Origin of the sequence: Rhizobium tibeticum (genome assembly GCF_900110205.1) — a bacterium.
GTDB lineage: Bacteria > Pseudomonadota > Alphaproteobacteria > Rhizobiales > Rhizobiaceae > Rhizobium > Rhizobium tibeticum.
Genome location: NZ_FOCV01000030.1, coordinates 1 through 56,335, shown reverse-complemented (window position 1 = coordinate 56,335; position 56,335 = coordinate 1). Strand labels below are relative to the sequence as shown.

Genomic DNA, 56,335 nt, shown 5'->3' with positions numbered 1-56,335 from the left:
GTCACCGGCGCGCACGCCGCTGAGCAGCAAGACGGACTTGGCCGCGTCGTCGATGCCGTGGCAGGCCCCTTGATGGCGAAGAACGACATATCAGGCATGGCGATTGCCGTCACTGCAAAGGGAAAGCGATATGTCTTCAATTACGGCGTCGCCTCCAAGGCGAGCGGGCAGAAAGTCACCGACGCGACGCTGTTTGAGATCGGCTCGGTCAGCAAGACCTTTACTGCGACGCTCGCGGCCTACGCTGAAGCCAGTGGCGACCTGTCCTTCGCCGACAGCCCGAGCAAGTTTCTGCCCGAGCTCGCAGGCAGCCGCCTCGCCGAGGCGAGCATGCTCGACCTCGGGACCTATATGGCGGGCGGTTTGCCTTTGCAGTTTCCGGACGAGGTGACCGATCACAAGAAGATGGTTGGCTATTACAAGAACTGGAAGCCGAGTTATGCGCCGGGCACGCATCGCCTCTATTCCAATCCGAGCATCGGCCTGTTCGGCTATGCCGCAGCGAAGGCCATGGGCTGGCCGTTCGATGATCTGATGCAGCAGAAGCTGTTTCCGGCGCTCGGCCTCAGCCATAGCTTCATCACCGTTCCGAAGAACGAGGCGGACAACTACGCTTACGGCTATTCACAGAGCGGCAAGGCCATTCGTGTCTCGCCCGGCGTCCTCGATTCCGAGGCCTATGGTGTGAAGATGTCGGCGTCCGACATGCTTGGCTTCATCGAAGCCAACATGAACGCTTCCGGCCTCGACGACCCGCTGCAGGCGGCGATCGCCGCAACGCATGTCGGCTACTACAAGGTCGCAGGCATGACGCAGGGACTTGGATGGGAAATCTACGCCTACCCCACGGACCTCGACCAGCTCCTGGCGGGCAACGCGACTGAAATGACCCTCCAAGCCCACGAGATCGAGAAACTGTCGCCGCCGCGCCCGCCGGTAAACGACGCTCTATTCAACAAGACCGGATCCACCAACGGCTTCGGCGCCTATGTCGCCTTCGTGCCGTCACAGGGCATCGGCGTGGCACTCTTCGCGAACAAGAACTATCCCAACAGCGAGCGTGTGAAGGCAGCCTATAGAATATTGGCGGCACTCGACGACCAACTCCCGGCCGCAAGCGCGGACTAGGCAACCTCAGCAAACGAGACCACGAGGCGTCGCGGCGGGACCGTCGCTGGGGTGATGAACAAGGACGACGGCTCCTTCGTCCGGTGTTTCGCAGAAAAAGGTCTCCTCCCGAGATGGCCGCGGCAACGCCAAGTTTGGCTCCGCACGTACCCACGGCGCACGTAAGTTCCCAGACGAACCTCCTTTTGCGAAAGGATGGAGAGGTTTTCTGCGCAAGGAAATAGCCCAGCTACCGGTGGCTGCAGAGGCACGTAAGTTGCAAAGCCAAAACCGCCGAATGAAGTGCGGCCAAGCGCCATATCTCTGGCGCGGCAATGCCCAGCACCCGTCCGAGTGAGATGCAGGGTCAAAACCACGGGCCGGGAAGACCGCTTCCGCAGCTAAACCGCTTTCAAATCCGCAAGCAGCGTCGGGATCAGCTCGGACACGGTCGGATGGATCGGCACGGCCCATTTCAACACCGGGTAGGGGGCCTTGGCGTTCATCGCGTCGATGAAGCCATGGATCACCTCGTCGCCCTCGATTCCGAGGATGGCCGCGCCAAGGATCTGCTGCGTTTCGGCATCGGCGATCACCTTCATGAAACCTTTGGTCTCGGCGCGCTCGTTGGCGCGTCCGACCCGGTTCATCGGCCGGGTTGAAATCATGATCTTGCGACCAGAGGCGCGTGCCTCCTTCTCGGTCATGCCGACACGGCCAAGTGGCGGATCGATATAAAGCGCATAGGCGAGAATGCGATCGCTGAGCTTGCGGTCCTCGCCGTCGAGCAGGTTGGCGGCGGCGATCTCGAAGTCGTTGTAGGAGGTATGGGTAAAGGCACCGTGGCCATTGCAATCGCCGAGCGCCCAGATGCCTTCGACATTGGTCGCAAGCTTGTCGTCGACGGTGATGTAGCCGCGCTGGTCGGTGACGACGCCGGCCTTGTCGAGGCCGAGATCGTCGGTATTCGGCGTGCGGCCGGTGGCGATCAGCACGTGGCTTGCCTCGATTGCCGGCTGACCATTGCCGATGCTCACATTGATGCCGTTGGCCGTCTTGGAAAAGCCGATCCCGTCGGCATCGGTGTGCACGCCAATGCCTTCCGAACGCAGGATATCGGCGATCGCGTCCGAAATGTCGGCATCCTCGCGCGAGGCAAGCTTCGGGCCGCGCTCGATCACCGTCACGTCGGCCCCGAAGCGGCGATACATCTGCGCGAATTCGAGGCTGATGTAGCTGCCGCCGATGACTGCCAAGTGCCTCGGAAGCGTGTCGAGATGAATAATCGAGGTGCTGGTGAGGTAATCGATCTCATCAATACCCGGCATATCGGGAATGATCGGCCGCGCTCCGACATTCAGGAAGATCTGCGGGGCCGTCAGCGTTTGCCCGTTCACGGTGACGGTATGAGCGTCTTCGAAACGAGCATGGCCATAGATGACGGTGATTCCGTCCATGCCGGCAAACCAGTTGATCAGGCCGTTGCGGGCATTCATCGTCACGGTTTCGGCGCGCTTGCGCACCACCGTCATGTCGATGCCCACGGGGCCCGGGATCGTCACGCCATAGTCGGCCCCGCGCCGTGCCATATGGGCAGCGCGTGCGCTTGCCACCAGCGTCTTGGTGGGCATGCAGCCGGCATTGACGCAGGTGCCGCCGAGGAACTTGCGCTCGATCAACGCCACGTTCATGCCCTTCTCGACCATGCGGGCGGCGAGGAAGGGACCGGATTGACCGGCCCCGATGACGATGGCGTCGAAACTAGGCATCAGACTGCTCCCACGATGACGAGCGCGCCGATGATCGCAACCGCGTCCTCGATCAGCGCTGCAGGTGTATCCTTGCCGAAGGCGGCGGCAAGCTTGCCGCGGGCGGTCGCACCGCCAAGCGTGCCAACCACGGCGCCGACAATGCCCGCAATCAATCCACCGACGAGCGATCCGCCGGACGCGCCGATCGTGGCGCCCGTCAGCGCACCCATGATGAGGCGGGCGGCAAACTGCATGGGAACTTTGCGGGACGGGGTTGAGGGCAGCTGGTCGGTAATCAACTCGACGACAGCAAGCAGCGTGAACACCCATGGCGTCCAGCGATATCCCATGAAGGCAAGCGGTGTCTGTGAAACGTCAAAACCGCCCAGTGCGGCACCCCAGGCAACGATGGCCGGCGCCATCATGGCCCTGAGGCCTGCGATAATTCCGATCAGAAATGCAAGAAACAAAAGCATGTGCAATCCCCCATGCCGCGCGCAATATCCTCGCGGTCATGGGAAGCTGGCACATTGTCGCGCGGGTTTCAATTTGCGCGATGCCCAATATGGCTCAATTCGCGAATGCGGCGATGCCGGTGATGGCGCGGCCGAGGATCAGGGCGTGGACATCGTGGGTTCCCTCGTAGGTGTTGACGACCTCGAGGTTGACGAGATGGCGGGCAACGCCGAATTCGTCGGAGATGCCGTTGCCGCCCAGCATGTCGCGGGCAAGCCTGGCGATGTCGAGCGCCTTGCCGCAGGAGTTGCGCTTGACGATCGAGGTCAGCTCCACCGGCGGATGCCCGTCTTCCTTCATGCGGCCGAGCCTCAGGCAGCCCTGCAGGCCAAGCGAAATCTCCGTAACCATGTCGGCGAGCTTCTTCTGGATAAGCTGGTTTGCGGCAAGAGGCCGGCCGAACTGCTTGCGGTCGAGCACATATTGGCGTGCCTTGGCGTAGCAATCCTCGGCAGCTCCGAGCGCGCCCCAGGCGATGCCGAAGCGGGCAGAATTCAGGCAGGTAAACGGGCCTTTGAGACCCGACACGTTGGGCAGCAGGTTTTCCTCCGGCACGAAGACATTGTCCATCACCACCTCTCCGGTGATCGAGGCTCGCAGGCCGATCTTGCCGTGGATGGCCGGCGCCGACAGGCCCTTCCATCCCTTTTCCAGGACGAAGCCGCGGATGACACCGTCGTCGGTCTTGGCCCAGACGACGAAGACGTCGGCGATCGGGGCATTGGAGATCCAGGTCTTGGCGCCCGACAGGCTATAGCCGCCATCGACCTTCCTTGCCCGCGTCACCATCGAGCCCGGATCCGAGCCGTGGTTGGGTTCGGTCAAGCCAAAGCAGCCGATCCATTCGCCGGTCGCAAGCTTTGGCAGATATTTCTGTTTCTGCGCCTCCGAACCGAAGGCATCGATCGGCACCATGACCAGGGAGGACTGCACGCTCATCATCGAGCGGTAGCCGCTGTCGACGCGCTCGACCTCGCGGGCGATCAGGCCATAGGCAACGTAGCCGAGGCCCGCCCCGCCATATTCCGGCGCAATCGTCGGCCCAAGCAGGCCGAGCTCGCCCATTTCGCGGAAGATCCCAGGATCGGTCTTCTCGTTGCGGAAGGCCTCGAGCACGCGCGGCGCCAGCTTTTCCTGCGCGTAGGATTTTGCCGTCTCCTGCACCATGCGTTCCTCGTCCGACAACTGCTCCACAAGCCGGAAAGGATCGGCCCAGTCGAAGATCTCGCGGGTATGCTGCATGCTCACTCCTCCTCATTCACCTGCCGGCGCGAACCTTCTTCGGGCATAGACCCGCCGGACGGACGGGTCAACTCGCCAGGAACCGACCTCGGGCCAACCTATCGCTTCACCCAGGGAGGGATGAACCTGACATCCTTGCCGGTCACAGCCTCGCGCAGGAAATCGATGACGGCGCGCACCCGCGGCGACTGGCGAAGGTCGCGATGGCAAGTGATCCAGTAATGCCGCCTGAGATCGACCTCATCAGGAAGGACCCGTTCCAGCTCCGGGTAACGGCTGGCGAAAAAATAGGGAAGCACACACAGCCCCAGGCCGTTTCGTGTTGCTGTCAGCTGCGCGAAGATGCTGGAGCTCTGGAACTGCGGCTTGATGCGCGGATGCACGTCGCCGAGATAGTCGAGGCCGGGGGCAAAGATCATCTCCTCGATATAGCTGATGAAGGGATGCTCCAACAGGTCGTCTCGGCAGGTGATCGGCGCGCTTCGTTGCAGGTACTCCCGCGAACCATAGACCTGGAGATGGTAGTCGGTGAGCTTGTGGGAGAAATACGGTCCGCCCTTCGGTTCATCGAGAACGACGGTGATATCGGCTTCCTTGCGCGACAGCGACATGATCTGCTGGATCGTCACCAGCTCAAGCGACAAATTCGGGTGGCGGGCGACGAACTGCGGCAGCACGCGCGCAAAGAAGAAGTTGGAGAAGCCTTCCGGTGCGCTGAGCCGCACCACGCCGCGCTGCGTTGTGGCGCCGTCGGTCAGGTCAGCGCGCAGCCGCTCGGTTTCCTGCTCCATCTTTTCGGCAGTTTCGACGAAACGCGCGCCCATGGCCGTCATCACATAGCCGCGCGGATTACGCTCGAAGAGTTTGACCTTCAGGGCAAATTCCAGCCGATCTATGCGGCGCGAAACCGTCGCATGGCTGGTGCGCAATTGTCGCGCGGCAGTCGATAGCTGCCCGGTGCGGGCGACGGCCAGAAAGAACTGCAGGTCATCCCAGGTGAATTGCGCTGAATTGTTCATCAATCCCCCTGTAGGCGCTGTGATCGTCAAGTGGCCGCTATTGGTCTTTCGTCTAATGCCGGGCGACCTGCATATCGCGGCGGCCTGCCCTACGTTCCAACGAAAGCACCCTAACGATCTGCATTTATTGAGCCATGGCTGCGATACGACAGCACTTCTGTTCAAAAACGAACAGATACTGTTTGGAATTAGTTGTAAAGCGGCCTTGCTTGAAAGGGGTAATTCCGTGATCGTAAGGTATGCGCTGGCGGCTTTGAGGAGGGCGGCTGGCCAAATCTGAACAGATCCGCATTCTGGCCAATCTCTGGGAGGAGAGACATATGCGAAAGAATCTCATAGCATCGCTCGCATTCCTGCTTGCAAGCAGCACTGCCGTACTCGCCGATGGCGCATCCGACGGCAAGGTGAAGATCGGCATACTGAACGATCAGTCGGGCGTCTACGCTGATTTCGGCGGCAAGTCCTCCGTGGAGGCAGCCAAGATGGCCGTCGAGGATTTCGGCGGTAAAGTTCTGGGCGTGCCGGTGGAGATCGTCGATGCCGACCACCAGAACAAGGCCGACATCGCCTCCAACATCGCTCGTCAATGGTACGACACCGAGCAGGTCGACGCGATCATGGAACTGACCACCTCATCGGTGGCGCTCGCGGTCCAGGCTGTAGCCAAGGAAAAGAAGAAGATCGACATCGTCACCGGCGCGGCAACAACGGACCTGACCGGCAAGGCCTGCTCGCCCTACGGCTTCCACTGGGCCTATGACACACATGCGCTGGCCGTCGGCACCGGCGGCGCGCTCGTCAAGCAGGGTGGCGACAGCTGGTTCTTCCTGACGGCCGACTATGCGTTCGGTTATTCCCTGGAGCAGCAGACGAGCGATTTCGTCAAGGCCAACGGCGGCAACGTGGTCGGTTCCGTGCGCCACCCCCTCTCGACACAGGACTTCTCGTCGTTCCTGCTGCAGGCGCAATCGTCCGGCGCCAAGGTGATCGGCCTTGCCAATGCCGGCCTCGATACCTCCAACGCCATCAAGCAGGCGGCCGAGTTCGGCATCACCCAGGGAGGCCAACATCTGGCGGCACTGCTCTTCACGCTTGCGGAAGTCCATGGCCTCGGCCTCGATGCGGCACAGGGGCTGACGCTGACCGAAGGCTATTACTGGAACCTCGACGACAAGAGCCGCGAGTTCGGCAAGAAGTTCTTCGCCCGTACAGGCAGGATGCCGAACATGGTCCATACCGGCACCTACTCGGCCGTGCTTCAATATCTGAAGGCGATCCAGAAGGCCGGTACCGACGACACCGATGCCGTTGCCAAGCAGTTGCATGAAATGCCAGTCGATGACGTCTTCGGGCGCGGCGGCACGGTTGGCCCGAACGGCCGCATGATCCATGACATGTACCTGCTTCAGGTCAAGAAGCCAGCCGACAGCAAGGAACCGTGGGACTACTTCAACGTTCTGGCGACCATTCCCGGCAAGGAAGCCTATATCGATCCCGCCAAGAGCGGCTGCGCCCTGGTGAACTAAACCGATGGCGGGTTCCGCAACACAATCGAACGCGACGCCGCAGGTGGTGCTCTCCGCCCGCGGCCTGCGTCGCGACTTCGGTGGCTTCACCGCCGTCAAGAATGTCGATCTCGACGTCCACGATGCAAGTGTGCATGCCTTGATCGGCCCCAACGGTGCCGGCAAGACCACCGTCTTCAACCTGCTTACGAAGTTTTTGCAGCCCAGTGCCGGTACGATCACGCTGATGGGCACCGACATCACCAAAACGGCGCCGGACAAGGTGGCGCGGATGGGACTGGTGCGGTCGTTTCAGATCTCGGCGGTGTTTCCGCATATGAGCGTTCTCGACAATGTCCGCGTGGCACTGCAGCGGCCAAACAATCTGTCGACGCAATTCTGGCGTCCGCTTTCGGCTCTCGACGAATTGAACGATCGTGCCGAACAACTGCTTGCGAAAGTCGGCCTTTCGAAGGAACGCGATGCGATCGCCGCCGATCTTTCCTATGGCCGCAAGCGCGTGCTCGAGATCGCGACGACGCTGGCGCTTGACCCGAGAGTGCTCCTGCTCGACGAGCCAATGGCAGGCATGGGGCACGAGGATGTCGGCGTCGTCTCGGCGCTGATCCGCGAAGTGGCGCGCGACCGCGCCGTCCTGATGGTCGAACACAATCTGTCCGTGGTCGCCGACATCTGCCAGCAGGTGACAGTGCTGCAGCGTGGCGAGATTCTCGCCGAGGGCGATTATGCGACGGTCAGCGCCGATGCGCGCGTGCGCCAAGCGTACATGGGCTCGGAGGAGGGTTGATGACGACACTTCTGGAGCTCCAGGGGCTCAATGCCTGGTACGGCGAAAGCCACATCCTGCACGGTGTCGACATGCGCGTCGGCGAAGGGGAGACGATCACCATCCTCGGCCGCAACGGCGTCGGAAAGACGACGACGCTGCGCACCATAACGGGCATTGTGCGCGCCCGCAAAGGCAAGCTGATCTTTGCCGGCGAGGACATGATGCAGGTGCCGTTGCACAAGACAGCGCGCCGAGGCATCGGTTTCGTGCCGGAGGAACGGGGCATATTCTCGACACTGACGGTGTCTGAAAATCTGCTGCTGCCGCCGATCGTTGCCTCCGGCGGCCTGACCGTGGACCAGATCTACGAGCTGTTTCCAAACCTCTACGAACGCCGCAACAGTGCGGGTACGAAACTGTCGGGCGGTGAGCAGCAGATGCTGGCGATCGCCCGCATTCTGCGCACGGGCGTGCGCATGCTGTTGCTCGACGAGCCCACCGAGGGCTTGGCGCCGGTCATCGTCCAACGCATCGGCGAGGTGCTGAAACAATTGAAGGAGCGTGGCATGACGATCCTGCTCGTCGAGCAGAATTTCCGTTTCGCTAGCCGGATCGCCGATCGTTTCTATCTTATGGATCACGGGCAGATGGTTTCGGAGTTTCCCGTGGGCGAGCTGCCGCAGCGGATGGATACGCTGCACAAGGTTCTGGGAGTGTGATCTCATGACGATGATCTTCGGCATTCCCCTTCAGGCGTTTATGGGCCAGTTGCTGATCGGCCTGATTAACGGCTCTTTCTATGCCCTCTTGAGCCTCGGGCTCGCCATCATCTTCGGTCTGTTGCGGGTCATCAATTTCGCGCACGGCGCGCAATATATGCTCGGCGCCTTCGCCGCCTACCTCCTGCTTGCCTATGCCGGTATCGGCTATTGGCCGTCGCTGATCCTGGCGCCCGTCATCGTCGGCCTGGCCGGCGCGGTGATCGAGCGATTGTTCCTTCGCCGGCTCTATGACCTCGATCCGCTGTACGGACTGCTCTTCACCTTCGGGCTCGCACTCGCCGTGGAGGGCACCTTTCGCTACCTCTATGGCTCTTCCGGGCAGCCGTATGCGCAGCCCGCCGCCCTTGCAGGGGCCGTCAATCTTGGCTTCATGTTTCTGCCGATCTATCGCGGTTGGGTCGTGGCCGTATCGCTCGTGGTCTGCCTCAGCACCTGGCTCCTGATCGAGAAGACGAAACTCGGCGCATATCTGCGGGCAGCGACCGAGAATGCGACACTCGTCCAGGCATTTGGCGTCAACGTGCCCGTCCTCCTGACCATGACCTATGCGCTCGGAGCCGGTCTTGCTGCCTTCGCGGGCGTGCTTGCCGCACCGATCTATCAGGTGTCGCCGCTGATGGGCTCCAGCATGATCATCGTCGTCTTTGCGGTCGTTGTGGTCGGCGGCATGGGCTCGATCATGGGGGCGATCATCACCGGCTACGTACTCGGTATTGCCGAAGGTCTCACCAAGGTCTTCTATCCCGAAGCTTCCAACATCGTGATCTTCGTCATCATGGCAATCGTTCTCCTCATCAGGCCCGCGGGCCTCTTCGGCCGGGATGCATGACGATGACAGAGATCACCGAAACCATGAGAACGGAAAAGAACCGCACTGCCCTTTCGGTGCAGGCAGCCTTCCTCATCATCGGCCTGCTGCTCCTGCTCTTGGCGCCGTTCTTCTTCTATCCGATTTTCCTGATGAAGCTCTTGTGCTTCGCGCTGTTTGCCTGCGCCTTCAATCTTCTTCTTGGCTACACCGGTCTTCTGTCGTTCGGCCATGCGACGTTCTTCGGCGGTGCTGCTTATTTTACCGCCCATGCCGTGAAGGAATGGGGGTTTTCGCCAGAGCTTGGCATCGTCATCGGTGTGGTAGGCGCTGCCGCCCTCGGCCTCGTCATGGGATTCTTCGCGATCCGACGCCAGGGCATCTATTTTGCGATGATTACACTGGCCCTATCGCAGATGTTCTTCTTCTTCTGCCTGCAATCAGACTTCACGCATGGCGAGGACGGAATCCAATCCGTGCCGCGCGGCCATCTGTTCGGCCTCCTCGATCTCAATGACGCGACCAACATGTACTACTTCGTGCTTGCCGTCTTTGTCGTCGGTATCCTGATCATTTGGCGTTTCATCAATTCGCCCTTCGGAATGATCCTGAAATCGATCCGGGAAAACGAGCAACGGGCGATATCGCTCGGCTATTCCGTCGCCCGCTACAAGCTTGGCGCCTTCGTGATGTCGGCGGCGCTCGCGGGGCTCGCCGGGGCGGTCAAATCGCTCGTCTTCCAGTTCGCGACCCTGACCGATGTTGCCTGGCAGATGTCGGGCGAGGTGATCCTGATGACCCTGCTTGGCGGCATCGGGACGCTGATTGGTCCGCTGTTCGGCGCCGGCCTCGTCGTGACACTCGAAAACTACCTGGCGACATCAGAATTTCCGGTGACGATCATCACCGGCATCGTGTTCATGATTTGCGTGCTGATCTTCCGCCGCGGCATCATTGGCGAGTTCTACGCTTCGCGTCTTGGTCGGAAGCTCGGCTTCGTCTACCGCCGCTAAGCCGCGGGGTGACATAATCATGGATCGTTTCGACTACATCATCATTGGCGCCGGCAGTGCCGGCTGCGTGCTCGCCAATCGGCTGTCCGAGGACAGGAACACGCGCGTGCTGCTGCTGGAGGCCGGCGGCAGCGACAACTATCACTGGATCCATATCCCCGTCGGATATCTCTATTGCATCAACAATCCGCGCACCGACTGGTGCTTCACGACCGCCCCGCAACAGGGATTGAACGGGCGCGCGCTAAACTATCCGCGCGGCAAGGTGCTTGGCGGCTGCTCCTCGATCAACGGGATGATCTACATGCGCGGCCAGGCGCGCGACTATGATCTCTGGCGGCAGATGGGATGCACCGGCTGGAGCTGGGACGAGGTTCTTCCGTTCTTCCGCAAATCGGAAGATCACTATCGCGGTGAGAACGAACTGCATGGCGCCGGCGGTGAATGGCGTGTGGAAAAGGCCCGTGTGCGCTGGGCAGTGCTCGATGCATTCCAGGCGGCGGCCAGGGAGGCAGGCATTCCCGAGAGCCCCGATTTTAACACCGGCAACAATGAGGGATCCGGCTACTTCGACGTCAACCAGCGGTCGGGCATTCGCTGGAACACCGCCAAGGCCTTCCTGCGTCCGGCCATGCGGCGGAGCAATCTGACGGTCCTGACGAAGGCGCAGGTGTGTCGCTTGGTCATCGAGGAAGGCGCGGTCACAGGTGTCGATTATCAGCATCGGGGCATCACGAAACGCGCACACGCGGCAAGGGAAACGGTCCTTGCAGCGGGTGCGATCGGTTCACCGCACATTCTGGAATTGTCGGGCCTCGGCCGCGGCGATGTGCTGCGGAACGCGGGCGTGGAGGTCATCACCGAGGTGAAGGGCATAGGCGAGAACCTACAGGATCACCTGCAGCTTCGCATGGCCTACAAAGTCACCGGCGTTCCGACATTAAACGAGAAGGCAACGAGGCTCATCGGCAAGGCAGCGATTGGTCTGGAATATCTCGTCAGGCGCTCCGGCCCGATGGCGATGGCGCCAAGCCAGCTTGGCATCTTTACCCGATCCGGCCCCGACAAGGAAACGCCGGACCTTCAATATCATGTGCAGCCCGTGTCACTCGACAAGTTCGGCGACCCGGTGCACCCATTCCCAGCCATCACCGCAAGCGTTTGCAACCTCAGGCCTGAAAGCCGCGGTTCGGTGCATGTGGCAAGCCCGGATTTTGCCGCCCAGCCGACGATCAGCCCGAACTATCTCTCGACCGAACGCGATCGCGACATAGCTATTCGCTCGATACGCCTGACACGGAAAATTGTCGCAGAACCGTCATTCGCGCGGTTCCAGCCGGAAGAGTTCAAACCTGGCCCGAGCTACCGTACCGATGCGGAACTGGCCGAGGCGGCCGGCGATATCGGCACGACGATCTTCCACCCTGTCGGGACATGCCGAATGGGCGCGGATCGCGAAAGTGTCGTCGACCCGCGCCTCAGGTTCAGGGCTTTGGCGAAGCTTCGGATTGCAGACGCCTCCGTGATGCCGACCATCACATCAGGCAACACCAATTCGCCGACGATCATGATCGCCGAAATGGCAGCGGCCATGATCCTGGCGGACAACAGATAGGAGAACGGCATGGCACGAATCGCATTCATCGGGCTTGGCAACATGGGCGGGCCGATGGCCGCCAACCTCGTCAAGGCGGGTCATCAAGTCACCGGCTTCGATCTCGCAGCACCGGTGCTGCAGGCCGCGCAAGCGCAGGGCGTAACGGCGGCGAGCCATATCAGCCAGGCCGTCTTAGACGCGGAAATCGTCGTGACGATGTTGCCGCAGGGCAAGCACGTGCTCAGCGCATGGACGGACATTCTCCGTTCGATTCCCGCCGGGACGCTTGTCATCGACAGCTCCACGATCGACGTCGACAGTGCCCGCAAGGCACACGAAATGGCAAGCAATGCCGGCTGCCTTTCCCTCGATGCCCCTGTTTCGGGTGGCACCGGCGGAGCGGCGGCCGGGACTCTGACCTTCATGGCGGGTGGCTCCGACGAGGCCTTCGCAAAGGCAAAGCCCATCCTCGAAGCGATGGGCAAGAAGATCGTCCATTGCGGAGAGCCGGGCGCCGGGCAGGCAGCCAAAATCTGCAATAACATGATCCTCGGCATATCGATGATCGGTGTTTGCGAGGCGTTCGCACTTGGCGAAAAGCTCGGTCTTTCGCATCAAGCGCTGTTCGACGTCGCCTCGACCTCGTCTGGACAATGCTGGTCGATCAGCACCTATTGCCCTGTCCCGGGGCCGGTTCCGACATCGCCGGCAAACAACGGATACAAACCGGGTTTCGCGGCGGCGCTGATGTTGAAGGATCTGCGACTATCACAAGAGGCTGCACTATCCACTGGCGCGTCTACGCCGCTTGGAGCCGAAGCCTCGCAGCTTTACGCCCTTTTCGAGAAACAGGGGAATGGCGGCCGCGATTTCTCGGCAATCATCGAAATGCTGCGGGGCACGTCGCAATAGCCTCCGCGATGGCTTGACACCCTGGTCGATATGGGCGACGGCCCGCCTGCCGCAGCGAGGCGGCAACCGGCAACAGGAATCCGACATGCAACCGCAGCCTACCGCGACAGGCCTCAGGAACTTCGTATTGATGGGCGTTGTTCTGATGCTCCTCGGGGACTTTCTCTTCGCGCTCAACGATGCGATGGGTAAGTGGCTGGTAACGAGCTTCTCTGTCGGGCAGGTGCTGCTCATCCGCTCACTTGGATGCTTCATCATCCTTGGGCCGCTCATCGCCAGACAGGGTCCAGCCGAGCTTTTCAAGGTGGAGCAGAAGGGACTGCAGTTTCTGCGCGTCCTCTTGGCGACGCTCGATGTCGGCTTGTTTTACGCCGCAGTCGCCTATCTGCCGCTGGCCGACGTGATGACCTTCTACATGGCCGGGCCGATCTACGTCGCGGCCCTGTCGCACTTCTTCCTCAACGAACGCATCGGCTGGCGCCGTTGGCTCGCCGTCTTCGTCGGCTTTTGCGGCGTTGTGATTGCGCTTCGCCCGTCCTCGGCAATGCTGTCGCTGCCATCTCTCTTCGGAATTGTCGGCAGCCTCTCCTTTTCGATGGCGCTCGTCCTGAACCGATATCTCCGCAATACAAGCGATACGACCCTCGTCACCTGGCAGATGATCGCCGCCCTTGTCGTCGGGGCAGTGCTATCGATCGGCGCCTGGCAACCGACAACACCGGTCGAACTCGGCGGCATGATTGGGCTTGGCGTCGTCGCGTCCTGCGCGCACCTCTTGATCACGCGTTCGCTGAAGCTTGCACCGGCTTCACTGCTGGCACCGCTGCAGTACAGCCTGCTGATCTGGGCGATTGCACTGGGATACCTCTTCTTCGGTGACGTTCCTGATCTTTACGTGATCACAGGCGGCACGATTATCGTCGTGGCCGGCCTGTTTATTTTCCATCGCAAGAACCTGCTGGAAACAGTGCCGCCGGAGGCTGTTGCCCCCGATGGCCACTGATTGCGCTCGTCATTTCGGCCGCTAAGCGGCAGCGGGCTTGATCACGCCACGGCGTATCTGGTCGGCTTCGATGGATTCGAAAAGCGCCCTGAAGTTGCCCTCGCCGAAACCTTCGTCGCCTTTGCGTTGGATGAACTCGAAAAAGATCGGGCCGATAACGGTCTTCGAGAAGATCTGCAACAGGATCTTGGTCGTGCCGCCATCGAGTACGCCTTCGCCATCGATCAGAATGCCGTGCCGACGCATCCTGTCGATCGGTTCGGCGTGGCCGGTGACGCGCTGAACTGACATGTCGTAGTAAGTTTCGGGTGGGCCGGGCATGAAGCGAAGCCCGTTCTCGGCGAGCTTGTCGGTCGCTTCGTAGATGGCGTCGGTTCCGACAGCAATATGCTGGATGCCTTCACCCTTGTACTTCTTCAGATATTCCTCGATCTGGCTGGTATCGTCCTTCGATTCATTCAGCGGAATGCGAATCTTGCCGCACGGCGAGGTGATTGCGCGGCTCATCAGGCCGGTAATGCGGCCATCAATGTTGAAGAAGTGAATCTGCTTGAAATTGAACAGTTCGCGGTAGAAGTCCCACCACTTGTCCATGTTGCCGCGATAGACGTTATGGGTGAGATGGTCGAGATAAAAGAAACCAACGCCGTCTGGCCGCGGATTGGGTTTGCCCAACCAGTCAAACTCGAGATCGTAAGCCGATCCTTTCGCGCCGTAGCGTTCCACGAAGTAGAGAAGCGAGCCGCCAATACCGACGATCGCTGGCACATCGAGCGTCTTGTCGTCGCCCTCGTAAGGGGTCGCGCCCTTGGCGACGGCGTGGTCAAAGGCATGCTTGGCATCGACCACACGCCACGCCATGGCCGGAGCGCAGGGGCCGTGATCGCCGACAAATCGCGTCGCGTGGCTGTCCGGCTCGGCATTGACGAGATAGTTGATGTCACCCTGGCGCCAGACGGTGATGTCCTTGCTCTTGTGCTTGGCAACCGCTCGATACCCCATGCAGGTGAACAGTTCCGCGAGGTTTTCCGGCTGCGGGTGCGCGAATTCGACGAACTCGAACCCATCCGTGCCGGCCGGATTGTCCGTTGTGATTTGAGACGGCGGTGCGTCGTGCGGATAGGGGCCCATTTGCTGCTCCTGATGCTGTAGTCATCTGATGCAAATTATCGCTCCGCTTTCATGCAATGTGCTTGCATTATGGGCATGTTTGGCAAATGTTCCGCACGGAACGTGCAGATAACGGACGGATCTTACAATGTCTGAGCAACTGGATGGATTTGATCGGAAGATCCTCGCCGCGCTCCAAAGCGACGGACGACTGACCAATATCGAACTGTCCGAGCGCATTGCCCTTTCAGCGTCTCAATGTTCGCGACGGCGAACGCGACTGGAAGCCGAGGGCTTCATTCGCGGCTATCAGGCAAAGCTCGATCCGGACAGGCTGGGGCTTAACCTTTTGGTCGTCATCTCGGTGACGCTCGCAACCCACAATCGCGACAACGCTCGCCGCTTTGCGCAATTGGTCAACGGCCTTCCCGAGGTCCTTGAAGCCTATGCGCTGACCGGCGAAATGGACTATCACCTGAAAGTCGCGACCCGTGGCCTGTCCGGCCTTTCGCGCTTCGTCAACGACGTGCTGCTGCCGCACGAATCGGTTCAGCACGTGAAGACCTCGATTGTTCTCAATACGTTGAAGAACTTCGAAGGTTATCCGCTTTCCGGATCATAATTCATTTCGATTTGCGCGACAGTCCCGCAGACGCCTCGATGGCCGCGAGCGCCAGATCGAGATGCCGGATGGCCTCTTCGCCGAGTGTCATGCGCACGGTCTCCTGGTACTTGTCGGCAAGGCGGGTGATTTTTTGATAGTATTGCCGCCCAAGCGCGGTGAGTTCGATCTGCTCGAAGCGTCGGTCGGTGTCGCTTGGAACTCTCTTCAGCCAGTGCCGCTGTTCCAGTGCCTGGACTGCCCGGCTGACCTTTGTCTTGTGCATATGCGAATGCGCGCCGATGTCCTTTGCCGTCATCACCCCGACGCTGCCGAGTGCGGCCAGCGTGCGCCATTCGGGCCGGGTCAGATCAAACTCCTGCTTGTACTGCCGGGCAAATGACAGGCTGACCAGTTCCGATGCCCGGTTGAGCCGGTACGGGATGAAGCCGTCAAGTTCGAATCCATCGGCCATTCCTGCTCCTTGATAGTTACAAAATCGACGGTTACGTTTGTAACTATATAAATGGAGGAGATGCAAGCATGGACACGACCGAAGCACCACGTTCCCGTGCGCGGGCGGGAGCCGGCGAAGTTTCCTACATGCCAGGCTTTGGCAACGATTTTGAGACGGAGGCGCTTCCCGGGACACTGCCACAGGGGCAAAACAGCCCGCAAAAGTGCAACTACGGTCTCTATGCCGAGCAGCTGTCCGGCTCGCCATTCACAGCTCCCCGGGGGACGAACGAGCGCTCCTGGCTCTATCGTATCAGGCCAAGTGTTCGCCACACGCGGCGTTTTACCAATGCGAGCTATCCGTTCTGGAAATCGGCGCCGTGCCTGGACGATCACTCGCTGCCGCTTGGACAGCTGCGGTGGGACCCGATCCCGGCGCCAACGGCCGGCGCGGACTTTCTTGCCGGAATTCGAACGATGACGGCAGCCGGCGATGTGATGACCCAGGTCGGCATGGCCGCGCATGCCTACGCCTTCAACGAAGACATGGTCGACGACTATTTCTTCAATGCCGACGGCGAACTGCTGATTGTGCCTCAGCGCGGCGCCATCAGCGTGTTCACGGAGATGGGTGTCATGGAGGTCGAGCCCGCGGAGATCTGCCTCATCCCCCGTGGGATGATGTTCAAGGTCTCACGTCTCGGCGAGGGAACAGAATGGCGTGGTTACATCTGCGAGAACTACGGAGCAAAGTTCACCATGCCGGATCGCGGGCCGATCGGCGCCAACTGCCTGGCGAACGCCCGCGACTTCAAGACCCCGGTCGCCGCCTTCGAGGACAAGGAGATAGCGTGCCGGGTCCATGTGAAATGGTGCGGCAGGTTCTACATGACGCAGATCGGTCACTCGCCGCTCGACGTCGTGGCATGGCACGGAAACTACACGCCGTTCAAATACGATCTCAGAACCTTCTCCCCGGTCGGGGCGATTCTATTCGATCATCCGGATCCGTCGATTTTCACGGTGCTGACGGCGCCGAGTGGAGAACAGGGCACTGCCAATGTCGACTTCGTGATCTTTCCGCCCCGATGGCTGGTTGCCGAGCACACGTTCCGCCCCCCCTGGTATCATCGCAACATCATGAGCGAGTTCATGGGCCTGATCCTTGGACAATACGATGCCAAGGAAAAGGGCTTCGTTCCAGGCGGCATGAGCCTGCACAACATGATGCTGCCACATGGACCAGATGCGTCCGGCTTCGAAAAGGCGTCCAACTCGGAGCTGAAACCGGTCAAGCTGGATCACACGATGGCGTTCATGTTCGAGACCCGGTTCCCGCAGCAACTGACCAAATACGCGGCGGAACTGGAGACGCTGCAGGACGATTACATCGAGTGTTGGGATGGTCTGGAGCGGCGCTTCGACGGAACGCCGGGCATCAAGTGAGCCACCACAGCGAACGCGGACAGGTCCCATGAAACTTGCCACACTCAAAGACTCCACGCGGGACGGCCGGCTGATCGTCGTCTCCCGCGACCTGACGCGCTTTGCCGATGCGGGCGAGGTCCCCACCTTGCAGGCAGCGCTGGACGACTGGTCGGCCATCGCGCCCAAGCTTGCGCGCATCGCCGAACGCCTGGAAGAAGGCTCTCACCTATCCGAGCCCTTTGATCCACGGACTGTGCATTCGCCTCTGCCGCGCGCCTACCAGTGGGCCGATGGGTCGGCCTACGTCAACCACGTTGAGTTGGTGCGAAAGGCGCGAAACGCGCAGATGCCGACGACGTTCTGGACCGATCCTCTGATGTACCAGGGCGGTTCCGACACGTTCCTGGCGTCTTGTGATCCGATCCTTGCGGCCGACGAGGCCTATGGCATCGATATGGAAGGGGAAGTCGCAGTGATCGTCGACGACGTGCCCATGGGTGCACCGCCGGATCAGGCACGCGAGGCGATCCGGCTGGTGATGTTGGTGAATGACGTCTCACTGCGGGGCCTCATTCCCGATGAGCTTGCCAAGGGATTCGGCTTCTTCCAATCGAAACCCTCATCGGCCTTCTCGCCAGTGGCCGTCACGACAGACGAGCTCGGCGAGGCCTGGAAGGACGGCAAGCTACATCTTCCGCTGCTGGTCAGTCTGAACGGCTCTCCGTTTGGCCGCGCCAATGCCGGCGTCGACATGACATTCGACTTCGGGCAGCTCGTTGCACATGCGGCAAAGACGCGCTCTTTGACCGCAGGCTCTATCATCGGCTCCGGCACGGTTTCCAACAAGCGCGATGGCGGCCCCGGCAGGCCGATTGACGAGGGTGGGGATGGGTATTCCTGTATCGCCGAGATCCGAATGATCGAGACCATCGAGCACGGCGGACCAAGGACGCCGTACCTGCATTTCGGCGATGTCGTTCGCATCGAGATGAACGACAGGCATGGTGCATCGATCTTCGGTGCGATCGAGCAGACGGTGCAACGCTGCGATGGAGACCGGAGGCAATGACGGAGATCGTGCTCTACGGCTACTGGCGCTCCTCGGCGAGCTTTCGGGTCCGCATAGCGCTTCAAATGCTGGGACTTGCCTACGAGACCGTGCCGATCGACCTGCTCGCCTCGGCTCACAAGGATCCGAACTACCTGAGGATCAACCCTCAAGGCCTGGTCCCGAGCCTGCGCATCGACGGACATATCCTGACCCAATCGCTGGCCATCATTGAATACCTGGCCGAAACCCGCCCCGAAAACGGGTTCCTGCCCGATACCGCCGCCGGGCGGCAGCGGGTGAGGGCGCTGTCCTATGCCGTTGCCATGGACGTTCACCCGATCTGCAACCTCAACGTCGTCTCTCACGTCGTCCACCTTACTGGCGAGGAGGGCGCCCGAACGGAGTGGATGATCAAGTTCATCGGCAGCGGACTTCAGGCACTGGAAAAGATGCTTGATGATCCGACAAGCGGCCGCTTCTGTTTTGGCGACACGCCGACCATGGCAGATTTCTGCTTGGTGCCGCAGGTCTACAACGCCCGTCGCTGGGGTATCGAATTGTCGACTTTCCCACGGGTCGCACGCATTGCTGACGCGTGCAATGCAATGCCAGCATTCAAGGCCGCCCATCCGGACGCGGCAAAGCGCTGATAGCGATCGCGGCGCCGCCAACTGCTACGGTTCGGGCGGCTCTTCGGCGACTTGCACGCCCGATAATTTTCTTGCCTCCGATTGACGCCAGCCGACGACAGCTGATTAAATCAAATTGATTGATTAAATGAGAATGAGTCTCGGCGCTGCCGGGACAGCCCCTGTATGTTCAGCAACGTCACCAAGAGACAATCATGATAAAACAGCGCCAACCCGCCCTGCGGCTCGAAACCTCGTGGCAACCCGCATCCGAAGAACGAGGGCAGGCCTATAGCCTCACTCTCAAGAACCTTTCGTCGAACCCAATCGCCGGTTTCAGCCTCTGCATCAGTGGCCCGGGACGCGTGGATCCGGCGGTTCAAATCGAGGGCGGCACGATCGGTCGCCGGCTGTCGAATTTCACCGAATTCCTGCCGCCCGAAAAGTTCGAGCTTGAGGCAGGCAAGACCTGGACATTGACGATCTCCGCTCTCAGCTGGCCGTTCCAGCATTGGACGGATGGTGCCACCGGCGCCTATGTCGCCTTTGCCGACGGCAGCACGTTGTCGCTCTCGGTCGAACCGACCCGCTCGCTCGCCAACAATTCTCCCTTGAAGCGCGGCGCAGAAATCTATCCCGTGCCGGCCAATCCGCCGGTGCCTGTTTCGATCGTGCCGTGGCCGAACGAGGTGTCGGTATCGGGCAAGCGTTCGGTCCCCCCTGGATTTGCCCTTAACGCCAGTGATCCGCGGGCAATTGCCGCGGCGGCCACCTTTACCGGCCTCGTCGAACAGCTTTTTGCCGTCGAGGGGATCGTTCGTCCAGCCTCAGAAGGCGGAATGCCTGCCATGCTGCAGATCGTCGACGGTTTCACACCGGAGGCCTATGGTGTGTCCTTCTCGGATGATATCATTCGCATCTCCGCCAGCACGCAGACGGGCCTGCTCTATGGTCTGATCACGCTCGGCCAGATCTGGCGCGGCGCGCATCGTTATCCGCACGCATTCCGCTTCCCCGTCGAAGGCGAGATCCGCGACGAGCCGTCCATGGGATGGCGTGGCCTTCATCTTGACGTTGCCCGTCAGTTCTATGGCGTGGCTGAAATCAAGAAGTTGCTCGCCATTCTCGCCTGGAACAAGGTCAACCGCTTCCATTGGCACCTGTCGGACGACGAAGCCTGGCGCGTGGAAATCGATGCCTATCCGGCACTGACCGAAGTCGGCGCCTGGCGCGGACACGGACTTGCCATTCCGCCGCTGCTCGGCTCGGGCGCGGCACGTACCGGCGGCTATTACACCAAAGCTGCGGTTCGCGAGATTGTGGCGCACGCCAAGGAACTCGGCATCGAGGTCGTGCCGGAGATCGATGTGCCGGGACATTGCTTTGCCATGCAGCAGGCAATCCCTGAGCTTCGCGACCCGCAGGAGGTCGGAAGCTATTTTTCCGTCCAGGGCTTTCCAGACAACTGCGTGAACCCGGCGCGCGAGAAGACCTACGAGGTTTTGGAAACCATCTTCCGCGAACTGATCGAGCTCTTTCCCTTCAAGACGATCCATATCGGCGCCGACGAGGTGCCGCTCGGTGCCTGGTCGGGGTCCCCGGAAGCGCTGGCGCGGCTGCGCGAGATCGCGGGAGACGCAATGGCTGACGCACACGCCAAGCGCCTCAACGTCATCACCAATGCACACGGCGCCGATGACATCGACGGTTCTGGAGCTGCGGTTCTGCAATCCGTTTTCCTCGCAAGGATCCAGCAGTTCCTTGCCGAGCAAGGCTGCATCACGGGCGGATGGGAAGAAGCTGCGCACGGCAACGTCATCGACAAGACCAAGAGCTATCTCTGCGGCTGGCGCAGCGTCGAAGTCTCGGCCGCCCTTGCCGGTCAAGGCTACGAGATGGTGGTCTGCCCGGGGCAGGTCTACTATCTCGACATGGCAAACAGCCCCGATTGGGACGAGCCCGGCGCCAGCTGGGCAGGGTGGTCGGAGCCGGAGAAGCTCTATAATTTCGATCCTGTCGAAGGCTGGAGCGACGAGCAGAAGATGAAGCTGCGCGGTATCCAGGCCTGCATCTGGTCGGAGCCGATGACCGACCGCGCAGTCTTCGATCGCCTGGTCTTCCCCCGAATCTCGGCGCTTGCCGAGGCCGCCTGGACGAAACCAGCCGACAAATCCTGGGAGCGTTTCAAGGCGCTCGCGGGATTGATGCCGATCCTCTATGGCTATCCGTGATGCTGTCAGCCTAAAGGCTTCTGGAGCACATCGAACCGCGGGTTCGTTTCCGAAAATATCGGCAGAGCCGCGGCGCCCAAAATCGCCGTGTCTCTGCCGGTCGCTCCGATCATGATGCGGGGCAGGCTTCGCTCGGCCCCCGGATTAACCGGCGTGTGCAGTGGTTCCAACTGACGGGCAAGGCGCTGCAACAGCGAAGAAGGCATGGAACCGCCGAGAACGATCGTCTGCGGGTCGAAGGCCAGTTCGAGAAAATCGATCGTCTGGCGCATGGGTTCGGCTGCAGCCTTCGCCCAGGCGTCAATCCGACCGGTCGCTTGCTCGATCAGAGCATCCCGGGTCTCAGGAGCGTACTGCTCATGATCCTGAACGTTGAGATACTCGTAGGCCGAGCCGAGGGAAACATAGCGGTCCAGACAACCACGCTTGCCGCACACGCAGGCCTGGCCATTCGGGACCACGATCATATGGCCGATCTCGCCCGCATTGCTGCGGCTGCCCTTGTAAAGATGACCGTCAAGGAACATGCCGGCGCCGATGCCACCCCCAAGAAACAGGTAGACAAAGCTGCTTAGACCGCGCGCGACGCCATAGAGCCGCTCGCCGATTGCCGCAGCCGTCGCGTCGTTCTCGACGAGAACGGGCACGCCAACCAGACCGGCTAGCTCGCGGGCCACCGGAAAACCTTGCCAACCAGGCAGTGTCACTGGGCTGAGGGATGTCACCCCTTCGGTGGCGTAACGCCCCGGCATCGCGATTCCGACACCGAGGAGGCGGGCGCGATCGAAGCGGAAGTTTCGCTGCAACTCCTCAGCGATACCGGCCAGGATAGGCATCGCCTCGGCAGGCGTCGGCCTGTCGACGGCCCTTTCGATCCTTGCCCGGACGCGTCCCGAAAGATCTGTCAGGACCCCAACTGCATGATCCCGCTCCAGTTCCAGGCCGATGGAATAGGCGCCGTCAGGATTGATCGAATATGGCGTGATCGGCTGGCCGCGCGCGATCTTTTGAGGCGCTTCCGCCTTCAGTAGCTTTGCCCCCTCAAGCTCGTCGACGATGTTGGAGACCGTCTGAGTGCTGAGCGCCGTCAACTTGGCAAGAGCGGCACGCGACAAGGGGCCGCTCGTTCGGATCGCTTCGATCACGACGCGCCGGTTGTGCGATTTTGCCTGCTCGAGGTTGGTGCCTGAAATTGCCTTCATATGTCCGACTTGCGGGAATTCAAACCAATCACTTGTTCTACCGCATAAGAGGTTCCGTGTCGGATATCCAGAAGATTGCGCGCTCCGTCCGAGCCTGGCCCTCGGCTACCAAATTTGCTCCAGATCTCCACACGCGACGCTTGAGATTTCTTGTCGGAGACGCCCTTGGCGGCGGGCCGGGTTGACAGCGCAGAGACTGCATGTCAATTATGTAACTAAATAGTTATTTACTTGGGAGGAAGACGCAGATGGCGATGATATCGCTTGGCATGATCATGCACGGGATTACCGGCCGCATGGGCTACAATCAGCATCTGGTGCGGTCCATTCTGGCGATCCGGGAGCAGGGGGGCCTTCAGCTTGCCAATGGCGACCGCCTGATGCCCGATCCGATCCTCGTTGGACGCAGCGCCGACAAGATCGAAGCGATCGCCCGCAAGCACGGCTTGACGCGCACGACCACCGATCTCGACAGCGCCCTTGCCGATGCGAACAACAAGATTTTCTTTGACGCCGGCTCGACGCAAATGCGCGTATCACTGCTGAAGAAGGCAATCGAAGCCGGCAAGCATGTCTATTGCGAGAAACCTATCTCCGAGACACTTGATGAAGCGCTTTCCGTTGCGACGCTCGCCGAGCAGCGCGGCGTCAAGAACGGCGTCGTTCAGGACAAGCTCTATCTGCCGGGTCTACGCAAGATCGCATTGCTCAAGGACAGCGGCTTCTTCGGCAAGATACTGTCGGTTCGCGGCGAGTTTGGCTACTGGGTATTCGAAGGCGATTGGGGCGTGAAGGCGCAGCGCCCCTCCTGGAACTATCGCGCGGCCGACGGCGGCGGCATGATCCTCGATATGCTGCCGCACTGGCGCTACGTGCTGGACAACCTGTTCGGCGAGGTCAAGGCGGTCAGTTGCTATGCCTCCACCCATATCCCTAGCCGTGTCGACGAGGATGGCAAGACCTACCGGGCCGACGCCGACGATGCAGCTTATTCGACGTTCGAACTCGAGGGCGGCATCGTCGCCCACATCAACTCTTCCTGGACGGTTCGCGTGCGCCGCGACGACCTTGTGACGTTTCAGGTCGACGGCACGCATGGCTCGGCTGTTTGCGGCCTGACGAAGTGCTGGACCCAGCATCGCGTCAACACCCCGAAGCCGGTCTGGAATCCGGACCAGCCGCAGACCATCGACTTCTACAAGACCTGGGACGAGGTTCCGGAAACCCAGGTCTTTGACAACGGCTTCAAGGCCCAATGGGAAGACTACCTGCGCTACGTCGTCGAGGATGCACCGTGGAGATTCACCCTGCGCGAAGGCGCCAAGGGCGTTCAGCTCGCCGAACTGGCGCATAAGAGCTGGAAGGAACGCCGCTGGGTGGACGTTCCCTCGCTCGCCGACACGTCTGTGCGCAAGGTTGCCTGACGATCATGGCAACGACAATTCGCCTTCCCGTTTCCGGCGGCACGTTGCAGGACTACACCGTCGTCAACACACCGCTTGCCGCGCCGCAGCGCCCGGCTGGCGGGCACGCCTTCAACCGTGTTGCCTATGCGGCCGCTCATGTCGTTGTCGATCCGTTGGCCGACAACGATCCCTGGCTCGCCCGCAACATCGACTGGCAACGCACGATCGCGTTCCGCGAATATCTGTGGGATCTCGGTCTCGGCGTCGCCGAGGCGATGGACACGGCCCAGCGCGGCATGGGGCTCGACTGGACCGGTGCCAAAGAGCTCATCGCCAACGTGCAATCGGCCGCGCACCAGCGCCCCGATGCGCTGATTGCCTATGGCGCCGGCACCGACCACTTGCCGCCAGGCCCCGATATCGGCATCGATGATGTGATCCGCGCCTATGAAGAGCAGGTCGCGTATGTCGAAGGGCAGGGTGGCAGGATCATCTTGATGGCAAGCCGCGCTCTCGCCGCAGCTGCCAAGAACCCCGAGGATTACGTGCGCGTCTACGACCGTATCCTGAGGCAGGTCCGCCAGCCGGTCATCATCCACTGGCTCGGCGACATGTTCGATCCTGCGCTTTCGGGTTATTGGGGCTCGCGTGACGACATCGAAGCCATGGAAACGGCGATCGCCATCATCAATGACCACGCAAGCAAGGTGGATGGCGTGAAGATCTCTCTGCTTTCGGCTGAAAAGGAGATCATCATGCGCCGCCGCCTTGATGCGGCGGTGAAGATGTACACCGGCGACGACTTCAACTACGCAGAGCTCATTGCCGGCGATGAACAGGGATATTCGCACGCCCTGCTCGGTATTTTCGATGCCATTGCGCCTGCGGCGAGTGCTGCCCTGCACAAGCTTGCCAAGGACGATCTCGCCGGCTTCCACGATATCCTGGCTCCGACGGTCCCCCTGTCGCGGCACATCTTCAAGGCGCCGACGCGATTCTACAAGACCGGCGTTGTCTTCCTTGCCTATCTCAACGGCTTTCAGAACCACTTCCAGATGCTCGGCGGCCAGCAAAGCGCGCGCTCGATGGTGCATCTTGCCGAGCTGTTCCGGCTCGCCGACAAGGCCCGCGTCCTGCGTGATCCGGATATCGCCGCCGCTCGAATGAAAACGATCCTGGCGACAATCGGCATTTGAACGTCACGGGCATGCACCTCGCGACAGCGGGTGAGGGAGGAAGACACATGGCAGTCGACGGCCTTTCCATCAATCTCGCGACCGTCCGAGAGCAATACAATATGAGGCAGGCCATCGAAGCCTGTCTCAAGCAGGATGTCGTTGCGATCGCGCCCTGGCGCGATCAGGTGCACGCCATTGGCCTCTCGGAAGCCGCCCGGATCGTCGCCGACAACGGGCTGCAGGTAACAGGCCTTTGCCGCGGCGGCATGTTCGCCGCAGCCGACGCTGCAGGACGGGCAGCCGCAATCGACGACAACAGGAAGGCCATCGATGAGGCTGCCGCCCTCAACGCGGACTGCCTGGTCCTCGTCGTCGGCGGTCTGCCCGCCGGATCCCGAGATATCGCACATGCGCGCGAGATGGTGGCCGAAGGCATCGCAGCGATCCTGCCGCATGCGCGTGCAGCCGGCATACCGCTTGCCATCGAACCGCTGCATCCGATGTATGCCGCCGATCGTGCTTGCGTGAACACGCTCGAACAGGCGCTCGACATCTGCGACCTTCTCGGGGACGGCATCGGCGTCGCCATCGACGTCTACCACGTCTGGTGGGATCCGAAGCTTGGGGAGCAGATTTCCCGGGCAGGCGCCGGCGGCCGCATCCTTGCCCACCATATCTGCGACTGGCTGGTTCCCACCACCGACCTGTTGCTCGACCGCGGGATGATGGGAGACGGTGTCATCGACCTCAAAGGGATCCGTCGCGCCATCGAGGCGGCGGGTTACCAAGGCCCTCAGGAGGTCGAGATCTTTTCGGCGGGGAACTGGTGGAAGCGGCCCGGGGAAAAGGTGCTTGCAACCTGCATTGATCGCTTCCGTAGCGCCTGCTGAACCTGCTGAACCCAAGAGCTAAACTCTTGGTTAACCATACGTATTTGCACGGACGGTAGCTAACTCTGCGTTTCGTTCCGCTGGACGGTATGCACTTGAAGTGGAGTTCGGCCCGAAAAATCGCTTCCGAGAGGGATCCAAGCCCGCTGTTTTGCGCCAAAACGGATCTGGAGCGCCGAAGCGCAGGCAACTAGAATCTCGGATTGGGCGGTGATTTGTCAACCGCATCCGCACGGCTATCTGGGGATTAACGACTTGAGAACCAGCCTTCACGGGGAACCACGGCGAGCCGATGTTGATACGCAAAGGCGCTGACGGCTGCGACAGGAGGCGTCATTCGTTCTAATTGTTCCCCGCGGGGAACTTCGCCCGGTTGTTTGAACGGCGCTCGCTACCAGGGACCCCGCACCACCCGAACCGCGAGCAAGTGGCCCGGCCGTCATTTGAGCTCAGCCACCGTCAACGCCCACCGCGTCTTTGCCTCGTTCGCCGCGCCGCCAACACGTTTCCGCGACCCTTGCGAGCCATCGCCAGATTCAGCCCGTCGCGGCAGCAACCGTGCCGCCCCGCGCGCCCGTTGTCGCAGACGCACCTAAGCGATCTCTCTCCGCCACTGCCGATATCGCACACCGATCATTCACCGGTTGGCCGGCAATGGCGAGCGATATCGCGCCGAGAAAATCACCTCTTTCACCGCACCACCATCTGGCGCCTGCGTTCACGCTGACCACGCAGCCCTTCAAATATCGCGCATCCCTCGTCAACGTCGTCGCCCGCGAACCGGGCCAGTGTCCCGCGAAAAGGCAGGCCTCACGGCTAGCCATTCGAAAATTCATGCCCATCCAAATTCCGCGTGCAACCGCGCCTGCTCGCGAACGACCCGGTCGGAGCCCCTGCCGGCCGCATCAAACCCGGCGCCTAGCACCACCAGGACTGCTAATGTCGGAGCGATTGCGTAACGCGCAAAGCACCTCGCCGAAGCCGAACTGCACCTCTTCAACAAGGGTTCACGAGACTAGTCGCATGCCCGGCTTGCGTCTTGCTGCATCAGCCAGCCGAGCGCCTCCAACTGATCCAGAGGAGACACGCCTCACCACACCGGGTTGCATTTGATGCCCCCACCCAATCAAGACCGGCGCGACCCAAGGATCAGCGGCGACCCAGCGACTGCGACAGCAAGCGAAACATCACGCCCCTTGTGAGCACCGCCCCACCTCATCCGCGGCATGGTGAGCAAAGGTTGATAGGTGAGCGAGCATCCGATGTCGCTCAATGGGCGCCCGGGTGGTCGCGCAGTGATGTCACTCACCCCAGCGCACCGGCTCCACGAAAGTCGCAATCTTTACCCGACGAAGGCGAGCGGCAAGCCATTCTTGACACTGGCTTCAACCTCGAAAACGGCAGGATCTGTCACGCGAGAAAACCAATCCGTTCATGACACGATCTGGGCCGAAGCGGCCGACAAATCCACAGCCGCGCATGGCACGCACCTCGACAGCGTCGAGCGCAGGAACTATCTCTAAAATATGACTATTCATAACGACGACACGATAGCGGGCCGGATAAGTCGCGCGCTCGCAGAGCGCATTGTGACAGGTGCCTTGCCGCCCGGCTCGAAGCTAAAGCAGGACCACATCGCCGAGGAGTTCGGGTCCTCGCACGTACCCGTGCGCGAGGCCCTTCGTCGTCTCGAAGCGCAAGGCCTCGCCGTCAGCGAGCCGCGGCGTGGCGTTCGTGTCGCCTCGTTTGATCTCAAGGAAGTGCAGGAGGTCGCCAAGATGCGCGCAGCACTTGAAGGTCTTGCTCTTCGCCATTCGGCCGAACACCTGACGCCGTCCCGTCTCGATCAGGCCGAACAGGCGACGATCGACGGTGACAACGCGCGCGATGTCCGCACCTGGGAAGAGGCCAATCGCAGGTTTCACAAGCTCATCCTCGACCCTTGCGGCATGCCGCGGCTGCTCTCGGCCATTGACGACCTGCATGCAGCAAGCGCCCGATTTCTGTTCGCCACCTGGCTGACAGACTGGGAGCCACGCGTCGACAAGGACCATCGCGCCATTCTTGCGTTTCTCCGCGCCGGCAAGGTCGAGAATGCGGTGACCGCGCTGGAGCGGCACGTGCAATGGATCGGAGGACCGTCGCGGCGAATGCAGCACGCGTCCCGCAATCGGTTTGCAATCGTCGGCTAGAGCCAACGGCGCCTACCTAGGTTCCATGCGGTTTGCGCATCGGCGTGATAGTGACCTGCTCCCTCGTCTGCGACAGGGCAATCGCCAAGCGTGCCTCCGGCGCCATCTAACGCTCTTTGCGAGCGGAGGCACCCCAGGTCCCAGAGGTGGCCCGAGTCCCGGCTGTTGCGACAGCGATGGCAGGCCCCCGAAGATGCAGTCTTGAGCCAGAGGCGAGCCTACCTGCCCAATCCCTTCAGAAGATGACACAGAAAAACGCGCTTGCCTAAGACAGCGGCATATTATTATAGATAAAATTGATTTCTATCTACGCGTCGCCATTCCATAGTGCAAAGGTTTCGGACATATGCAACCTCATATTGACCATCCGGCCCAAGAAATCCCCTGCAACGGCAGCTCTCGTGAGCCGGTAACGCAACCGGAGGCCCGTTTTATCTATAATTTGCCATTCAACGACCTTCTGTTTCGTGCCCATAGCATCCATCGGGCCAATTTCGACCCGAACGCGGTGCAGATGAGCCGCCTCCTGTCGGTCAAGACCGGCGGATGTGCTGAAGATTGCGGCTATTGCAGCCAGTCTGCCCACTATCAGACTGGCCTCAAGGCGTCGAAACTCATGCAGGTCGAGCGCGTTCTTTCCGAAGCGCAAAGAGCCAAGGACGGGGGTGCAACGCGGTACTGCATGGGTGCTGCCTGGCGCAGCCCAAAGGATCGCGACATCGATGCAATCGTCGCGATGGTCGAGGGCGTAAGGGCGCTCGGCATGGAAACGTGCATGACGCTTGGCATGTTGACAACGCAGCAATCTGCCAGGCTCGCCGACGCCGGCCTCGACTACTACAACCACAACGTTGACACCTCGGAGCGCTTCTATAGCGAGATTATCACGACCCGCACGTTTGCCGATCGGCTGGAGACGCTGGCCAATGTCCGCAAGGCCGGCATCAAGGTCTGCGCAGGCGGTATTCTCGGCATGGGCGAGACATCGGAAGACCGCATCTCGATGCTTGTCACGCTTGCAAACCTGCCGACCCCGCCCGAAAGCGTCCCCATCAATATGCTCATCCCGATTCCCGGATCGAGACTTGCCAATGCAGAGCCGATCGACCCGATCGACTTCGTCCGCACAATCGCACTGGCGCGTATTCTGATGCCGTCGTCCCACGTGCGCCTGTCGGCGGGACGCACCGATATGTCAGACGAAACCCAGGCGCTCTGTTTCTTTGCTGGTGCCAATTCAATTTTCGTAGGCGAAACCTTGTTGACCGCCGACAACCCCGGCGAGGATCACGACGCAGCCCTCTTCCGTCGCCTCGGGCTGAAGGCGGAGCAGTTGGAGCGCGCGGAATGACCGCCGCCAGCCTTGCGATTTACGAGCGCCAGCTCGCTGGTCTTGATCGCAAAGGGAGGAGCCGGACCCTTGTCGCGCCGTCCGGCACCGATTTCACCTCGAACGACTATCTTGGCCTCGCCCATTCACAGCGGCTCAAGGATGCCCTTCGGGATGCCCTGGACCGCGGCATGCCGGTCGGGGCAGGCGGCTCCCGCCTGCTGCGTGGCAATCATCCGGAGCATGAGGCGCTGGAGCGGGATGCCGCGACATATTTCGGGGCCGAGCGAGCGCTTTATTTCGGCAGCGGCTATGCAGCCAATGTTGCGTTGTTCTCGACCTTGCCACAACGCAAGGACATCATCGTCCACGACGCCCTGATCCATGCCAGTGCCCATGAGGGGATTTCGGCGAGCCGTGCGCCATCGATCGCAACCCCGCACAACGATGTGGACGCGGTCGCCGATGCCGTTCGCACATGGCGTCGCGCTGGCGGCACCGGCCGACCGTGGATCGCCGTCGAGAGCCTCTACTCGATGGACGGAGATCAAGCGCCGCTTCGCGCGTTGGCGCAGCTTGCGACAGAGCATGACGGTTTCCTCGTCGTCGACGAGGCGCACGCGACGGGCGTCTTCGGTGAAGGCGGGCGCGGTCTGACCGAATGTCTGGGGCATCCGGAAAACTGCATCACGCTGCACACCTGCGGCAAGGCGCTCGGAGCATCGGGCGCGATCGTCGTCGGACCGGCAATCATCTGCGATTTCCTCATCAACCGCGCCCGGAACTTCATCTACTCGACGGCGCCGTCTCCGCTGATGGCGGCGACGCTGCGAGAGTCATTGCGGATCCTGGCCGATGAACCGGAGCGTCGCGATAAGCTCGCTAAACTTGTGTCCTTTGCCAGTCGCGAGATGGAAACAACGATTGGGATGCGATCCAGCAAGACGCAGATCCAGCCAGTTTTGATCGGCAATAATCGCCGCGCGGTACGGCTCGCCGAGCGCCTTCGAAGCGATGATTTCGACGTCAGGCCCATTCGTCCCCCGACCGTACCGGACGGCACGGCGCGACTGCGCATCTCCATTACCCTCAACGTTGATCAAGCGACCATTTCGCGGCTGTTCGAGTGCCTGTCCGTTGCCATGCGAAAGGAGCAGGAATGATGGCGCGCTTCGTTGTCACCGGCACCGACACCGGTATCGGCAAGACTGTCTTCGCTGCCGCTTTGACGTCCGCCCTCGGCGCTTGCTACTGGAAGCCCGTCCAATCGGGGCTGGAAGAAGAAACGGACGCTGAAACGGTCGCACGATTGGGCAATGTTCCGGCCGAACGGATCGTTCGGGAGGCCTACCGGCTAAAGACCCCCGCTTCTCCGCACCATGCGGCGATGCTCGACGACGTGGAGATAGATCCAGGCGCACTCTCGCCGCAGGCGATTACCGGCTCGCTTGTCGTCGAAGGCGCCGGCGGCGTTCTCGTACCCCTGACGTCAAAGACCCTGTTCGCCGACGTCTTCGCCCGCTGGCAGGTGCCTGTCATTCTTTGCGCCCGCACCTCGCTCGGCACCATCAATCACACATTGATGTCGGTCGAGGCGTTGCAGCGACGAACCGTCCCCATCTTCGGCATTGCCTTCATAGGCGAGGAGAACCTCGAGACGCAGAGGATTATCGTGAAGATGAGCGGCGTGCGCACGTTGGGGCGACTGGCGCCGACCAACCCACTAACCCATGAGAGACTTATCGAAGCCTTTCATCGGGGGTTCGACATCACGATGTTTCGGAGCCTGCAGGCATGACGCGTTCCCCCATATGGCATCCATTCACGCAGCACGCTCTTGAGCCAGCGATGAAGAAGGTCGTCGCCACGGAAGGCGCATATCTGGTCGACGAAGCCGGCAATCGCATTCTCGATGCGATTTCATCCTGGTGGGTGATCACCCACGGCCACCGGCACCCGACGATCATGGAGGCGATCCGCCAGGCGACGGATGTCTACGACCAGATCATCTTTGCCGAATACACCCACGCCCCCGCCGAGGATCTTGCCCGTGGTCTTACCGAGGTAAGCCCGGCTGGGCTGCAGCACGTCTTCTATTCCGACAGTGGCTCGACGGCAGTCGAAGTCGCCCTGAAGATGGCGCTCGGCTTCTTCCACAATACCGGTCGACGACGCGACCGGATCGTTGTGATGGAGCATGGCTATCATGGCGACACGATCGGAACCATGTCCGTCGGTGAAAGGGGCGTCTTCAACGCCGCCTATGAGCCCTTGCTGTTTGGTGTCGATTCACTTCCATTTCCGGAGCGAGGCCTGGAGCAAAAAACGCTTGATGCGTTCGAGGTAGCGTGCTGCTCGGGCAGGGTCGCGGCCCTTTTGATCGAGCCGCTGGTGCTTGGCGCCGGTGGCATGAAGATGTTTAGCCCTTCCTTGCTTGGCGAACTCAGGAAAATTGCCCAACGCCACGGGGTGCTCCTCATCGCGGATGAGGTGATGACGGGCTGGGGCAGGACCGGTAGCCTGTTTGCGTGCGCTCGGGCTGGCATTCTTCCCGACATCTTCTGTACCTCGAAGGGCCTGACCGGGGGCGCCATGCCGCTTGCTGCAACGCTTTGCACAGGTGAGATCTTTGAAGCGCATCTTTCGACCGATCGCCGGAAGACATTCTTCCATTCAAGTTCCTACACTGCCAATCCGATTGCCTGTGCGGCAGCAGTTGCCAATCTGAAGATCTGGACGGAGGAGCCGGTCCAGGCGCGCATCGATCGCCTTGTTGCATGGCAAGGGCAGGCGCTGCAACGCTTTGTCGGGGATCCACGATTCAGGAACGTCCGGCAATCTGGAACCATTGCCGCGCTGGACCTCGCCGTTCCCTCAGATGGATATTTAGCCGACATAGGACCGCGGCTGCGCGCCTTCTTCCGCGAGCGCAACCTTCTCATCCGCCCTCTAGGAAACGTCATCTACCTCATGCCGCCATACTGCGTGTCGGAAGCCGAGATCGACCGCCTCTATGATGCGATTGACGAGGCAGCAAGCGTCCTGATCGGAACGGCAGCATGATGAGCGTCCGCTCCGCGCGCATCGCAGGTTTTGGCCACGCCGTTCCGGGTCGCTGCGTCGAAAACACCGAGATCGAACAATCCCTCGGGCTCGAGACCGGCTGGATCGAACGTCGCACCGGCATCCGTACCCGCTATTGGGCAGAAGACGGCGACACCCTTAGCGGCCTTGCCGTCAAAGCAGGAGCCATGGCCCTCGATAACGCCGGAACCGATCGATCTGAGATCGGCTTGATGCTCCTTGCAACCTCGACACCGGATCACCTGCTGCCGCCGTCGGCACCGCTTGTTGCCCATAAACTCGGACTTGCAAATTCGGGCGCGATCGACCTGGCCGGCGCCTGCTCGGGATTTCTCTACGCGTTGACGCTCGCGGACGGTTTCGTGCGCACGCAGGGCAAGGCCGTTCTTGTCGTCGCCGCCAATATCCTCAGCCGTCGCATCAACCCGGCTGAACGAGCCAGTAGCGTTCTGTTTGCAGATGCAGCAGGCGCGGTCGTGCTGACGCCGGCAAGCGATCCCGCCACCGGCATCCTCGGCACCGATCTATGCTCCGAAGGCAGCGGCTATGAGCTGATCTCGATCGCCGCAGGCGGCAGTAACAAACCCTTTTCACCGGAGCGCGCCGCTGAGGAATATCTGATGACGATGCGGGACGGACGCGAGGTGTTTTCGCGGGCGGTTGACATGATGAGCAACGCCTCGAAAAGGGCGCTCGACAGGGCGGCCATTGAGACCGCAGCGATCACCAGATTCGTGCCACACCAGGCCAATGTCCGGATATTCCAGGCGGTCGCAGCCAACCTAGGGATCGAACCCGAACGGACCGTCTGCTCGCTCGACCGGTTCGGAAATTCTTCGGCCGCGACAATCCCGCTCTCCTTGTCGCTCGACGCAGCCGCGCGACCGCTGCAGGAAGGTGAAACCCTGCTTCTGGCCGCAGCAGGCGCCGGTCTCACCGGTGCGGCGGTCGTCTATCGTGCCTAGTGCCCCGTCAAAGTAGGGCACGGCCATGACGCGCCACTAGCGGTTGATGCGCGTCGACAGAATGATTGAGGAGAGCGTCTTCTCGACGCCATCGATATCGCCAATCTTGTCGATGACCATGTCGAGTTCGCTGATCGATGCCGACGCAACGATTGCGATCATGTCGAAACTGCCGCTCACCGAATAAACCGAGCGGACATCGGCAATCGCCTGTAGCTCCTGCGTGACGCGTCCGAGCGCCTTGGCCGCCAAGGTAATTAGCACGTGCGCCTTTATCTGGCCGCTCTCGAAGTCATCAGAAAGCCGCACGCCATAGCCGGCAATGACGCCGTCCCGCTCAAGCCGCTCGATCTTGGCTTGGACCGTGGTGCGCGACAGGCCGAGCCTGCGCGCCAGCATGGCGGTGGACAGGCGGGCGTTTTCGCTGAGAATCGACAGAAGCTGCCGATCCTTGTCACTCATCGTCATATTGATCAACCTGAACGGCAGTATGCCAAATAAATCTAGTCGATTTTATCATTCTCGCGCTGTGAATCAACCAAACCGACGGGAATAAAGAAAGCATAAAGATTTCTCGATCCAACAGAGGGAACGCATATGAAAAACATCGTTGTCATCGGCGCCGGCAAGATCGGCTCGACGATCGCCCGTCTTCTCATCCATTCCGGCGACTATCATGTCACGCTTGCCGACCGCAGCAGGCAGCAGCTGGACCACATGGAGGCGAACCCGGCGCTCGGCCTGGCGGAAGTCGACATCGCCGACCACGCAGCCCTCGTCAAACTTCTCTCCGGCAAGTTCGCCGTCCTGAGTGCCGCGCCGTACCACCTGACCATCGCGATTGCCGAGGCTGCCGCGGAGGCCGGCGTGCATTACCTCGATTTGACCGAGGACGTCGAATCCACCCGCAGCGTGAAAGCGATCGCCGCCAGCGCATCCACCGCGTTCATTCCGCAATGTGGCCTCGCGCCAGGCTTCATCTCGATCGTTGCCAATGATCTAGCAAGCCGCTTCGACAAGCTCGACAGCGTCCGCATGCGCGTTGGTGCGCTGCCGCAGTATCCGTCGAATGCCTTGAACTACAATCTGACCTGGAGCACGGACGGCGTCATCAACGAATACATCGAGCCTTGCGAGGCGATCGTCGATGGACAGCTGATCGAGGTACCGGCCCTGGAAGAACGTGAAGAGTTCTCCCTTGATGGCGTGACTTATGAGGCCTTCAACACCTCCGGCGGCCTTGGCACGCTGTGCGAAACGCTGAAGGACAAGGTCCGGACCTTGAACTATCGCACCATCCGCTACCCCGGTCATGCCGCCATCATGAAAGCGCTGCTCAGCGATCTCGGCCTGCGCCACCGCCGCGACGTCCTCAAGGATATTCTGGAGCACGCATTGCCTTCGACGATGCAGGATGTCGTGATCATCTTCGTCACCGTGTCCGGCTGGAAGAACGGCCGCCTTGTGCAGGAGACCTACGCTAACAAGGTCTACAGCGCCGTCGTCGCCGGCCGCATGATGAGCGCCATCCAGATCACCACAGCATCGAGCATCTGCGCCGTACTTGACATGCTGGCCAAGGACGAGCTGCCGACGAAGGGCTTCGTCCGGCAGGAAGACATCGGTCTCGACATGTTCCTCGACAGCCGCTTCGGGCACTACTATGCCCAGAAGGCTTACGGTGAAAAGATCGCCGGCTGATCCGCTTAGCTGAAGCAATCAACAGAAAACGCCCGGCCATCGTGTCCGGGCGTTTTCTTGACGTCATTCATTCGCTTAAACGGCGCGGGAACCGGCGATCCCGCCTCGCTCTGGCGCCAATCAGGCGAGCCGCCGGCAAGCGGCTGCGATACGCTCGATCGCTTGCCTAAGGTCCGCCTCCGCTGAGGCATAAGAGATCCTGAAGAACGGCGAAAGGCCGAAGGCCGAACCTGGGACGACCGCGACATTCGCCTCCTCGAGGAGGTAGGCGCAAAACTCGCTGTCCGTCGTGATCTTGCGACCGCCCGGCATCATCCGGCCGAGAACGCCGCCACATCCGGAGAAGGTATAAAAGGCGCCTTCGGGAACGCGGCAATCGAGGCCGTCAATTGCGTTGAGACCGGAAACGACGAGATCGCGCCGCCGCCTGAAGCTCTCCGTTCGCTCGGCAAGAAAATCCTGCGGTCCGTTGAGCGCGGCAACAGCTGCGGCCTGGCTGATCGAGGACGGGCAGGACGTCGCCTGGCTCTGCACCACGGACATCGCTTTAATGAGCGCCTTCGGCCCACCGGCATAGCCGATACGCCAGCCGGTCATTGCGTAGGCCTTGGAGACGCCGTTGATCGTCAGCGTGCGCTCGCGCAGGCGCGGCTCCAACTGCAATGGCGTGACGAACCGGAAATCGTCGTAGACGATGTGCTCGTACATGTCGTCGACCATCAGCCAGACGTGCGGATGCCTGAGCAAGACGTCCAGCAACGGCCGGTAATCATCGGCGCTATAAGCGGCACCGGACGGATTGGATGGCGAGTTCAGCAACAGCCAGCGCGTCCGCGGCGTGATCGCCGCTTCGAGCTTTTCGGCGGTCAGCCGAAACCCGCTGTCTGCATCGCAGGCAACGAGGACAGGCTTGCCTTCACAGATCTGAACGATATCGGAATAGGACGTCCAGTAGGGAGTGGGGATGATCACCTCGTCGCCGGGATCGACCGTCGCCATCATCGCGTTGAAGAGGATTTGCTTGGCGCCGGTGGCGACGGTTATCTCGCCAGCCTCGAAGGAAAGATCGTTCTCACGCTGAAACTTGGTGCGGATCGCTTCCTTCAACGCCGGCGTGCCGTCGAGCGCCGTATACTTGGTATCGCCGTGCTGCATCGCGTCCCAGGCAGCCTGCTTGACATGATCGGGCGTTTCGAAATCAGGTTCGTCGGCGCCAAGGATAATGACCGGTCTGCCTTCCCGCTTCATGGCCGCGGCGCGCGCGCCGATCTGCAGGATCTCGGAGACGCCGATCAAGGATATCCGTGAGGCGGGCCTGAAGCCCGCCTCCTCAATTTTCACATCGATGGTCATGGCCGCTCCTACTCGATTTCGAAGGAGACGCCCTGCGCAAGCGGCAGAGCCCTGGAGTAGTTGATCGTGTTGGTGGCCCGGCGCATATAGGCTTTCCATGCATCGGAGCCCGACTCGCGGCCGCCACCCGTTTCCTTCTCGCCACCAAATGCGCCACCGATCTCGGCGCCCGAGGTTCCGATGTTGACGTTCGCAATACCGCAATCGGATCCATCGGCCGACAGGAAGCGTTCAGCCTCCCGTAGATCCAGCGTGAAGATCGACGAGGAGAGACCGGCGCCGACAGCATTGTGGTCTTCGAGGACCTGATCGAAGTCGTTGTATTTCATGACGTAGAGGATCGGCGCGAAGGTTTCCTCCAGCACCGGACCGATCTGTGATGGCATGTCCACGAGGGCCGGCTTGACGTAGTAAGCCTTATCATACGGCAGCGCGACGCGCTCGCCGCCGCTGACCACGCCGCCATGGGCTTTCGCCTCGCCAAGCGCCTTTTGCATGTTGTCGAAGGCGAGCTTGTCGATCAGCGGGCCGACTAGTGCCGTGCTTTCAAGCGGATTGCCGACGGAGACATTGGCATAGGCTTTCTTCAGTCGCGGCACGAGTTGATCATAGACGCTCTCGTGAACGAACAGACGGCGAAGCGTCGTGCAACGCTGGCCGGCCGTGCCCATTGCTCCGAAGGCGATGGCGCGCAGCGCCATGTCGAGATCGGCCGATGGGCAGACAATGCCGGCATTGTTGCCGCCGAGTTCCAGGATCGCACGTGCAAAGCGGCGTGCCAGGCGAGGACCAACGTCCCGGCCCATGCGCGTTGAGCCCGTCGCCGAAACAACCGGCACCTTCGGATGATCGACAAGGACCTCGCCGACGGCGCGATCGCCAATCAGCACTTCGCTCAGGCCATTCGGCGCATCGCCGAAGCGCGCAATCGCGCGCTGCAGGATGGCCTGCGAGGCAAGTGCCGTAAGCGGCGTCTTCTCGGAAGGCTTCCAAACGACGGCGTTGCCGCAAACCAGCGCAAGCGCAGCGTTCCAGGCCCAGACTGCGACTGGGAAGTTGAAGGCGGAGATGACACCGACGACGCCGAGCGGATGCCAGGTTTCCATCATCCGATGTCCCGGCCGTTCGGTTGCGATGGTCAAGCCATAGAGCTGGCGGGAAAGACCGACGGCGAAATCGCAGATGTCGATCATTTCCTGCACTTCACCGAGGCCCTCGGAAGGGATCTTCCCGGCTTCGATCGAGACCAGTCGGCCGAGCTCCGTTTTGACAGCGCGCAGTTCCTCGCCGAGCAGGCGGACAAGCTCACCGCGCTTCGGCGCGGGAACGAGGCGCCACGTCTCGAATGCGCGGGCAGCCTTGTCTATCTTCGCGCTCGCCGCTTCCTGAGTGTCGGTCTTCAGTGCCGCGAGCTGCTCGCCCGTGACCGGGCTGTAGGAGGCCATCTCTCCGCCGGTATAAAGCGCCTTGTCGACGCCGATCTTATCGAGAAGCGCAACGGCTTCCTGTGCTACATCAACTGCTCTTGCTGCCATGGTCATGTGACGACCCTTTGTGTTGGTGTTTGGTTCTTGTTGCTGGTCGTTGGGTTGCTTCACTCGGCCGCTTGGGCGGCGCTCAGGCGAGCTCTGCATTCAGCGATCGATTGCGCCTCGATGCCGGCGTAATGATCGAACTCATTGAGAACAGGCGTCCCGAGATCGCGCTCAAAGCGCTGCTGGTTGGGGCTTGCGGTAAACTCCTGCGTCGCCTCGTCGCCGAGGTTTGACTGGAAGATGCCGGCCGCGCTCACAGGTAGGAAATCCTCGTAAACGATCGCGTCGAAGCAAACGAGCCCGTCCAACAACAGTTGCTCGATGCTGGCATCGGCTGAGGCCACTGCGCTCTCTCCCTTTTCCGTCAGCGAATAACGGAAATAGCCAAGGCCCTTTGCGCGGATTTCGGCCCAGCTGTCCGGGAAGAGCACGAAAGCGTCGACAAGCGCCTTTTCGTAGGCAGCAGCGTTCGAGCCGTCGGCGGCCGGGCGAACCACTTTGCGCGATTCCGTCAGCAACTTGTCGTACAGAGCGCGACCTTTAGGGGTCAGGGCGATGCCTCGGCTTTCGATTTCCCCGAACCGGGCCGTATGCGTGCCCTCCTGCCAGTGACCGCTCGCATCCCTGAAAGAGACCGCTTCTTCAAGGGCCTTGAACGACGTCTGCCGCAACAGAATTGCGCAGCGACGGCTCGGCGGACCTTCGACGACCGCCTTCGGCGCAATGCCATATTCCGGCATCAGCCGCTGTACTTCGTCGATATCGAGCGTGCGCGGCGTCAGGTGATTGATATGCGGCCCCTTGAACGAGACGACGTCGGCAATCAGTCGGTGCGCATCATGCAGACGGCCGTACATGGCGAGGCCAACATTGGCCTGGTCATGCCAGCGGAACGTCTCCAGGACCTCGGCAACGAAGCGCGTGGCATCATCATCACCCAGACCACCCTGGCGCTCGGCCTTTTCGGTCAGCTCGATGGCACCGGCGGTGAAGATTTGACGCTTCTGAAGGATCGCGTCGGCTTCAGCGCGCAATTCTTCGTCGGCAATCAAGTCGAGGCGCAGCAGAGAGGTGAAAACGCGGAACGGGTTGCGCTTCAGTGCGGCATCGCCCACCGGTCGGAAAGCGGTAGAGTGGACTGGCACCCCGGCCTCGCTGAGGTCGTAGTAGCCGACCGGGAACATGCCCATGACGGCAAAGACGCGTCTCATCATGGCAAGTTCCGCCGCAGTCCCGAGACGGATGGCACCATGGCGCTCTTCGGAGACACGCTCAAGCGAATCGGTTTCTTCCAGTCTGTGCTTGAGGACCGGATCGGCGGCAAGCGTCGCGGCATTGACCTTGGCAACAATGTCCATCAGCGTGCCGTAAGCATGCACCTCGGTCCGATACATGGCCGACATGGCCGCAGAAAATGCAGAACGGATAGTACAGGAGGAGACGTAACTTTTGGTCAGCATAGCTTTTCTCACGAGACGCCAATTGGAGAAGTTCATTCTGGATTGCGATCATATCGCGTACACGATAGAGGAATAACGATAAATGAAGCTGAGATGATGCGGTTTTGGAATGACCTTGCCTCGAAAGCTGATACCCGACCTGACGACACTGCAGTCATTCGAGTCTGCCGCTCGCCACGGCAACTTCACGCGCGCGGCTCTCGAACTCAACCTGACGCAAAGCGCCATCAGCCGACAGATCAAGGACTTGGAAACCCAGCTCGGTGTCCTCCTCTTCGAGCGCGTTCGACAGCGAGCGATCCTGTCGGAGGCCGGCAAGCGGCTGCTGCCGGAAGCGAGGCGCCTGCTGCACCAGACCGAAGAGATGATGATCCGGGCAGCAGCAGGTGCCGACGCGACGGCGACGCTTTCGATCGCGACCCTGCCGACATTCGGCAGCCGCTGGCTGACGCCACGGCTGGCGGGCTTCTTGGCCGCCCACCCGGGTTCACAGGTTGACATCGCCTCCCGCTCCGAACCATTCGACTTCGAGCAGGAAAGCTTTGATCTCGCCATTCATTACGGTCAGCCCATCTGGGCACGGGCAACCTGCACGTTTTTGTGCGACGAGAAGGTCGTCCCGGTTGCCAGCCCAACCTTGCTGCAATCGGATCCGGTTGCCAGCCCGACGGAACTTATACACAGGCCGCTCCTGCATCTGGCCACGCGTCCACGGCTCTGGCGCCAGTGGTTTGAGCACTGCGACATCGACGCTGATCCCTCATATCGTGGCAACCGGTTCGACCAGTTTTCGATGATCATCGAGGCCGCCACGATGGCGATGGGGTTTGCGCTTCTGCCGCTTTATCTGATCGAACAAGAGCTAAGCTCCGGAAAGCTGCAGATTGTTTTCGACCAGCCGATGTCGACCGAGAACAGCTATTATGTGGTAACGCCTGATGGTAAGCGTGAACATGCGCTTGGCTCAGCATTCACGGCCTGGCTACTCTCGCAGGTAAGCAATAAGGGCACGACTGAACCGTGAGCGACGAGCAGACCCCGCCCGACACCCCGACTGCGCGCATGCTGAGTTGGGCCAGGAACTCGACCATCTATCGGCTTGAGCGCGGAATGATGACCGAACGACAATTGTTCGATGCCATCGTCAGGAAGGCCAAACAGAAATTCGAGGACATCACCGAGACGCAACTCAAGGTAGTGGCAGATTCGGCCGTGACATTTGCATTCGAGCATGGCGGTCTGAACGACGCCACCTATGCAGAAGTCAGCACGCGTTCCGGGGTTCGCCGCGGCAGGTCAAAGCGGCGTATCGCGCAAAACCTTTCCCAGAAGGGCATCGATCGCGAGATCATCACGGCTGCCCTTGATGAGGCGGATGAACTGCTGGCAGCCGTGGTCTTCGCGCGAAAGCGCGCCTTCGGACCGTTTCGCCGCGGCACCGTCGATCGGGTAGGGGTCACCAAGGAAATGGCGGCATTTGCGCGCAACGGCTTCAGCTTCGACACCGGAAGGACCGTGCTCGCTATGAGCCGCGAGGAGGCCGAAGACCTCGTGAGCGCGCGATCTCGTTAGTCGCGCCAACGTCGCTTGCGAAAAGCTAAAAATCCTGTGCTCGTTGAGCGCATGGTGTACCCAGTCGCAACGGCCCGGACTTGCCGGGCTTGTCAAGTTGGACGGCGAGTCCATATGCCTTAGAGTTGGCTTGCTTGGTTTAGCAAACGGAATTGCGAATCCTTGAAACAATGAGGACACAAAGCCGCGAAGGGAAATCAGGGCATGAACAATATCGCGAAGCTTTTCGTTCAATCGGCAATGGCCGCGTTGACCATCTGCGGTTTGCTCGTCATCACGTTGCCGTTCTTCCTTGATCCGCAGGACATCCCGGACCACAGGACATTCCTTGCCATGTTTGTCGCGATGGCGATCAGTCTTTGGGCATATGAGCTGATTTTCAAAAGAGATCGTTGAAGCGCGCTAACAGCTTCGTCACCCCGTGAGTTGGCGGATTTGCCGCGGGCTTCTCCTCAAGATCGCAACCGCAGTCTGAGGCCAGAAGAAAGCAAGCGGCGAGGAATTGCAAAGGCCGCGTGACCGGCTTCAAGCTGTCGAGCCCCAGCGGGCCGTGCAGGTGAGGGTAATGCTATGGGGGCCTTCGATCTCGGCATCGTGACGCTCGATGAGTTCCACGACGGCATCGATGAAGGCAACATGGTCGAGGCTTAGCGTCGTCAGGTCGTTGCAGTCCCACGCCGCCATGGCGATGCCATCCTGGCCGACGACGGCAATATCATCGGGCGTGTTCTTTCCAAGCACGCGCCGTGCGGCATCCCGCGCGCCGATGGCCATGACGTCATTGCCGCAGATGATTGCGTCCACCTTGGCGCGGTGAAGAAGCAGGACGGCTTCCTTAAAGCCGGAATCGTAGCTGTAGTCACCGAACGCTTCCGCCTGCAGCGTGAGGCCGCGTTTGGCGAGCGCATCGACGAACCACCTGCGCCGCAGCTTGTCGATCCAACTCGATTTCGTGCCCGAGAGGTAGGCGAAGCGTTTCTTGCCGTCGGCAACGATCTTGTCGATGATCTCGTCGGCGGCGGCCGATCCGTCGATCCGGATGCTTGAGACGCTCTCGTTCTCAAGCGGTTCGAAAGAGACAATGATCGGCTTCGTGGTGTGGAAGATGTCGACGGCATCCTGCATCGACACCATGTCGGAGAAGACGACGACGTGATCCACCTGATAGGTGGAGGCGAGGCGCATGAGCTGCAGCCTGTCGTCGTGATCGGCGCAGCACAAAATGATCGGCAGGAGCTGACGGGCTTGCAGTCGATGGACGAGAAGCTGCTGTTCCTCGGCTTCGCATGGATTGCCGATCGCGTTGACCACCAGCGCCACCAGCCGTGAGCGCTGATTGTTGAGCGAGCGGGCGATTGCATTCGGTTGATAGCCGTATTCGCGAGCAACCGCCAAAATGCGGTCACGGGTCGCGCTTCCGATTCTGGAATCCGGAGAAAAAGCCCGCGAGATCGTGGCCGACGACACTCCGGCGAGCTTCGCCAGTTCCTTCGAGGTGATCCGCCGCTTGTTCATTCAAAAAATTCCACGCGTTTATGGCGCGGCTATTCTGACGGGCGCCCCGTCCGCCGCCGCCGATTCCTTGATTGCATCCCAGAGCCTAGCGAATCGCAGGCCCATTTCAACGGAGCCGGTGTTTTCCATCGTCCCGTCGCGAATGGCGAGGAAGTTTTTCATCGGATTACCGAGAATTTCCGCTTCCTCGCGCGGCTCGTTTGTACGGCCGACACTGATCTCGCGCCATCCGCCCCAGGCGTCGATGCGAACGATTGCCTTCGAATAGAAGAAGGTGATGTAGGAGGCGCAGCCCGGAGGACCGTCGCCGGCCGCCGTCAGCGTCGCCAGCGCACCATTTTTGAGGCGGGCCGAGACGGCGGTCGCAATGTCGACGTTCTTGCCGTGATTGTTCATATAGGCCGACACGCTCTCGAAATCCGAATTGGCAAGCAGGCAGACGGTATTCATCATGTGGGCGCCGGTGTCGAACATGAAACCGCCGCCCGAGATATCCGGCTGCTGCTTCCAATGGCCGTCGTAGTTGCTGGACCAGCTTTCCCAGATCATCCCCGATATCGCGACCAGATCGCCGAACTCACCGGCAAGCGCCCGCTTGCGCGTATCGATCACTAGGGGAGAGAGACCACCCTGGAAGGCGGTTACAACTGTCACGCCGCTCTTCGTCTTTGCCGCAATCAGTCGTTCGGCTTCCGCAACCGTTGTCACCATCGGCTTTTCAAGGAAGAGATCGAGCCCGGCCTCTGCAACAGCCGTTGCCTGCTCGCCGTGAAATGCATGCGGTGTAGAGACATAGACGATATCCAATTCGTCCCGGCAGGACGCCAGCATCTCTCGGTAATCATCAAAGCTCCGCGGTACCGGCGCTCCGGCCGCAACGCAAACGTCGATCAGGCGCTGGCGAGAAGAAGGTGTCGTGTCGGCAAGCGCGACAAATTCGATCTCGGGCATGCGAGCCCAACTTGTCGCATACTCAGCCGCTTTCAGGCCTGCGCCAATGACGCCAAGCCGCAATTTCCGTGACATGAGAAATCCTCCCGAATGCAGTGTGCATACGGTTACACAAATGGTTCGATGAAAACAAGATCTATTAAATCCTGCAAATTCAATTACTTATTCTTTCGACAGAAAGCCCATCAAAAACCGCCTTGCCAGTCGTTGGAATGCGTGTACATTTTCGACCGTGGTGCTGGAGGGCGCCGCATACCAAAAGGGAGGACTTCCGTTGAAGAAGACGGTCATTGGTGGCCTGTGCGCCATTCTGCTCAGCGCCGTATCGACGCTGGCGCATGCTGAGACAATCCGAATTGCCAATCACGGTCAGGCCGGCATCGACGCCATGAAGTCGACGGTCGAGAAGATCGAGAAGAAATACGGCGTGACCGTCGAGGTCGTGGAATACCCCGCGCCCGACAAGGACTATCTGACGAAGCTGCTGACCGAGCTCGGCGCCGGCAACGCGCCTGACCTCTTTTCCATCCCGACGACGGCCGCCGTTGCTGATATGGTCGAGGCCGGTTACCTCGCGCCGGTGACCAAGGAAATCAAGGCCTGGGATGGCTATGCCAATTTCTATGACGTCGCCAAGCAGCTGGCGGTCAGCCCGGACGGGCAAACCTATGTCATGCCGTTCATGCTCGGCATTCAGGAAATCTACTACCGCAAGGACGTCCTCGACAAAGCCGGCATCTCGACGGAGCAGCCGAAGACCTGGAAGGACCTTCTCGATCGTGCCGCCGAAATCAAGAAGAAGACCGGCGCCTACGGCCTGCTCTTCCCGGCTGGCGTTTCCTGGGGAAGCGGCGCCTTTGACGAAGGCTTCCAGCACCTGATCGTCGGCTCCAAGACGCCACAGCTCGTCGATGCGGACGGCAAGCTCGACCTTAACGGCGAGGGCGTCAAGGATGTCTTCGACGTCTACAAGCAACTGATCGACAATGATCTGATGCCAACGCAGCCGTTGCTCGGACCCGAGCCCTGGGTCGTGCCGAAGTATCAGATGTTCCCGGCCGGCAAGCTTGCCGCAACCACCTGCGGTTCCTGGTGCTACATCTTCGACTGGGGTCGTGAAAGCAAGAACCCGATTCCTGAGGTGACCAAGGTCGTCGGCACCTGGACCGTTCCGGGCCAGAGCGGTGGCCAGTATGTTCTCGCCAATCTTGCAGCCCCATGGGCCATCAACGCCAAGTCGGCCAATGTCGAACTCGCCAAGAAGGCGCTGATGGAGATCGGGTCGGTGGAGACGCAGGTTTCCTACGCAGCTCGCATCGGCAACATTCCGTCCAGCAAGGATGCGGCTAAAAACGCCGACTTCCAGAAGCTCATGGAACTCGTTCCGATCCATGCCGCGGCAGAAAAAGGCACTTTCCTGAAACAGGCCTCCGGCTTCGGTACCGTTTCAGAAGGTGTTGCACGCGCTACAGAGGCGCTGCTGCGCAAGGAAACCGATGCCGCCGGCGCGCAGAAGATTCTTGTCGACTATGTCAAGGAAACTTTGGGCGACGACGTCGTAAAGTAAGCCAAAGCTTACGCAAGGGAGACGTGGGCTTGCCCGCGTCTCCGGATTTCCTTTCGAACGAGTTATAGAGCTTTCCATGGCCCGAAACGTCCACGAAAGGCGCACTGAGCGGCAGCTTCTTCTCATCTTGTTGCCCTCACTTGCGCTGCTTCTGGCCTTTGTGATCTATCCCGCGCTTTACTCCGTCTATCTGAGCTTCACCAATGAGGCGCTGACGGGTGCTGCGGCTCTGCGCCCGCGCTTTGTCGGTATTCGCAACTATGCGCGGTTGCTGAACGATGCGAAGTTCTGGAACGCCTTGCTCGTCACCTTCCTGTTCGTGGTCGGCTCGGCGGTGATCGGCCAGTTCGCGCTCGGTTTGGTCTCAGCGATGGCGCTTCGTCGTCGCATCCACTTTAGGCGGCTTTTCTCTTCGATCATCCTTCTGCCAAATGCCGCGCCCGAGGTGGTTGCCGGCTTCATGTGGATTTCCATGTTGGCGGGTGGAGAGCAGGCGACGCTCAGCCGTATCGTCAGCTTCTTTGGTGTAACGCCGGCCGACTGGTTGCAGGTTTTTCCACTTTCGATGATCATCATCGTCAACACCTGGCGCGGCATCGCAACTGCGATGATCCTTCTGACGGCCGGCCTCAGCACCATTCCCAACGAGATTTACGAGGCTGCCCGCATGGATGGCGCGACCCCGTCGCAGATGTTTCGCCGCATTACCTTGCCGCTCATGATGCCGACGATCCTGCTCTACATGCTGATCTCGGCCGTTTCGACCATCGCCGTCTTCGGTCTCGTCTATGCACTGACACGCGGAGGCCCGGGCGGGGCGACGGAACTTGTCAGCATCTATATTTACAACCAGTCTTTTACCGCGTTCCAGCTCGGCTATGGCGCAGCGGTGGCGGTTGTCGCGTTGCTGATTTCGCTGATCCTCGGCGTCGGCTATGTCCGGGCCATGAAGGTGGAGGTCTGAATTGCTGTGATCTCCCCGAGCGAAAATGCCAACAAGACCCGGTCGGACCTGCTTGCCTATGCAACGCTGTCGCTGATCTCGGTCTTTTGTGCTGTTCCCTTCCTCTGGGTGCTTCTTGCATCCTTCGATGGAAACGCCCAGCTGTTCCTTCGCTGGCCAGAGCAATGGAGCTTCGCCAACTATCTGCGGGTCTTCACCAAGGAAGACGGCGCAAAGTGGCTGTTCAATTCGCTCTTCGTGGTCGGCGGCGCCACCATGCTGGTGATAGTCCTGGCCGGGCTTGGCGGCTATGCGCTGTCGCGCACCAGAGCGTGGTGGAAGCTGCCGTTCCTCTATGCAATCCTGTTGATCCGCGTCCTGCCGCCGACAGCACTCGTCGTACCGCTCTACAAGTTCCTTCTGACGCTGAATAATGCGGAGGGCGCTATCCTGCGACCGATCTTTGGCGAATATGCCCGGCCGATCATGCGCTGGACGGGTTTCATCGATGGCTATCTCGGCCTGATCCTCGTGCTTGCAACGATGCAGTTGCCATTGGCGCTGTGGATCATGAAGACATTCTTCGATGGCCTTCCGCGCGACTATGAAGAGGCGGCGCTGATGGACGGCGCGACGCTCGTACAACGCATTCGCCGGGTGCTCATCCCGCTGGCGCTGCCGGGACTGGCCGCCGCCGGGCTGTTTGCCTTCATGTCAGCCTGGGGCGATTTCCTGTTGCCGCTGATCTTCCTCTCCTCGCCAGAACTGCAGACGCTGCCGCTTGGTCTCTTCCGTGCATTCCTGCGCATCAACGAGATCGACTACGGCCTGCTTGCCGCGCTCGCCTTCATCTATCTCCTGCCGGCAGTCGTCGCCTTCGGCTTTGCGCGCCGCTTCCTCGTGCAGACATTTGCCGGCGGCGTCAAAGGCTGACACCAGAAAGAGCTTTACGATGATCAATCTCAGGAATGTTCGCAAATTCTACGGTGCATTGGAGGTCATCAAGGGCGTCGACATCATCGTGGAAGACGGCGAGTTCGCAGTGTTCGTCGGCCCATCGGGTTGCGGCAAGTCTACCTTGCTGCGCATGATCGCGGGTCTTGAGGGTATCGACGATGGCGACCTCATCCTCAATGGCAAGCGCATCAATGATGTTCCCCCTGACAAGCGCGGCATTGCCATGGTGTTCCAGTCCTACGCGCTTTATCCGCATATGACGGTTGCCGAGAATATCGGCTTTTCCCTCAGCCTGAAGAAGGTTCCGGAGGCGGAAATCCGTCGCCAGGTGGAAGCTGTCGCCGAGATCCTGCAACTGACGGACTACCTTGATCGCCGTCCCGCGGCCTTGTCGGGCGGCCAGAGACAGCGCGTCGCCATTGGTCGCGCCATCATCAAGAAGCCGTCGCTGATCCTTTTCGACGAGCCCTTGTCCAATCTCGACTCCGCACTGCGCGTGCAGATGCGTGCCGAGCTGCAGCGCCTGCATCGCGAGCTCAAGGCGACCGTCGTCTACGTGACGCATGACCAGGTCGAGGCCATGACCATGGCAGACCGCATCGTCGTTCTGAACAAGGGGGTCGTTGCCCAGCAGGGTGCGCCGATGACGCTCTACCACCAGCCCGACAACGAGTTCGTCGCAACCTTCATCGGCTCTCCGAAGATGAACACCATTCCGGTGATCATCACCAGGCCGAGCGCCGGCAAGGCCCACGCCCAAAGCCCGTTCGGCTTGTCGCTCGACCTGCCTGATGCGGGCGCAGTTGTGCCGCAGGGTGAAGCCACGCTCGGCATTCGGCCGGAACATCTGAAGATCGCAACCGACGGGCAGGGAGACTTCTCGGCCGAGGTTATCATCGTCGAGCGGTTGGGCGTCGAGACATACATGACCGTCGGCTCGCAGGAACAGCCGATCGTCGTCCGCGCCGAAGGTGACATCGCGTTGCGGCCCGGCGATCGCGTGTCGCTCACAGCCGATACAACCGCCTGCCATCTGTTCGATTCCACCGGTCGGCTCATCCGTCCGGCCCAGGCATCATAACATCGAGGATACCATGACAATCAAGGTCACCATCTGGAACGAAGGCCGCCACGAACAGCTGCACAAGGAGGTTCAGGAAATCTACCCTGACCGCATCGACGGTGCGATCGCAGCCGGCATCGCCAACCCGGATTTCGAAATCCGCCGTGGTAGGCTCGACGATCCGCACGAGGGTCTGCCGGACGAGCTGCTTGACGACACCGACGTGTTGCTCTGGTGGGGCCACATGGCCCATGAGGAGGTGAGCGACGGTTTGATCGATCGCATTCAGCAGCGAGTACTCAAAGGGATGGGCCTTCTCGTCCTGCATTCCGGCCATCACTCTAAGCTGTTCCGCCGGCTGATGGGCACCAACGCCAATCTGTCCTGGCGCGAAACGCCGCAGGGTGATCTCGAGCGGGTCTGGGTCGTCAATCCGGCTCACCCGATTGCCGAGGGTCTACCGCCTTACTTCGAGGTCAACGCCTCAGAAATGTATGGCGAGCCTTTCGATATCCCGCAGCCGGATGAACTTGTCTTCATCTCTTGGTATTCAGGCGGAGAGGTTTTCCGCAGTGGCTGCACGTTTCAGCGCGGCCGCGGCCGCATCTTCTTCTTCAGCCCCGGCCACGAGACCTATCCGATCTACCACGACAAGACCGTGCACAAGGTTATTGCCAACGGCATCCGCTGGGCCAGGCAGACCCACACCGATGGTCGGATCCTGGAAAATTGGCATCGCGCCGAACCCATTCACGCCCGCCCGGCATAGCCATCGGCAGCTGCAATTCTGTGCCGGACACCCCAGGGGTGTCCGGATCCCTCACGGTTCCGGCAGGGCAAGCAGACGGCGCAACGGCACGGACGGCCGGGTGAGGTCTGCCAGCGTATAGCCATCGAGCACATCGAGAAAGGCCGCAGCGGCCGAAGCCAGCGCGCGCTTCAAGACGCAGGCGGGTTGCACGACACAGACAATCTCGCCATTGCCAGTTTCCATGCAGGGTACGATCGCAAAATCAGGCTCACAGGCCCGGATGATCTCACCGACGCCGATCTGTTCGACAGCGCGGGCAAGCCGCATACCGCCCTGACGACCGCGCACGGTATCGATCAAGCCCTTTTGCCCGAGCTCATGCGTAATCTTCATCAGGTGCGCCTTTGAAATATCATAGGCTTCTGCAATTTCCGCGATCGTCGACAGCCGCTCGCCTTTGAGCGCAAGATACATCATGAGCCGCAACGCGTAGTCGGAATAGACGGTCAAACGCATCTGCAAATCCTTCGAGGTCAATCGTAGACGTCGACATAAAGATAATCGCCCGATACATCATTTAGCAAGGCGGCCGTGACCGGCCGCCCCTTCATTTCGAACGTCATGCCGCAGCGAGTTCATCGGCCGGGCCGAAGAACTCGTAGTGAATACGGTCCTCGGTGACGCCGGCTTTGGTGAGGCCGTTCACGAAGGCGGCCAGGAAGGGTTTTGGGCCGCAGAGGTAGAAGTCGGCTTCAGCGATGGGTGTATTCTTTGCCAGCCAATCGATCGTGATGTAGCCCTCATGGTCGAAGTGAACGCCCTTCTGATCCCGATCATGCGGGCTGCCGTAGAAGACGGCCGTCTTCAGATGCTCGCGGTTCTTGGCGATATCGCGCACGTGCTGTCCCATGGCGTGGACGCCTCCGTTCTCGGCGCCATGGATGTAGTGGACGGGAAGCCTTTCTCCGCTGTTTGCGATGGTCTCCAGCATGCTCACCATCGGCGTCAGACCGACACCGCCACTGAGCAGCACAACGGGCCTCTCCTGGCCCGGCGGCAAATGGAAGTCTCCGGTCGGAGGCGCCACGTCAATGACCGCGCCTTCCTCAATCCGATCGTGAAGGAAGCTCGACACCAGGCCGTGCATCTCTCGTTTGACCGAGATGCGATAGGTCTCACCATTTGGAGCAGAAGAGATGCTGTAATTCCGGTGCTGTGGGGGAAGACCCGGAATATCGAACCGAAATGTCAGGTATTGACCGGGGCGATGACGGACCACTGCGCAACCATCGACCGGTCGCAGCACAAAAGATGTGATGATGTCGCTTTCGCGTCTCTTCGACACAACGGCAAACTGCCGCCAACCATTCCAGCCGCCTTCGGTCGATTGTAGATCAGCGTAGATCTGCTTTTCACGTCCAATCAGGATGTTGGCGAGAAACCAGAATGCCTCGCCCCAAGCATTGAGGATGTCATCCGTCGCCACCTCACCGAGAACATCCCTGATCGCACCCAAGAGAGCGGTCGCAACATGGGGATAGTGATCAGGCCGGATGTGCAGGCCGACGTGCTTCTGCGCGATGCGCTCAACGGCTCCGGTAAGCACAGCCAGATTGTCGATGTTCTGGGCGTAAGCGAGGATCGCCTGGGCCAGCGCCTTCGTCTGGCGTCCCTCTTCCCCCTGGTTCGACTGGTTGAACAGGTCGCGAACGTTAGAATTCTCAAACAGCCGCTTGTACATTGCCGCCGTAATCTCAGTCCCGTTTGTTGTGAGTGCAGGCACAGTCGCGCGCACGATTGCCTTCGTGGTCTCAGTCAGGGTTTGCGTCATCATGGTCTCCAAAAGTTGCACCGTCGACGCAACTGACCTAGCACCTTACGATATATTCTCCATATATGTTTATGCGTCTGCGCCGTTCGGTCGCAGCGATAGCGGCATAGCCAGAAAATGGTTCGAGTGCTGGCCTGCCGCCTCAAGAAGCCTCGATCAGGTCGGTCAGCCACCGAACATCGCCGAGATGAGGTCGTATGGCCGTCGGCACTCGAGCCATCCATTGCGCCGCAAAACCGCACCGACTATGCAACGGCAGGAGGACGTCAATGACACCTCCATCGATATCCATCGTCCTCACAGCTGGATAGACAACCAGATATGAACGACGAGACGACGAAGAGAAGAGATCGGATACAAGAGGTGTCTCGCGGAGCCATGGCGGCCTGTGCCAAGCGGACCTGTGCCTTGGTAAGAGCGAATTTTCGGCCCCCTTTGCGGCCGCGCGCCTTGGCTGCCGCAAGGCCGGCCATGGTACGCTCGCGGATCAGGTTCCGCTCGAACTCGGCCAGGGTAGCAAAGATGCCGAAGACCATTCGGCCGGAGGCGGTTGTCGTATCGATCTGTGCGCCTTTTCCGGTGAGCACTCTGAGGCCGATGTCACGATCCGATAGATCTTTCACCGTGCTGACAAGGTGAGCGAGCGTCCGTCCGAGTCGATCGAGCTTCCAGACGACCGGCACATCGTCGGCGCGCAGCGCTCGCAGACTTGCTGTCAAACCACGGCGATCGTCGCGGCCCCCTGACGCGCGATCCTCATAGATATTGTCCTGCCTGACGCCCGCAGCATGAATGGCATCGTGCTGCAGATCGAGTGACTGGCTTCCGTCAGCCTTGGAGACGCGGGCATATCCGTTCCTGCGCAAGATGTGGCGGAAAGCGGTCGCCTTGCCGTGCCATTGCGGCCGGAGGAGTGGCTGCCCGACCGGCAACCACGTCTCGAAATCCGGTTGCGGGAGCTCGGCCGCAACCCCATTTGGAGGACCAGTTCACGATGACGCTTGATAACGCGCATGGGATGGTTCTAGGGCGCCCTTGCGGAAAACGCTTGGAATGATTTTCTAGATTTTTGGTGCCGCAAAAAAGTCTGCGACAGAACCCTCGGATCAAGCTGATTGCGATCCTGTTTGCCTATCGCCGAACCGTTCAGAAATTATTCAAGCACCAAAGCCGCTTGATGCTAAAGTGTACCTGGAATCGCCGGGCTTTAACCGCAGAACAATCCAGAATTATCCAATAATTTCACCAGTTTGGCGTTTACGTAGGGCCACTAGACTAAGACTAAAGGCCAACTTGAAATGTTCGAGCCTATGGAACGAGTATCGTCTCCCACGGGAGCGTTTCGAGTGATCAAAACGCAATCTCAGAGGGAGCAGGCCGGAGCCCAACTCTCCGCAAGCATATACCACAGACGGAGTTCATGAGGGCAATGCGTACTAATAACACGCTCATCCCGACGGGCGATGATTTGGCGGAGCTGTTGTTGACGCTTGACGAAGCGGAGCGCACCCACAGAACCCGCCGCGTTAAAGGTAAGCAGATGAACTCGATGTCCCGTCCATACTCGGGGTTATTCCAGTCGAACCCCACTGATTTCTCCACGCACTATGATGTAGCTGGTACTTTTATTCCTCCGCTACCTGTGGCCGATAGCGGTATGAGTGAACATGTTGTCGGCGGGTTACCGGGCCGCCACTTGATTGCAGAGTTCTATGATGCCTCGACTCTCGAGGATATAGGGCGAATCGAGTCAGGATTTCGGGACGCAATCATCCAGTCACGCGCTACGCTGCTCCATTTACACTTTCATAGATTTGGGAGCGGAGGAGGGATCACCGGCGCTGCAATACTCGCTGAGAGCCACATGACGGTTCATACATGGCCAGAGAAGAGCTTTTGCGCGATCGATATCTTCATGTGTGGCGTTTGTGATCCCCGAAGTTGTTTGCCTGCCATGGTCAGAGTGTTCAGCCCGCGCCGTATCGAGATCGTTCAGATGATGAGAGGCCTCTGCGTATGTGATGGCGCAGAGTGTTCATCATGACGTCTTCGCCACATCAGGCTGCTCCATCGTCACCAGAGGAGGGTGAGCGATCTTACCCTCTTCCGCCTCTACCGCCAGGGTATTTCTACGCGGATGCCCCTTCCTACCAGTTACCGCTTCGCGACAGCATGTATGTCGTCGAAATGGCTGATCCGGTTGATCGGTATCACTATAGCGTTAAATCGATTCTCTGCGCGGAAAAGACTGCTTTCCAGAGCGTCGTGATAGCTGACACGTACAATCACGGCGTTGCACTGTATCTGGATGGCGTGATTCAGAGTGCGGCTCACGATGAGGACCTCTACCACGAAATGCTCGTCCAACCGGCGATGCTGCTACACGAAAAACCGACAGATGTCTTAATCATTGGCGGAGGGGAAGGAGCTACGTTGCGCGAAGTCCTCGCGCACCGTACGGTTCGAAAGGCAGTGATGGTCGATATCGACCAACAAGCTGTAGAACTCTGCCGACGGCACCTGGCAGAATGGCATTGCGGCGCGTTTGAGGACCCGCGCGCGGAAATTCACTTTCAGGACGGACGTGAATTTATTGAGAGCGATGACCGGCAATATGATGTCGTGATTGTAGATGTAGTCGATATGCTGGACAACGGCCCTGCTCAGCGACTCTACACGCGACAGTTTTACGAACTAACCAAACAACGACTTCGCCCGGGAGGAATTTTGGCTATCCAAGGGCTTGAGTTCTCAATTAATCATTGGAAGGACCATATCGCGCTACGGCGCACTCTGCAGACCGTTTTTGCGAACGTCGGTAGCTATCATCTGAATGTCCCGTCATTCCTCTGCTCTTGGGGCTTTCTGATAGCGTCGGATCGGAGCGACGCTCTTGAGCTTATCTCTCCACTGGACATCGAAGGTCGGATTTCTGCTAAACTCGATCCTGATTGGCTCGATCATTTGACCGGAGAGCTTCTGCATTCGAGCTTCTGCAATTGTAAAGAATTGAAGCTTTATCTCTCGTTGCCGGGGCCAATTGTGGACGATGATGATCGCTATGTAAGATTCCCGGACATAAACGAGGTTGATCCTACATGGGAGAGACTTCGATTAGTACGAGACGACGGGTGACCGTAACTTCGCTCAAACCACGTGCGTGGCTGCTGACGTTTAGACCCGAATCATCGCAGAGCGCCAACGAAGAGATCAGGCTAGATTTGCCAGAGCCTGTCCTGGCATTATTCGAAGAACTCCCGGACCCCGATTACTTGCTTGACGCTAGAACGCTTGCGCCAATCACTACGTCGCGCTCGCACGATTGCGAGATTATCTTCCTCCCTGCAGGTTCTGCGACGCCGTTCCCAATGCAGAAGGCGGCGGAGGGTTGGATATCCGAAGATGCATCTGGCACCGGCGCCCGACAATCAGTGATCGAGATCGCATTTCAGGGAGCCCGCGTTTTACGCGCAGTACGCAAGATAGTCATCGTGGGGGATCAGGATTGGCCGGCTAGGAAGGGGATCGCCCAATTTGAATGGATATATAAACAACTATGTCGTCTAGAGGAGGGCATAGTAAGCCAATGGCAAACTTCGGAAGAAGATGCGACCTTCTTCTACTTGAGCCGTGCTGGACATTCGTTCCAGCGACGAGTAGGTGTTTCGGCCGCCAGAGCGAGTGCGGCAAGGTATTGGCTAATCCGCGCGGAGACGTTGCTCGATCGCTCTGACCTGATCACCCCTCCAGCAGCTCGACGCATATTTCTTGAGATGTGCTTAAGGACAGAGATAGCCGCGCGTATAAAGGCGGCAGAAAAAGCAGTCGACGCAATTCACTTGTTTTACGAACAAGCTTTTATGCGGTTAAGTGAAAGGCGGGAGGCTCGAAGAAGTCTATCGATCGAAATTTGCATCCTGCTCGCAATTCTAACCGAGGTCGCATTGTATATCTGGGAGCTCTGGTTTTGATCTAGAGCCTTTCACATTCAAGTTGACTTGTAGCCTGCGTTTTCAATGTAATCCGGCATTCCCTTGGTGTAATGGCGGTGAACTGCACCCGAACGTCGGACCGCCCGAGGAGAGAGGTTTCCGGCTTTGTGAACTGCCCCCGGTGACGTGCCGAGGAGAATTCGATGAAGAAGACGAAGTTTCACAGAAGCGCAGATCGCCTTCATTCTGAAGCAGGCAGGAAGACGGCGGTGTGCCGCAAGGCGGGGATTTCCGACGCGACGTTCCGGCGCAAGAAATATGCGGGACTAATGATCAATGTCGCACAGATAGACTTCATTTAACTACAATCTTAGGGAGGAGTTTCGTGAACAAGTTCATCACTGTGGCTGCTTTGGCCGCCGTTTTGCTCAGCACCGCGCCAGTCCGTGCGGCAAACAATGTCTGCGAGTATAAGGACTATGATTGGGCAGAACTCAGCTCGGTCGAGAAGGCTGCTTGGCAGGCTCTCGGCTACTCGCAGAGGCTGTGGGACGGGAACGGTGAGTCCCCGACTTCCGACAAGGATTGGTCTGAGCTTACGTCTGCCGAAAAGCGGGCGGCGCAATCCCTCGGCTATACTCGCTCGTCCTGGGAAAGCGGCAGATGTTAGGGTCTCGTAAACAGGGGAATCGGGTGAAGGGAATTAAGCCGCAACGAGGCTCACGAGATAGTCGTCGTCCCATGCAGCCGTTTGTCGTCTGAGCTTGACGGAGTCTTTTCCTGGCGCGTTGCGGACGAGATTGTGGGCCATGTGGTGCAATGTTGTGAAGTTGGCGGGTGCGTTTTCGGTCCTGATGCGGCATTCGTCGTCGCGGAATGTCATGTCCATGAGTGCAGAGAGTGGCGAGTAGGCCGGAGGGATTTCACCTCCAGCCTCTCTCAGAACGGTGCGTGAGCCTCTCGACTCACACCGCTCCCATCAAGTAAATGCGGATTCCGACGTGAAGCCGGCCGCCAATCCGATCAAAGACCGGCCACCATTCCGATTTGAAGCCGGCCACCGTTCCGATCAAAGACCGGCCAGTTTTCGGCACTGAAGATCACTCCCTGGGTCAGCAACTTTGGCATCAAATACCTCGCGATGAACGAGGGGATTTTGATGCCGGCAAAGAGAAGGCTGACCATGAGACATTTGCGACAAATGCTGCGGCTTGCGGCAAGCGGAACGAGCTCGCGTGAGATTGCCGTCGTGTTGGGAATTGCGCGAAGCACGGTGCAGGATAATCTGCAGCGCGCAGCGGCGGTTGGGTTAAACTGGCCCTTGCCTGGGGACCTTACTGACGATGCGCTGGAGAGCAAACTCTTCGCTCGGAATGGCATCAAACAGGGCACGAGAAGGCGGGTCG

General features: G+C 60.1%; 55 protein-coding genes and 1 pseudogene (1 of these 56 cut by a window edge). 38 read left to right on the top strand and 18 right to left on the bottom strand.

Going from position 1 to position 56,335, the window contains the following annotated elements; genetic code table 11:
* Positions 1-1,128, top strand: partial view of a class C beta-lactamase gene (gene ampC, locus BSG20_RS26320; RefSeq protein ID WP_072379994.1) — the 3' portion only. 57 nt of this gene lie to the left of the window's left edge; 1,128 of the gene's 1,185 nt are visible here — the last part of the coding sequence; its start codon lies beyond the left edge, outside the window; its stop codon occupies positions 1,126-1,128.
* 380 nt (positions 1,129-1,508) lie between these two features.
* Here the strand turns inward: ampC and BSG20_RS26315 are convergent, their stop codons facing one another.
* From BSG20_RS26315 to BSG20_RS26300, 4 genes are all read right to left on the bottom strand, one after another.
* Positions 1,509-2,876: an FAD-containing oxidoreductase gene (locus tag BSG20_RS26315; protein WP_072379996.1), complete on the bottom strand. Its 1,368-nt coding sequence runs from the start codon at positions 2,874-2,876 to the stop codon at positions 1,509-1,511.
* Positions 2,876-3,334 carry a DUF4126 domain-containing protein gene (locus tag BSG20_RS26310; protein ID WP_072379998.1) on the bottom strand — a complete coding sequence of 153 codons (459 nt, stop codon included), beginning with the start codon at positions 3,332-3,334 and terminating at the stop codon, positions 2,876-2,878. The genes BSG20_RS26315 and BSG20_RS26310 overlap by 1 nt, the downstream gene beginning before the upstream one ends.
* 94 nt (positions 3,335-3,428) lie before the next feature.
* Positions 3,429-4,616, bottom strand: coding sequence for an acyl-CoA dehydrogenase (locus tag BSG20_RS26305; RefSeq protein WP_072380000.1), 1,188 nt, complete (start codon positions 4,614-4,616; stop codon positions 3,429-3,431).
* Between the two features lie 98 nt (positions 4,617-4,714).
* Positions 4,715-5,635: a LysR family transcriptional regulator gene (locus tag BSG20_RS26300; protein WP_072380002.1), complete on the bottom strand. Its 921-nt coding sequence runs from the start codon at positions 5,633-5,635 to the stop codon at positions 4,715-4,717.
* Between the two features lie 320 nt (positions 5,636-5,955).
* Here BSG20_RS26300 and BSG20_RS26295 point away from each other — a divergent pair, with 320 nt between their 5' ends.
* From BSG20_RS26295 to BSG20_RS26260, 8 genes are all read left to right on the top strand, one after another.
* Entirely contained in the window at positions 5,956-7,161 is a 1,206-nt protein-coding gene (locus BSG20_RS26295; RefSeq protein ID WP_072380004.1) for an ABC transporter substrate-binding protein, read from the top strand.
* A 4-nt stretch (positions 7,162-7,165) separates the two neighbouring features.
* A complete protein-coding gene (locus BSG20_RS26290) occupies positions 7,166-7,948 on the top strand; it encodes an ABC transporter ATP-binding protein (RefSeq protein ID WP_072380006.1) in 783 nt (260 codons plus the stop codon).
* The gene (locus BSG20_RS26285) at positions 7,948-8,649 is read left to right on the top strand and encodes an ABC transporter ATP-binding protein (RefSeq protein WP_072380007.1); all 702 of its coding nucleotides are present in this window, start codon (positions 7,948-7,950) and stop codon (positions 8,647-8,649) included. The genes BSG20_RS26290 and BSG20_RS26285 overlap by 1 nt, the downstream gene beginning before the upstream one ends.
* A 4-nt stretch (positions 8,650-8,653) precedes the next feature.
* Positions 8,654-9,541 (top strand): branched-chain amino acid ABC transporter permease, encoded by an 888-nt coding sequence (locus BSG20_RS26280; RefSeq protein ID WP_072380009.1) that lies wholly within the window; start codon positions 8,654-8,656, stop codon positions 9,539-9,541.
* 2 nt (positions 9,542-9,543) lie between these two features.
* Complete coding sequence (locus tag BSG20_RS26275) at positions 9,544-10,533, top strand: branched-chain amino acid ABC transporter permease (RefSeq protein WP_072380089.1); 990 nt, start codon at positions 9,544-9,546, stop codon at positions 10,531-10,533.
* A 19-nt stretch (positions 10,534-10,552) separates the two neighbouring features.
* On the top strand, positions 10,553-12,148 hold the full coding sequence (locus BSG20_RS26270) for a GMC family oxidoreductase (protein WP_072380011.1): 1,596 nt from the start codon (positions 10,553-10,555) through the stop codon (positions 12,146-12,148).
* Positions 12,149-12,157: 9 nt separating this feature from the next.
* The gene (mmsB, locus tag BSG20_RS26265) at positions 12,158-13,042 is read left to right on the top strand and encodes a 3-hydroxyisobutyrate dehydrogenase (protein ID WP_072380013.1); all 885 of its coding nucleotides are present in this window, start codon (positions 12,158-12,160) and stop codon (positions 13,040-13,042) included.
* Positions 13,043-13,127: 85 nt separating this feature from the next.
* The gene (locus BSG20_RS26260; RefSeq protein WP_072380015.1) at positions 13,128-14,045 is read left to right on the top strand and encodes a DMT family transporter; all 918 of its coding nucleotides are present in this window, start codon (positions 13,128-13,130) and stop codon (positions 14,043-14,045) included.
* Positions 14,046-14,066: 21 nt separating this feature from the next.
* Here the strand turns inward: BSG20_RS26260 and hppD are convergent, their stop codons facing one another.
* Positions 14,067-15,176, bottom strand: coding sequence for a 4-hydroxyphenylpyruvate dioxygenase (hppD, locus tag BSG20_RS26255; protein ID WP_072380017.1), 1,110 nt, complete (start codon positions 15,174-15,176; stop codon positions 14,067-14,069).
* A 127-nt stretch (positions 15,177-15,303) separates the two neighbouring features.
* Here hppD and BSG20_RS26250 point away from each other — a divergent pair, with 127 nt between their 5' ends.
* Positions 15,304-15,777: an Lrp/AsnC family transcriptional regulator gene (locus tag BSG20_RS26250; RefSeq protein WP_072380019.1), complete on the top strand. Its 474-nt coding sequence runs from the start codon at positions 15,304-15,306 to the stop codon at positions 15,775-15,777.
* A gap of 1 nt (position 15,778) precedes the next feature.
* Here the strand turns inward: BSG20_RS26250 and BSG20_RS26245 are convergent, their stop codons facing one another.
* Positions 15,779-16,231: a MarR family winged helix-turn-helix transcriptional regulator gene (locus BSG20_RS26245; RefSeq protein WP_072380022.1), complete on the bottom strand. Its 453-nt coding sequence runs from the start codon at positions 16,229-16,231 to the stop codon at positions 15,779-15,781.
* Between the two features lie 68 nt (positions 16,232-16,299).
* On the opposite strand from BSG20_RS26245, the gene hmgA reads away from it, so the two are divergent.
* The 4 genes from hmgA (at position 16,300) to BSG20_RS26225 (ending at position 21,551) form a co-directional block, all read left to right on the top strand.
* Positions 16,300-17,658: a homogentisate 1,2-dioxygenase gene (gene hmgA / locus BSG20_RS26240; protein ID WP_072380024.1), complete on the top strand. Its 1,359-nt coding sequence runs from the start codon at positions 16,300-16,302 to the stop codon at positions 17,656-17,658.
* A 28-nt stretch (positions 17,659-17,686) separates the two neighbouring features.
* Positions 17,687-18,709, top strand: coding sequence for a fumarylacetoacetate hydrolase family protein (locus BSG20_RS26235; RefSeq protein ID WP_072380026.1), 1,023 nt, complete (start codon positions 17,687-17,689; stop codon positions 18,707-18,709).
* On the top strand, positions 18,706-19,341 hold the full coding sequence (gene maiA / locus BSG20_RS26230) for a maleylacetoacetate isomerase (protein ID WP_072380028.1): 636 nt from the start codon (positions 18,706-18,708) through the stop codon (positions 19,339-19,341). The genes BSG20_RS26235 and maiA overlap by 4 nt, the downstream gene beginning before the upstream one ends.
* A 194-nt stretch (positions 19,342-19,535) precedes the next feature.
* Positions 19,536-21,551, top strand: coding sequence for a beta-N-acetylhexosaminidase (locus BSG20_RS26225; RefSeq protein ID WP_072380030.1), 2,016 nt, complete (start codon positions 19,536-19,538; stop codon positions 21,549-21,551).
* 5 nt (positions 21,552-21,556) lie between these two features.
* Here BSG20_RS26225 and BSG20_RS26220 read toward each other — a convergent pair whose 3' ends face one another.
* Positions 21,557-22,753: an ROK family transcriptional regulator gene (locus tag BSG20_RS26220; RefSeq protein WP_072380032.1), complete on the bottom strand. Its 1,197-nt coding sequence runs from the start codon at positions 22,751-22,753 to the stop codon at positions 21,557-21,559.
* 254 nt (positions 22,754-23,007) lie between these two features.
* Here BSG20_RS26220 and BSG20_RS26215 point away from each other — a divergent pair, with 254 nt between their 5' ends.
* The 9 genes from BSG20_RS26215 (at position 23,008) to BSG20_RS26170 (ending at position 33,798) form a co-directional block, all read left to right on the top strand.
* On the top strand, positions 23,008-24,177 hold the full coding sequence (locus BSG20_RS26215; protein WP_093041472.1) for a Gfo/Idh/MocA family protein: 1,170 nt from the start codon (positions 23,008-23,010) through the stop codon (positions 24,175-24,177).
* Positions 24,178-24,182: 5 nt separating this feature from the next.
* Positions 24,183-25,355 carry a dihydrodipicolinate synthase family protein gene (locus BSG20_RS26210; protein WP_072380036.1) on the top strand — a complete coding sequence of 391 codons (1,173 nt, stop codon included), beginning with the start codon at positions 24,183-24,185 and terminating at the stop codon, positions 25,353-25,355.
* A 47-nt stretch (positions 25,356-25,402) separates the two neighbouring features.
* Positions 25,403-26,227 (top strand): sugar phosphate isomerase/epimerase family protein, encoded by an 825-nt coding sequence (locus tag BSG20_RS26205; protein WP_072380038.1) that lies wholly within the window; start codon positions 25,403-25,405, stop codon positions 26,225-26,227.
* Between the two features lie 1,526 nt (positions 26,228-27,753).
* Complete coding sequence (locus tag BSG20_RS26195; protein WP_072380043.1) at positions 27,754-28,419, top strand: GntR family transcriptional regulator; 666 nt, start codon at positions 27,754-27,756, stop codon at positions 28,417-28,419.
* A gap of 346 nt (positions 28,420-28,765) precedes the next feature.
* Positions 28,766-29,770, top strand: coding sequence for a biotin synthase BioB (bioB, locus tag BSG20_RS26190; protein WP_093041466.1), 1,005 nt, complete (start codon positions 28,766-28,768; stop codon positions 29,768-29,770).
* The gene (locus tag BSG20_RS26185; protein WP_072380045.1) at positions 29,767-30,912 is read left to right on the top strand and encodes an 8-amino-7-oxononanoate synthase; all 1,146 of its coding nucleotides are present in this window, start codon (positions 29,767-29,769) and stop codon (positions 30,910-30,912) included. The genes bioB and BSG20_RS26185 overlap by 4 nt, the downstream gene beginning before the upstream one ends.
* Positions 30,909-31,547 (top strand): dethiobiotin synthase, encoded by a 639-nt coding sequence (gene bioD, locus BSG20_RS26180; protein ID WP_072380047.1) that lies wholly within the window; start codon positions 30,909-30,911, stop codon positions 31,545-31,547. The genes BSG20_RS26185 and bioD overlap by 4 nt, the downstream gene beginning before the upstream one ends.
* A complete protein-coding gene (locus BSG20_RS26175; RefSeq protein WP_072380049.1) occupies positions 31,544-32,812 on the top strand; it encodes an adenosylmethionine--8-amino-7-oxononanoate transaminase in 1,269 nt (422 codons plus the stop codon). Before bioD ends, BSG20_RS26175 begins: the two co-directional genes overlap by 4 nt.
* Positions 32,812-33,798 (top strand): beta-ketoacyl-ACP synthase III, encoded by a 987-nt coding sequence (locus BSG20_RS26170; protein WP_072380090.1) that lies wholly within the window; start codon positions 32,812-32,814, stop codon positions 33,796-33,798. Before BSG20_RS26175 ends, BSG20_RS26170 begins: the two co-directional genes overlap by 1 nt.
* Positions 33,799-33,834: 36 nt before the next feature.
* On the opposite strand, the gene BSG20_RS26165 is transcribed toward BSG20_RS26170, so the two are convergent.
* A complete protein-coding gene (locus BSG20_RS26165; protein ID WP_024315250.1) occupies positions 33,835-34,266 on the bottom strand; it encodes an Lrp/AsnC family transcriptional regulator in 432 nt (143 codons plus the stop codon).
* A gap of 129 nt (positions 34,267-34,395) precedes the next feature.
* On the opposite strand from BSG20_RS26165, the gene BSG20_RS26160 reads away from it, so the two are divergent.
* On the top strand, positions 34,396-35,499 hold the full coding sequence (locus BSG20_RS26160) for a saccharopine dehydrogenase family protein (protein ID WP_072380051.1): 1,104 nt from the start codon (positions 34,396-34,398) through the stop codon (positions 35,497-35,499).
* A 120-nt stretch (positions 35,500-35,619) separates the two neighbouring features.
* Here BSG20_RS26160 and BSG20_RS26155 read toward each other — a convergent pair whose 3' ends face one another.
* Genes BSG20_RS26155 through hglS form a run of 3 tightly spaced genes read right to left on the bottom strand, consistent with a single transcriptional unit; the run spans position 35,620 to position 39,847 of the window.
* A complete protein-coding gene (locus BSG20_RS26155) occupies positions 35,620-36,852 on the bottom strand; it encodes a pyridoxal phosphate-dependent aminotransferase (RefSeq protein ID WP_072380053.1) in 1,233 nt (410 codons plus the stop codon).
* A gap of 8 nt (positions 36,853-36,860) precedes the next feature.
* Positions 36,861-38,393, bottom strand: a complete 1,533-nt coding sequence (gene amaB / locus BSG20_RS26150) for an L-piperidine-6-carboxylate dehydrogenase (RefSeq protein ID WP_072380055.1) — start codon at positions 38,391-38,393, stop codon at positions 36,861-36,863.
* A 53-nt stretch (positions 38,394-38,446) separates the two neighbouring features.
* Positions 38,447-39,847, bottom strand: a complete 1,401-nt coding sequence (gene hglS, locus BSG20_RS26145) for a 2-oxoadipate dioxygenase/decarboxylase HglS (RefSeq protein ID WP_072380057.1) — start codon at positions 39,845-39,847, stop codon at positions 38,447-38,449.
* A 109-nt stretch (positions 39,848-39,956) separates the two neighbouring features.
* Here hglS and BSG20_RS26140 point away from each other — a divergent pair, with 109 nt between their 5' ends.
* The 3 genes from BSG20_RS26140 to BSG20_RS26130 all read left to right on the top strand — a co-directional run bounded on the left by BSG20_RS26140 (position 39,957) and on the right by BSG20_RS26130 (position 41,815).
* A complete protein-coding gene (locus BSG20_RS26140) occupies positions 39,957-40,871 on the top strand; it encodes a LysR family transcriptional regulator (RefSeq protein ID WP_072380059.1) in 915 nt (304 codons plus the stop codon).
* Positions 40,868-41,419 carry a recombination regulator RecX gene (gene recX, locus BSG20_RS26135; protein WP_072380061.1) on the top strand — a complete coding sequence of 184 codons (552 nt, stop codon included), beginning with the start codon at positions 40,868-40,870 and terminating at the stop codon, positions 41,417-41,419. The genes BSG20_RS26140 and recX overlap by 4 nt, the downstream gene beginning before the upstream one ends.
* Positions 41,420-41,623: 204 nt before the next feature.
* The gene (locus tag BSG20_RS26130) at positions 41,624-41,815 is read left to right on the top strand and encodes a hypothetical protein (protein WP_072380063.1); all 192 of its coding nucleotides are present in this window, start codon (positions 41,624-41,626) and stop codon (positions 41,813-41,815) included.
* 129 nt (positions 41,816-41,944) lie between these two features.
* Here BSG20_RS26130 and BSG20_RS26125 read toward each other — a convergent pair whose 3' ends face one another.
* Entirely contained in the window at positions 41,945-42,934 is a 990-nt protein-coding gene (locus tag BSG20_RS26125; protein ID WP_072380065.1) for a LacI family DNA-binding transcriptional regulator, read from the bottom strand.
* An 18-nt stretch (positions 42,935-42,952) separates the two neighbouring features.
* Complete coding sequence (locus BSG20_RS26120; protein ID WP_072380067.1) at positions 42,953-43,960, bottom strand: Gfo/Idh/MocA family protein; 1,008 nt, start codon at positions 43,958-43,960, stop codon at positions 42,953-42,955.
* A 199-nt stretch (positions 43,961-44,159) separates the two neighbouring features.
* Between BSG20_RS26120 and BSG20_RS26115 the strand changes: the two genes are divergently transcribed.
* The 5 genes from BSG20_RS26115 (at position 44,160) to BSG20_RS26095 (ending at position 49,184) form a co-directional block, all read left to right on the top strand.
* Positions 44,160-45,452 (top strand): ABC transporter substrate-binding protein, encoded by a 1,293-nt coding sequence (locus BSG20_RS26115; protein ID WP_072380069.1) that lies wholly within the window; start codon positions 44,160-44,162, stop codon positions 45,450-45,452.
* Between the two features lie 76 nt (positions 45,453-45,528).
* On the top strand, positions 45,529-46,416 hold the full coding sequence (locus tag BSG20_RS26110) for a carbohydrate ABC transporter permease (RefSeq protein ID WP_072380071.1): 888 nt from the start codon (positions 45,529-45,531) through the stop codon (positions 46,414-46,416).
* A complete protein-coding gene (locus BSG20_RS26105; RefSeq protein WP_072380073.1) occupies positions 46,417-47,328 on the top strand; it encodes a carbohydrate ABC transporter permease in 912 nt (303 codons plus the stop codon). It begins immediately after the preceding gene.
* 19 nt (positions 47,329-47,347) lie between these two features.
* Complete coding sequence (locus BSG20_RS26100) at positions 47,348-48,433, top strand: ABC transporter ATP-binding protein (RefSeq protein WP_072380075.1); 1,086 nt, start codon at positions 47,348-47,350, stop codon at positions 48,431-48,433.
* 13 nt (positions 48,434-48,446) lie between these two features.
* The gene (locus BSG20_RS26095; RefSeq protein ID WP_072380077.1) at positions 48,447-49,184 is read left to right on the top strand and encodes a ThuA domain-containing protein; all 738 of its coding nucleotides are present in this window, start codon (positions 48,447-48,449) and stop codon (positions 49,182-49,184) included.
* Between the two features lie 51 nt (positions 49,185-49,235).
* Here the strand turns inward: BSG20_RS26095 and BSG20_RS26090 are convergent, their stop codons facing one another.
* The 3 genes from BSG20_RS26090 to BSG20_RS26080 form a co-directional block, all read right to left on the bottom strand.
* Positions 49,236-49,682, bottom strand: a complete 447-nt coding sequence (locus BSG20_RS26090; protein WP_072380094.1) for an RrF2 family transcriptional regulator — start codon at positions 49,680-49,682, stop codon at positions 49,236-49,238.
* A 103-nt stretch (positions 49,683-49,785) separates the two neighbouring features.
* Positions 49,786-50,997, bottom strand: coding sequence for an NO-inducible flavohemoprotein (gene hmpA / locus BSG20_RS26085; RefSeq protein WP_072380079.1), 1,212 nt, complete (start codon positions 50,995-50,997; stop codon positions 49,786-49,788).
* A 266-nt stretch (positions 50,998-51,263) separates the two neighbouring features.
* Positions 51,264-51,863 (bottom strand): recombinase family protein, encoded by a 600-nt coding sequence (locus tag BSG20_RS26080; protein WP_244541437.1) that lies wholly within the window; start codon positions 51,861-51,863, stop codon positions 51,264-51,266.
* Between the two features lie 563 nt (positions 51,864-52,426).
* Here BSG20_RS26080 and speD point away from each other — a divergent pair.
* The 5 genes from speD to BSG20_RS26060 all read left to right on the top strand — a co-directional run bounded on the left by speD (position 52,427) and on the right by BSG20_RS26060 (position 55,599).
* Positions 52,427-53,041, top strand: a complete 615-nt coding sequence (speD, locus tag BSG20_RS26075; RefSeq protein WP_177309894.1) for an adenosylmethionine decarboxylase — start codon at positions 52,427-52,429, stop codon at positions 53,039-53,041.
* A gap of 128 nt (positions 53,042-53,169) precedes the next feature.
* Positions 53,170-54,132: a fused MFS/spermidine synthase gene (locus tag BSG20_RS26070; protein WP_177309893.1), complete on the top strand. Its 963-nt coding sequence runs from the start codon at positions 53,170-53,172 to the stop codon at positions 54,130-54,132.
* A complete protein-coding gene (locus BSG20_RS26065; protein WP_072380083.1) occupies positions 54,129-54,968 on the top strand; it encodes a hypothetical protein in 840 nt (279 codons plus the stop codon). The genes BSG20_RS26070 and BSG20_RS26065 overlap by 4 nt, the downstream gene beginning before the upstream one ends.
* A 164-nt stretch (positions 54,969-55,132) precedes the next feature.
* Entirely contained in the window at positions 55,133-55,291 is a 159-nt protein-coding gene (locus BSG20_RS36650) for a hypothetical protein (protein ID WP_167371607.1), read from the top strand.
* A 23-nt stretch (positions 55,292-55,314) separates the two neighbouring features.
* Positions 55,315-55,599, top strand: a complete 285-nt coding sequence (locus BSG20_RS26060; RefSeq protein WP_072380085.1) for a hypothetical protein — start codon at positions 55,315-55,317, stop codon at positions 55,597-55,599.
* 33 nt (positions 55,600-55,632) lie between these two features.
* Here the strand turns inward: BSG20_RS26060 and BSG20_RS37060 are convergent, their stop codons facing one another.
* A complete protein-coding gene (locus BSG20_RS37060) occupies positions 55,633-55,812 on the bottom strand; it encodes a hypothetical protein (RefSeq protein ID WP_210216959.1) in 180 nt (59 codons plus the stop codon).
* Positions 55,813-55,952: 140 nt separating this feature from the next.
* Positions 55,953-56,114, bottom strand: a complete 162-nt coding sequence (locus BSG20_RS36645) for a hypothetical protein (protein WP_177309892.1) — start codon at positions 56,112-56,114, stop codon at positions 55,953-55,955.
* Between BSG20_RS36645 and BSG20_RS26050 the strand changes: the two are divergent.
* A pseudogene (locus BSG20_RS26050) lies at positions 56,113-56,335 on the top strand (LuxR C-terminal-related transcriptional regulator); the annotation flags it as partial. The gene BSG20_RS36645 and the pseudogene BSG20_RS26050 overlap by 2 nt on opposite strands.

Excerpts from the sequence above, each read along its gene's own strand:
- BSG20_RS26315 (WP_072379996.1), bottom strand. The coding sequence starts at position 2,876 with ATGCCTAGTTTCGACGCCATCGTCATCGGGGCCGGTCAATCCGGTCCC.
- BSG20_RS26310 (WP_072379998.1), bottom strand. The coding sequence starts at position 3,334 with ATGCTTTTGTTTCTTGCATTTCTGATCGGAATTATCGCAGGCCTCAGG.
- BSG20_RS26305 (WP_072380000.1), bottom strand. The coding sequence starts at position 4,616 with ATGCAGCATACCCGCGAGATCTTCGACTGGGCCGATCCTTTCCGGCTT.
- BSG20_RS26300 (WP_072380002.1), bottom strand. The coding sequence starts at position 5,635 with ATGAACAATTCAGCGCAATTCACCTGGGATGACCTGCAGTTCTTTCTG.
- BSG20_RS26295 (WP_072380004.1), top strand. The coding sequence starts at position 5,956 with ATGCGAAAGAATCTCATAGCATCGCTCGCATTCCTGCTTGCAAGCAGC.
- BSG20_RS26290 (WP_072380006.1), top strand. The coding sequence starts at position 7,166 with ATGGCGGGTTCCGCAACACAATCGAACGCGACGCCGCAGGTGGTGCTC.
- BSG20_RS26285 (WP_072380007.1), top strand. The coding sequence starts at position 7,948 with ATGACGACACTTCTGGAGCTCCAGGGGCTCAATGCCTGGTACGGCGAA.
- BSG20_RS26280 (WP_072380009.1), top strand. The coding sequence starts at position 8,654 with ATGACGATGATCTTCGGCATTCCCCTTCAGGCGTTTATGGGCCAGTTG.
- BSG20_RS26275 (WP_072380089.1), top strand. The coding sequence starts at position 9,544 with ATGACAGAGATCACCGAAACCATGAGAACGGAAAAGAACCGCACTGCC.
- BSG20_RS26270 (WP_072380011.1), top strand. The coding sequence starts at position 10,553 with ATGGATCGTTTCGACTACATCATCATTGGCGCCGGCAGTGCCGGCTGC.
- mmsB (WP_072380013.1), top strand. The coding sequence starts at position 12,158 with ATGGCACGAATCGCATTCATCGGGCTTGGCAACATGGGCGGGCCGATG.
- BSG20_RS26260 (WP_072380015.1), top strand. The coding sequence starts at position 13,128 with ATGCAACCGCAGCCTACCGCGACAGGCCTCAGGAACTTCGTATTGATG.
- hppD (WP_072380017.1), bottom strand. The coding sequence starts at position 15,176 with ATGGGCCCCTATCCGCACGACGCACCGCCGTCTCAAATCACAACGGAC.
- BSG20_RS26250 (WP_072380019.1), top strand. The coding sequence starts at position 15,304 with ATGTCTGAGCAACTGGATGGATTTGATCGGAAGATCCTCGCCGCGCTC.
- BSG20_RS26245 (WP_072380022.1), bottom strand. The coding sequence starts at position 16,231 with ATGGCCGATGGATTCGAACTTGACGGCTTCATCCCGTACCGGCTCAAC.
- hmgA (WP_072380024.1), top strand. The coding sequence starts at position 16,300 with ATGGACACGACCGAAGCACCACGTTCCCGTGCGCGGGCGGGAGCCGGC.
- BSG20_RS26235 (WP_072380026.1), top strand. The coding sequence starts at position 17,687 with ATGAAACTTGCCACACTCAAAGACTCCACGCGGGACGGCCGGCTGATC.
- maiA (WP_072380028.1), top strand. The coding sequence starts at position 18,706 with ATGACGGAGATCGTGCTCTACGGCTACTGGCGCTCCTCGGCGAGCTTT.
- BSG20_RS26225 (WP_072380030.1), top strand. The coding sequence starts at position 19,536 with ATGATAAAACAGCGCCAACCCGCCCTGCGGCTCGAAACCTCGTGGCAA.
- BSG20_RS26220 (WP_072380032.1), bottom strand. The coding sequence starts at position 22,753 with ATGAAGGCAATTTCAGGCACCAACCTCGAGCAGGCAAAATCGCACAAC.
- BSG20_RS26215 (WP_093041472.1), top strand. The coding sequence starts at position 23,008 with ATGATATCGCTTGGCATGATCATGCACGGGATTACCGGCCGCATGGGC.
- BSG20_RS26210 (WP_072380036.1), top strand. The coding sequence starts at position 24,183 with ATGGCAACGACAATTCGCCTTCCCGTTTCCGGCGGCACGTTGCAGGAC.
- BSG20_RS26205 (WP_072380038.1), top strand. The coding sequence starts at position 25,403 with ATGGCAGTCGACGGCCTTTCCATCAATCTCGCGACCGTCCGAGAGCAA.
- BSG20_RS26195 (WP_072380043.1), top strand. The coding sequence starts at position 27,754 with ATGACTATTCATAACGACGACACGATAGCGGGCCGGATAAGTCGCGCG.
- bioB (WP_093041466.1), top strand. The coding sequence starts at position 28,766 with ATGCAACCTCATATTGACCATCCGGCCCAAGAAATCCCCTGCAACGGC.
- BSG20_RS26185 (WP_072380045.1), top strand. The coding sequence starts at position 29,767 with ATGACCGCCGCCAGCCTTGCGATTTACGAGCGCCAGCTCGCTGGTCTT.
- bioD (WP_072380047.1), top strand. The coding sequence starts at position 30,909 with ATGATGGCGCGCTTCGTTGTCACCGGCACCGACACCGGTATCGGCAAG.
- BSG20_RS26175 (WP_072380049.1), top strand. The coding sequence starts at position 31,544 with ATGACGCGTTCCCCCATATGGCATCCATTCACGCAGCACGCTCTTGAG.
- BSG20_RS26170 (WP_072380090.1), top strand. The coding sequence starts at position 32,812 with ATGAGCGTCCGCTCCGCGCGCATCGCAGGTTTTGGCCACGCCGTTCCG.
- BSG20_RS26165 (WP_024315250.1), bottom strand. The coding sequence starts at position 34,266 with ATGACGATGAGTGACAAGGATCGGCAGCTTCTGTCGATTCTCAGCGAA.
- BSG20_RS26160 (WP_072380051.1), top strand. The coding sequence starts at position 34,396 with ATGAAAAACATCGTTGTCATCGGCGCCGGCAAGATCGGCTCGACGATC.
- BSG20_RS26155 (WP_072380053.1), bottom strand. The coding sequence starts at position 36,852 with ATGACCATCGATGTGAAAATTGAGGAGGCGGGCTTCAGGCCCGCCTCA.
- amaB (WP_072380055.1), bottom strand. The coding sequence starts at position 38,393 with ATGACCATGGCAGCAAGAGCAGTTGATGTAGCACAGGAAGCCGTTGCG.
- hglS (WP_072380057.1), bottom strand. The coding sequence starts at position 39,847 with ATGCTGACCAAAAGTTACGTCTCCTCCTGTACTATCCGTTCTGCATTT.
- BSG20_RS26140 (WP_072380059.1), top strand. The coding sequence starts at position 39,957 with ATGACCTTGCCTCGAAAGCTGATACCCGACCTGACGACACTGCAGTCA.
- BSG20_RS26130 (WP_072380063.1), top strand. The coding sequence starts at position 41,624 with ATGAACAATATCGCGAAGCTTTTCGTTCAATCGGCAATGGCCGCGTTG.
- BSG20_RS26125 (WP_072380065.1), bottom strand. The coding sequence starts at position 42,934 with ATGAACAAGCGGCGGATCACCTCGAAGGAACTGGCGAAGCTCGCCGGA.
- BSG20_RS26120 (WP_072380067.1), bottom strand. The coding sequence starts at position 43,960 with ATGTCACGGAAATTGCGGCTTGGCGTCATTGGCGCAGGCCTGAAAGCG.
- BSG20_RS26110 (WP_072380071.1), top strand. The coding sequence starts at position 45,529 with ATGGCCCGAAACGTCCACGAAAGGCGCACTGAGCGGCAGCTTCTTCTC.
- BSG20_RS26100 (WP_072380075.1), top strand. The coding sequence starts at position 47,348 with ATGATCAATCTCAGGAATGTTCGCAAATTCTACGGTGCATTGGAGGTC.
- BSG20_RS26095 (WP_072380077.1), top strand. The coding sequence starts at position 48,447 with ATGACAATCAAGGTCACCATCTGGAACGAAGGCCGCCACGAACAGCTG.
- BSG20_RS26090 (WP_072380094.1), bottom strand. The coding sequence starts at position 49,682 with ATGCGTTTGACCGTCTATTCCGACTACGCGTTGCGGCTCATGATGTAT.
- hmpA (WP_072380079.1), bottom strand. The coding sequence starts at position 50,997 with ATGACGCAAACCCTGACTGAGACCACGAAGGCAATCGTGCGCGCGACT.
- speD (WP_177309894.1), top strand. The coding sequence starts at position 52,427 with ATGCGTACTAATAACACGCTCATCCCGACGGGCGATGATTTGGCGGAG.
- BSG20_RS26070 (WP_177309893.1), top strand. The coding sequence starts at position 53,170 with ATGTATGTCGTCGAAATGGCTGATCCGGTTGATCGGTATCACTATAGC.
- BSG20_RS36650 (WP_167371607.1), top strand. The coding sequence starts at position 55,133 with ATGAAGAAGACGAAGTTTCACAGAAGCGCAGATCGCCTTCATTCTGAA.
- BSG20_RS37060 (WP_210216959.1), bottom strand. The coding sequence starts at position 55,812 with ATGACATTCCGCGACGACGAATGCCGCATCAGGACCGAAAACGCACCC.
- BSG20_RS36645 (WP_177309892.1), bottom strand. The coding sequence starts at position 56,114 with ATGGTCAGCCTTCTCTTTGCCGGCATCAAAATCCCCTCGTTCATCGCG.